Source organism: Rossellomorea oryzaecorticis, from assembly GCF_045897515.1.
GTDB lineage: Bacteria > Bacillota > Bacilli > Bacillales > Bacillaceae_B > Rossellomorea > Rossellomorea enclensis.
This window is the reverse complement of the sequence record NZ_JBJOSA010000026.1, coordinates 1-44,358: the sequence shown is the minus strand read 5'-3', so window position 1 is coordinate 44,358 and position 44,358 is coordinate 1. Positions and strand designations below refer to the sequence as shown.

The following is a 44,358-nucleotide window of genomic DNA, read 5'->3' as shown; positions in this document are numbered from 1 at the left end:
ATCCGGAGCAAAACAAAGCTATTTTAAGTAACCTGCCATTATCGTGAGGGAGGCTCACGGGCTACCCGCGGAAAGCGTAGTCTTGCACGGAAATCATTAGCGTTATTTAGTCCACTCTGAAATGTTCGTCTTTAGACAAGGGAATTTTAGTTTTGTCCCAATCTCTTTCAAGACAATAAGTATACATAATATTATTACAGTATTCCCCTCATCTATTCTTCAATCTCTCATACCGAAACAATTGCCAGCATGATTGGAATCGTTATGATACTCATTAAGGTCGTGATCAATGTACTGGCTGATACCAAATCTGGTTCAGTGTTGAATTGCAGGGAGAACATCGTCGTATTGGCAGCAGTCGGCATGCTTGCCAAAATGATCAGAATCGTACCTAGTTCCGCATTAACGGGAAGGAAAGATACAAGAATAAAAGCAAGTACAGGTGACGCGGCCATTCTCAAAATGATAATAAGTGATAACGCCCCTTTTTCAACTGCTTTTCCTCCAAGGGTAGCAAGCTGCATACCCAATACCACCATGATGACAGGGATTGTCGCTTGTGAAATCAAATCAATTGTTTGACTCATGAACAACGGGACATGGAGATGCAGCAGCTGAAAACTTAATCCTATCCATGCACCATGGAGTATCGGCATTTTGATAATCTTCATCCAGATCTCCCTATTGTCCCTTGTTATATCACTTCCGCTTACGGCATAATACAAACCGATCGTATTCATGAGAAACGACTGAATCACCATCATGATGACAGCATAGCGAAAGCCAAGTTCCCCGAACGCAAACAGGATGACAGGCACCCCGTAATTCCCGCTGTTCATAAATACGCCGGAAAGAATCATCGCGGAGACTTTAGGCTTGGAATAATCATTTGCCCTGGCGACTATTTTAATCGTAACAATCAATAGCAGACAAAGGGACAAACAAAAGATAAATATATATAGGTAGTCCATATTTAGTTCATTCTCGTAAAATGTCTTGAATGCAAGAAATGGATACATTAAATAGATGGCCATTTTAGAAATAGAATTGATTTCAAATCCGAGTTTCTTTTGCCCGATGTATCCTACAGCAAACACCAATAAAGCAGGAAGGACAATCAATATGACATTCATTTTTCTTCACCACAATCATAAGTCATTAAAGATAGGCCTGACTGCAATAGTCAAGCCTTCGTTTAAGTTTAACATGTTTTTACAAGAGAGGTATGATCAGACCGGCCAATAACAATATCAAAGCACCGCCAAGGCGGGAGGAGATTTGAGCAAACGGCATAAGTTCCATTCTCTTTGAAGCGGATAGAACAGCAACATCTCCAGTCCCCCCCATATTCGCCATGCAAAGTCCTGCCGTAATCGCTGATTCTATCGGATAAAAGCCAACCAGTTTTCCCAGGATCGCTGCCCCGATGATCGCTCCGAGCACCACTCCGAAAACAGTTAAAATATACTGAAGAGTCAATGCTTCAAGCACCGTATTCAAGTCAGTATAGGCCACACCGATTCCAAACAACAGGGCAAATGTCCAGTTGCTTGCCACAAACTGATACCACTGACTTGCGCCTTCCACCACATTTTGAGGGATGATATTGGAAATCTTCGCCGCAGCCACAAGAATGATCATGATGGCATATGGATGAAGCGGAAGAACTGTGCCAAGCAATGTCCCGACTGCAAAAAATGTCAAAGCCGCCAATAAACCGACCCCCATCTTTTCCACATTGTACTTTTGCTTTGTTTTCTCATATGTGAAGCCTTTCATCAATTGACCGTTTCCACTTAAGGAGGGAACTTTCTTCCCAATCATATCAAGTACGGACGCCAGTATGATGGCAAATACATTTCCTAACGCCAGAGCAGGTACAAGCATCGAAATATAGTAGCTTGGCTCATTCCCCATCATTTCAGAGTAGATTTGACTCATTGGGACAGCCCCTGCCCCCATTCCTCCGCCCATGATTGGCATCGTAATGACAAGTATGGCTTCTTGCAGAGTGAACCCGACAAGAAATCCAAGCAGCCCGGCGATGATGACAGCTCCTGCAACAGCTCCGAAAATCGGAAGGAAATATCGAAGCCCTACTTTCACAAGCACTTCTGAGTTCATTCCTAAAATGCTTCCTGTAATCAATGCAGCAATATAGAAATTCAGGAATCCTCCTGATTTCATAAAGTCAGTCATCGAAGTAACTGTCTCTTCTGGAAGTAATCCTGCATATACCATAAACGCAGAACCAAAAATCGCAATGATTGCTCCTCCCCCCAGGAATGTCTTGACAACTGGAGTGCGATCACCCGCCCAGCCCAGCAGTTCACCGAGAACCATCATGATAAGAAGGGTCCCGATCATACCTCCCGGGAGATTACCAGTATATAAGCTTACTAGTGTTATAGCTGTGAAAACCAAAAACCATAAGATCGGTATATTGAAAATATGCAAGGACCGATTTTGGTTCGACACGACCTTTTCCTTTCCCCCTTTTTCTTCCTTAAATGCAAGTGTTGAATTTACTTGTCCCATCCTATTCATCCCCCAGTTTGAATTTAAACGTTACTAGTGAATCATTTGTCACTGACTGTTTCCTGACAGAAAATTATTCGGAAAATTAAAAAATAAATATTGTAATTCAATACTATGAAAACGCTTACTGTTTTCAAAGGTTTTGAAACTATTGATTGGCTTTTGTAATTAAAAAAAGAGATTGGGACAAAACTAAAAAGTAGAAGTACAATCTCAGTCCAGGTTTTTTACCGCTAATGATTTCCGTGCAAGACTTCGCTTTCCGCGGGCGGTTGGTGAGCCTCCTCGGATTAGCCTGCGGGTTAGAAAATTGGAAGGGCTTTGGTCAGAGGCGGGTGGCATAAGGCGAATCGACCACGAAGGCGTTCTTTGCCTTCTTGGGCGAGTTGACTTATGACATGTGCCTCTACGCCCTGGAGCTGGACAAATAGAAAAGCGGAAGCGGCTCGCCCAGAGGCGACAAGCATAAGGCGAGAAAGCCGGAAAGGCGTACTTTGCCTTTTTGGCTTTCTTGACTTATGACCTCGAGCCTCTAGCCGCTGGAGCTGGACAAGTCTCACCTAACACGCTTTCTCGCAGGAGTCTACGTTTTGCACTCCAATCAATCGCTGGAAAGGGCTAAACTCTAAATGTACTTTAAACAATAAAAACCCGAACTCATTTGCCCTATCTTTTGCAAATGAGTTCGGGTTTTACTTAGACTAAAACACTTTTGTCCCAGCCTCTATAAATAGTAGTTCCTTAGCCGGACACCATTCTGTTTATTCAATTTATATTGGTATACCGGTCTTCCGATCCCGTAATTCAAGCTCTCGTCCACCACGCCGATTTCATGAAGGAATTTAAGATATTTTCTTATTGAAACCCGTGATATAGTCATTACTTCCGCAAGTTCATCAGTCGAAAACGACTTTTCCCCAAGTTTCTTGATTTCTTCATAAATTATTGACAGCGTTCTGCTTGTCAACCCTTTCGGAAGGCTTGCCTTCCCACTTGGTGACAGAACATCTTTTTTCAGAAGCAGATCAAGCTCGTTCTGTCCAATGGTCGCTTGATTCTCAAAGATTTGTGTAGTCTTTCGATATGAAGTTAAAGCCTTGCTAAACCTCTCAAATTCAAATGGTTTGATCAAATAGTCGACAACCCCCATGCGAAGCGCGGCTTGTATATTCTCTACTTCGGAAGCAGCTGTGATCAGAATGACATCTGTTTCGTATTGCTTCAGCCTGATTTCCTCCAGTAAATCCATTCCCGTCTCATTCCCAGGCATAAAGACATCCAGTAGAATAAGATCGACTTTGCATTTACTCAGCACTTCCTTGGCATGATTTATAGTAGTTGCTACGCCCGCTAGATCAAATCCCGGAATGTCTTGCAGATAAATTTGATTGAACTTGGCCACCATCGGGTCATCCTCTACGATTAAAACCTTTATCATTTATTTCCCCCCAAACGAAGCTTGTACAATCATGGTTGTCCCTGATTTCTCTTTCGATTCCACATGCAGATGTCCAGCCAATTCATTTAAGCTCTCTCTTACCAGAAAGAGGCCATATCCCCTTCCTGTCCCTTTCGAGGAATATCCTTTTTGAAAAATATCATCAATAATATCCTCCGGGATCCCTTGTCCTGAATCCGTAACGATCAATTCAAGGGTCGTATCTTCATAGGTTAATTCCAAAAGAACCTCTCTTTCAATACACTCTGAGGTTGCTTCAATGCTATTGTCCAATAAATTCCCTATGATAGTGATTAAATGATGGGTCACCTCGGGCTCCATCGGTTCGGGAATTACATTTCGGCAGTCGACTGTTAACTCAACACCTTTCTCCCTTGCATGACTGAGCTTACCCATAATGAATCCTGCCAGAGCAGGATCTTTTATATTGGAAGATATGGCGCTCACTTCGTCCATATTGATCGAAACGAGTTCTTTGATATATTGGTTCAATCTCGAGTAATCCTTCATTTTCACCAAACCCAGAATGACGTGCATTTTGTTCATGAATTCATGGGATTGAGCCCGGAGTGCTTCTGCATATGACTTTACCCCTGTCAATTGTTCAGCCAATCGGTTCACATCTGTTTTATCACGGAAGGTAGAAATGGCACCAGCCACTTCGCCATTCACAATTAATGGAACACGATTCTCCAGAATTGAAACCCCATTTATTATCTGCTCTTCATTCAATTCGGGTTTTCCTGTTTTCATCACCGTTTCCAGCCTGGATAGAGGCATGAATTCCTTTATAGGCAAACCTACTGGATTGACGTCAAGGCCAGCTTTGGTAAAGATTCTCAATGCTGATTTATTCACTAAAGAGATCGTCGTGTCCCTATTTACCGCTACAACCCCTTCATGAACCGACTGGAGCATGGTGTTCCTTTCTTCCAGTATCTTTGCAATTGAACCAGGCTCAAGTCCGAATAATATTTTCTTTATGTATCTTGCAATAATCAAAGCCCCGATGATGCCGACGACGATGCCTATGACAGAGCCAGTCAAGATATTATTGTGGCTTTGATTCAGCGCCTCTTCCACCCTGTTCAAAGAAATCCCGACGGCCACCGCCCCGATCTGCTGGTCATCTTCATTATAAATCGGGGAAAACGCCCTCACGGATTGCCCCAATGTTCCTTCTGAAATTGAGAGGCTTTCCTTTCCCCTCAGTACATCTTTTTCATCACCGCCGACAAAGTGTTTGCCAATCTGTTCCTGGTTAGGGTGGGATTTCCTGATCCCGTTCATATCCATTACGACTACAAACAACACTTCAGCCGACTTTTGAATATCCAGGGTATAATCTTGTATTTCCCCTTCATTCTTTCTGTTTTCCAAACCATCTTTAACAATGGTTGAATGTGCAACGGTCCTGGCAACGACTTTCGCTTTTTCTTCGATTGATGATTCAATGTTTTCATTAATCGTTCTCGATATGAGTAAATCTGTCAATAATAGCGATACAAGGACAACGGTGCATACGAAAAGAATGATCATCGTACTCAGTTTAAGCTGCTTCTTTTTCACAGGATTCACTCCAGACTCCATAATACATTACATTTTACACGATAATCAGAAAATTGTGGGATAATGGGTATGATACTTGTATGCTGTTAGAATGAAAGGAAATTCTCAGGAGGGTTGATAATGAAGAAATGGGCATTTGTGTCTGACTTTGACGGGACGATTACAAAGAAAGACTTTTATCAAATCGTCATAGACAAGTATTTTAATGAAGGCAAAGACCTGTATAACCAATGGAAATCCAATGAAATTAAAGATATAGAATTTTTAGCTTCTGTTTTCAGCTCGATCAACCAGGAAGAAGATACTATCATTGAGGATATTAAATCCATCGACATTGATGAATACGTCCCGACTTTTATTAAAAATGTGCAAAGAAGCAACGGGGATTTTTACATTTTAAGTGCAGGGACCGATTATTATATCCATCACCTGCTGAACCATTACGGGGTAGACGGAGTAAAAGTATTTTCTAATGAAGGGTACTATGAAGATAAGAATGTGCACCTGCACCTTGACAGCAGTCACCCTCACCATTCTGAACGTTATGGAATCGATAAATCTAAAGTCATTGCAGATTTAAAAAAAGAATATGAATTCGTATGTTTTGCCGGTGACAGTGAGCCTGATTCACATCCAGCCAAACTGGCACATGTAACCTTTGCCTTTGCACAACTCCAAGATCTTCTGAAAAGCCTTTCACTTCCTTGTATCAATGTGCGAAATTTCAAAGAGATTGAAAGGTATTTGCGTGAAAAGAATTACCTTGACTAGTATATCTGCAGCATGTTTTTGCGCTGGAACCTTATACGTTGTATAATGAATATGCCCTTCCCGAACATTCGCTTGTTGCGGGACACTTAACCACTGTACGGACGGGAAGGGCATCGATTATGAGATAAATAAAAAATAGCTTCAATGATCCGCTACCGGACCCATTGAAGCTATTACTTTTTAAATGATAGAGAATTAATGCTGATGACCATCCTCATCGTGATCATGGTCAAGCGATTCCTCGAGTGCATTCAGCTCTTCTTCCGAGACATCCCCTGCAAGGATATGACGGATAGGCATAACATGCATGTCTCTTGCAGTCACATGGGTTTGGACATAGTAGATGCCGTCCTCACTGAATGAAGTCTTGATTTTGTACGTCCCCTCTTTTACATGCTCACCCTTGAACATTTTGCTTTCGTCTTTATTGTGCCCTTTCCAAACCTCGAATTTCACTTCATCTGCGTTATCTACCGCTTCCTTGCCCTGTGTCACTCTCACTTCCAGAATCGTTGCTTCATTTAGAGCCACTTCTTCAGGTGCTGTAATATCTGCTTTTACTTGTTCAGGCAGCTTACTTTCTTTAACCTCTTTACTATTTTCTGAGCATGCTGATAAAAACAGTATGATTCCAAGCACGGATAGCAGCATGATAGACTTCTTCATATATTTACCCCCTACACTTTTTCATAGTTGTTACTTGGGAAATTGCTTCCCTTTCTTTTAGTTTAATAAAGAATTGTGAAGGAAAAATGAAATCTATTTCATTTTTTTCATCTCTGGGTATGGACTCACTATGTAACTCACAAATTCTTCACAAATCTATTGTATAATAAGGACCGATAGTAGTGAAAAGAAATAACAGGAGGTCATGTAGTTATGAGCATGACAATCATGGTCATAGATGATGAAGAGGAGATGCGAAAATTAGTCAGCACCTTTCTGTTGAACGAAGGATATAAAATTGCAGAAGCATCCAACGGGATTGATGCCCTTCAACAAATACACCGCCGGTCCCCCGATCTTATTTTAATAGACGTGATGATGCCTTATATGGACGGTTTTTCTTTTGCAGAAAAATTGAAGGAAACACATGATATACCTCTCATATTCTTGTCGGCGAAGGGTGAAGAATGGGATAAAATACACGGGCTTCGCTTGGGTGGCGATGATTATATCGTAAAACCTTTTCATCCTGGAGAGTTGATGGCCAGAATCGAATCGGTCTTAAGAAGATCAAAAGCTGCATCCAAACAAGCTTCTTCCTTTAAAGCGGGTCCGCTTAAGATCCTCGTGGAGGCTCATTCTGCTTTTATACATGATAAACCGATATCATTAACCTTGAAGGAATTCGAATTACTGTTGTTATTGATGAAAAATCAAGGAAAGCTCTTCACCCGCGACCAGCTCCTCTATTTAATATGGGGGGACCATTATACAGGAAGTGAGCGTACAGTCGATACACATATCAAAACCTTACGCCTGAAACTGATGGACGAAGGGAAATTGATTCAAACTGTATGGGGGAAAGGATACAAGTTAGAGGTGCCAAGTTGAAAAAAAGAAGCCGCTCATTGAGTCAAAAAGTATTTCTGCTCATTATTGGGAGTATCGGTGCAACCATCCTTTTTTCCTTTTTCTTCCTCCATTTTCTTTATAAAGATCTTTACCTGAAGAGCATAAGGGAATCCGTCATGCATCAGGGGGAAAATACGGCAGCCCACTATCACTACGGTGTCTTGAATAAGGAAATCATTGATAAAATCCACTGGTTCAATATTGTGTCTGAGTATGAGGTCATTGTGGTGAATGACTTTGACGAGCTAAACGAACATTTTCCGTATAAAGTTGGCGGCAAACCGCTCCTTGAAAGCTCTGACCGTTCTGAACTGACTAAAGGGGATTCCATTCTCAAAGAAGGATACGTTAAAAGCTTTGATCGTGATATCGTGAGTGCCGTCTTTCCCATTCAAGGAGAAAACGGCTTGATCGGGCTGGTGTTTATTTATGTCCCGCTTGAAGCAATGCAGGAAGTCTTTCAAGCCAGTATGCCGATTTTGATAGTGTCAGGCGGCATCTATTTTATCCTTCTCTTTCTGGTGGTCAATCGAATACGACAGTCCATGTTCAAGCCCCTGGACGATATGCAGACCATGTCCCGGGAAGTGGCAAAAGGCAATTATTCGCACCGGCTTGCGCTTTCAGAATATGACGAAGTCGGGCAGCTTGCACATGCCTTCAATATTATGAGCTCTTCATTGGAAGAACAAGAAGCAAGGAAAAAAGAATTCATATCCAATGTTGTACATGAGCTGAGAACTCCACTGACTTATATCAATGGTTATACAGAAGCTCTCAAGCAAGCCATGTATTCCTCCAAAGAAGAAGCGGACAATTATTTGACGACCATACAGCGTGAAACAAACCGGCTTAATCAAATTGTCCATGACTTGATCGATTTAAACTACCTGGAAGAAAGCTTGTATGTTATCGATAAAGAGCCGATAGCAGTAGCCCAGATCCTTTATGATACCCTCAATCTATTTCAAATCCGTTTATCACAAAAACACCTGCAAACAGATCTGAACATAGATGAGGATTTGATCATCGCCGGGGATCCGAAAAGGATGCAGCAAGTATTCTATAATGTTATAGATAACGCAGTGAAATACTCGCCTGAAAAAGAAATGATTTCCGTTAAGCTGGTACAAAAGGATGAGTGCATGGTCTTTGTGGTCACCAATCAGGGTTTCACCATCAGCGAAGAGGATATTCCCAGACTTGGTGAACGATTTTTCAGGACAGACAAGGCGCGAAGCAGGTCCACCGGAGGGACCGGGCTGGGTCTTTCCATCGTGAGGCAAATTGTTTCTCTTCATGATGGAACATTTTCAGTAGACAGTACGAATGAAAAAGGTACGGAGGTTTCTGTAGCGATCAATTTGATGGAGGAAACATTCAAAGAATGAACGAAAGCACCTCCCCGTCAGCCTAATTGAAAAGAGGAATAAAATGAGTAAGCTGATCTTCCCCCTTCTGTTTTTATTAACTGGGATACTTACGGGATGTGGTATTGATGAGGAAAAAGAATATCAAATGCAAGAATTCTCGTTCACTGATCAAAATGGTCAATCTTTTGGAAGCGAGGATCTTAAGGGGAAAATATGGGTTGCAGATTTCATTTTCACGAACTGCGATACTGTCTGCCCTCCGATGACTGCCAGTATGGCTGCGCTGCAAGATGAAATGAAAACCAAGGGGATTGAAATACAATTCGTTTCATTCAGCGCAGATCCCGAAATCGATACACCGGAAAAATTGAAAGAGTTTGTGAAAAAATTCAATGGAGATGAAAAGAACTGGCATCTTGTGACGGGCTATACACAGTCAGAAATCGAGATGTTTGCCAGGGAAGAATTCCAGACACTCATCCAGAAGCCGGAATCAGCTGACCAGGTCATCCATTCCACCAGTTTTTATGTCATCGACCAGTATGGCCGAATAACGAACAGCTTTGGCTTTCAGAAAAGTCACTTCGAAGAAATCGTGCAGGAAGCCGGGAAGCTGCAATGATAGTGGTTCGATGAATCGTTGCTCGTCCCAACCAGCGGGAAGTTTTGCCTGCCTCCAGGGTGTACACCTTTTCTACCCGGTTAGGCAGGCATTTCTTCATATTTTCCCGATGTTTTTTGGATCTCTACTGATCCCGGGTTGACCCGGCACCCAATTGGCAGGCACCTCTTTACCGGTCCTTCGGTTGTACTGCAAACCCTCGATTATCCTTAAAATTTCGTAGACATTTCGACCGACTTCCAAAGGATTCACTAATTTAGTAACAATCATCCCTTCTGGATTGATGATGATGGTTGCTCTCAATGTAGCCCCTGTTTTTTCATTAAGAACCCGATACGTCTTACTGATTTGATGTGTCCGATCACTTAAAAGCGGAAACATCACTTGTGAAGCTGATGGAGAAACCTCTGTAAACACTTTATGGGAGTATACACTGTCGGTGCTAATGGCAAGTACATCAGTATTAAGTAATTTCAGTTGTTCATGGATAGCAGCGACCGCTGCCAGTTCTGTCGGTCAGACGAAGGTAAAATCACTTCCATAAAAAAACAGGATCACCCATTTTCCGCGGTAGTTTTCCAGACTAACCTCTTTAATCTTTTTATCGGCATTATCATAGGCTTCGGCCGTAAATAAAGGAGCTTCATCTGTTGTTTGTGCACAAAACGGAAGGGTGCATCCTGATGGATCATCCTCTCTTCTATTAAATTCCATGCTCTCACCTCCAGTCCCTTTACAAGAAGTTCAGATTTTACTGATTAAACAGAAGGCACTTTCATTCGCATCTTCCATTTATTACTTTCGTTGATTAGTGTATGCGTGATTTTTTGTCCAGTTGAGAACATAAAAAAAAGGCAGCCGCCCCCGGCTGTGTTATGGTATCAACACAGTGAGGGACAGGCACCTATCACATTCCATATTCTTTTCTAAAATCATCATGATTAGGTTTAAATACATCTTCATTTGAATGTCTCACGACCGAGAAATGATCAACGTTATAGTGACCATGAAGTGCTTTATTATGATGCTTGATGATCTGTTCACCGCTCAAATCGGATGAATCCTTTGTGGAATGGCCATCCTCCACCAGGGTCACGTCCATTCCGCTGACTGTTGCGTACCTAACGGCTGTATCAATGCAATGCTCGGTTTGACATCCCATCACCACCACATGGTCAACTGCATTTTCTTTTAAATAACTCAGCAGCGGTGTGCCATAAAACGAATTGGTCGCAGACTTGTCAAAGGTGACAGCACCCTCAGGAACCTCGATTCCGCTGTGCACCTGGAAACCGGTTCCCTTACCTTCGGCGACATCCCTGTCCCGGATGAAGACAAGACTTGCACCCGCCTCTGCTGCCTTCCCGATGACGAGATTGATTGCCTCAATCAGTTTCTCTTTTTGAACCACGGGCTGTTCCTTTTCGTTTCCCTCAATTAATTCCTGTTGAGCGTCAATGACGAGCAGTGCCTGCTTCAATATAAATTCCCCCCTCAGTGTAAGTCTTCTACTCAATGATTTTTCTTGAAATTCCCCCTATGAGCACTATGTTATTATTCGACATGTGAGAAGAAGAATCCTTTTGGAATGATTCAACAGACAAATACCCCGGGAACTCCCAAGCCCCGCCAAACTCGCCGCCTCTGTGTTCTATGCCTTCATGAACGCAATCGTTTCCTCAATTCCCTTTTCATAAGAAGTCCCCTTCAATTCCCCCATTAACATTTCTATTTTTTCTCCTGAAAGAATGGTAGGTTCAGAGTTTATATATTGCATCTCGATGGCTTCGCGCATACTTTTTCCAGCGAAGAGGGCGAATATCGCGAACATCGGTTTTGTGATGAAATAGAGCTGCTTCTCTGCTCCGAGTTGTTTTTTCAGAAGCTTCTCCAGATCATATCCGCTTATTGGTGCAACGGCTGGAACATTCCAGCTATGTCCATATGCTTCCGGTCTGCATGCCAGTTCCACCATCACCTTTGCACCGTCCTTTGTATAAATGAATTCTCGTGATACATTCCCCGGGCCTACGAATCCTGCCTTCTTCTTTTTTATGATTTGCTCCAATGTATAGTGAATGTATGTGTTGGTGGCGTTAGGGCCATAGAAGTCCGGAAAATGACAAACGAACGCCGGAACAGATGAGGTCTTGATCATATTTTCCATTTCCAATCGCAGCCTTCCTTTTCGCGTATGAGGATTCTTTACTGTATTCTCCGCCAGTTTATTGCCTGCACTTTTTCCATAAGCATATATATTGTCCACTACTGCAAGTTTGGCGTTATTTCTTTCAGCTGCCATGATCACGTTTTGCGTGATGACCGCCAACTTATCTTTCCAATCCTGATATGGAATGTTCATTGCATGGAAAATGACATCACAGTCCTTCCCTGCCTCGATAATCTGCTCTTTCACTTCCGCATCCCCAGTGTGGATTTCAATAAGGTCTATTGCGCCGAACAATCTGTGTAACTTTTCTTTCCCCCGTGCAAATGCAACCACTTGGATTCCCCGGTCGACCAACTCATTGACGAGCGCGTACCCCATTCCTCCAGATGCACCGACTACCATTGCCTTATTCATCTTAAATCCCCCTTTAATTAACCACTGGTCAAATAATCTCAAAAAATTTCATCCTATGGATTTCAGGATAAAATTCACATGGAAATGTGCCAGGTTCTCCACATCTTCATATGTTTCATCACAATGGCAGTAATGACTGACAAAACCGTGCAGAGACAGGAAAACCGCCCATGTCTGCTGGATGGTGATCTTTCTCCCGCTTAGCTCGATAAGCGACCGTGCGAATTTTTCATAGGATTCATTCGGTCCGTTATTCACGTAGCTTTTGACTTCTTCATCAGCAAGCAGGAACATCATTTCATACTGGCTTTTGTGGCTCAATCCGAAGCGGATGAATGCCAGCAGGACCTCCCTCAATTTACTTTCTGCTTCCAATTCCTGCTTCATCACTTCATCCAGCCACTGATTGAGAAGTTTAAAATCCGTTTCGATCATGGCATAAAATAGTTCTGCTTTATTTTTAAAATGGTAATAAATCGATCCGTGGCTGTATCCCAGGGCCGCTGCAATCTGCCTCATCGATACCTGTTGATATCCTTTTGTCCGGAAAAGCTCTCTCGCCGCTTTCATTACCATTTCTTTTGTGAGTTCATGTTTTACTGCTTTTCTGGGTGCCATTTTGTACCTCTTCCTTTTTATTGACCAGTGTTTAATTAAACTATATTCCTTTACCAACTGTTAAGTCAAGAATATTTTTCCACCACCTTTCAAGATCTTTTAACTCACATAAAAGAAGGCCCGTCCCAGACTGCTTTAAAGCGTTAGCGCAGTCTGGGACGGGCCTTACGATTATTTGTTCAATGTCAATGTAGCGACGCATTCCACATGAACGGTATGCGGGAAAAGATCCACTGGCTGAACTGCATCAAGCGTGTAACCGAATGGTTCCAGTTCCTTGATATCCGTCGCGAATGTATCTGGATTGCATGATACGTAAACGATCCGTTCCGGCTGGGAGCGTCCAATTCTTCTCATGACTTTCCCTCCTGCACCTGAGCGAGGCGGATCAAGCATCAATAATTCCGGATGTCCGAAGCTTTCGAGCACCTGATCGATCCCTTTACGTGCATCCTTCGCAAGGAAGTACGTGTTGGTGATTCCGTTATCCTCGGCATTGCGCTTGGCGGACTCGATCGAGCTTTCGACGATTTCAATGCCGGCAAGCTCTCCCACCCTGTTTGCGAACGGCAGGGAGAAAGTACCGACTCCGCAGAAGAGGTCGATCATTTTTTCCGACTTTTTCGGCTGGCTCATTTCTACTGCCAAGTCAACGAGTTTCTGGGCCTGCACCGGGTTCGTCTGGAAGAACGTATCGAACCACAGGCGGAAACGGTATCCATCCATTTCGTCATTGATGTAATCGCGGCCGGCAAGCAGATGAATCTTCTCAGCCTGTGTGCGGTCAGCCCAGTCGGTGTTTTCCATCCACAGCAGACTTTTCACATGCGGGAACTTCTTCTCGACACGGGCTTTCAGGTCGTCCACTGCAGATTGAAGTTCACCCTCAGGGCCCTTCGTCGAAAATACGGCAAGCATCAACTCACCTGTTGCAAACGACTGACGCACCATTAAATGGCGAAGCAGTCCTTCGTGGGTATCTTTGTTGTACCCTCCCAACTCATGATCCTTCACCCAGTCAGCCACTTCCATTGCGGCTTCCACCATCTGTTCGCTGGCGATCAGACAGGTTTCGAGTGAAATGACTTTGCGGAAATTCCCCTGTTCATGAAGACCCATCGAGCCGTCAGGAGCAAAAGTGAACTCCATCTTGTTACGGTACTGCCATGGTTCATCCATTCCGATCGTGTCACGGACAAGAGCAGGGTCAAAGCCCTCCGCTTCGATTGCATCCCTCACATGTTTCGTCTTTTCCTTCAGCTGACCTTCGTATGTCCAGTGCTGCCATACGCAGCCCCCGCAGCGTTCAAAGTGCGGGCAGGGAGCTTCGGTACGCTCTGGATGTGCCTCCACGATTTCGTCAGGCATCGTTTTTCTTCTTTTCTTCTCTGGATGATCAACAGTGACCCTCACTTTTTCACCCGGGAGCGTCTGCGGAACAATTAATCTTAATTTTTTGGGATTCCCGAGTTCATTCTCACGCCAAACTTCGGCTTGGCCAGAACCTTTTTTATCCAATCCATGTATTGAAACAACCATTTCTTCGTTGGTAGTAGGCAATTCCTGGACCTCCTTGTACATACTGTCTAACTTAATACTTTATAAAAATTGAAGTGTGAATGCAACCTTTTTTTCAGTGAATTAACAAGGTTGGAATGGGAACCCGGTAAGAGTTCAGGACTCACGGAAAATTAATGATTGAATGTGAATACAGCAAGTGGAATAATATGGTTATAATATGATTTATGGAGGAATGTCTTATTCTTTTACAAAAGCCTGAAGTTGAACAGTACTTCCACACGGTCGAGATCGGCACATTGCACATTCAGTGTTAGTAAGGATGAAAAAAAATTGGTGTTCAGTACCAATCTGTCAGGTAAATATAATCTATGGGCAATGGATTTGCCAAATAACTTTCCCTATCAGCTGACAGCAATTAATCAGAGCAGCAGTTTCATTCATATCCATGAAGAGGAGCATCTGATTACTGCTGCATTTAAACATGATGGAGATGAAAATTACCAGCTGCATCATCTACTGCTTTCAGGAGGAAAACCTGTTCCTTTCAACAAGGACGAGAACATGTCAGCCTGCTATAATGCGTGTACCTTTAATCAGGAAATTTACTACTCTTCTAATCATGAAAATCCTTTGTTGAATATTTATAGATTCGATTTGAAAACCAACAGAAAAGAACTCCTTCAATCAGGAAAGGAAGCACCTATTGTCGTGGCAGCCGTTTCTCCAAATGGCTCTGACTATGTTTTCACTGAAACCTATACAAATACCCACGCAGCGGGTTTCTATCAAGCTGATGATAAAAAAATCCCCCTCGTCCCGGACCCATCCTCTCCGCATATAATCATGGACGTACGGTTTGCAGATGAGGACACAATTTATTTCCTGACAAACTATCAGGAAGAATTCTCTTATCTGGCATCTTTCACTCTCTCAACAAATGAATTCCGGCAAGTGTTGAAGTTGAAAAGTGAAGAAATAAAAATGTTGACTTCGAATGGGAACACCTTTTATTTAGCAAGTGAAAAAGGTGTAAAGGACCACCTTTATCAATTCGAGACCACGACCGGTGATCTGACATTGATTGATTTACCTTGTGATATTCTGAAAAAAATCGACGCGTCCTCAAGCGGGACATTGTATGCCCTCGCCATGTCATCACACAGGATTGATAATATTTTTAAACGGGAAGCAGATGGAGAGTGGCTTATGCTTACAAATAACAAAGCATTGGGAATCTATGATCGAAACATGATCAAGCCTGAAGTCATCCGTTACCCTTCCTATGATGGTCTGTCGATTGAAGCGCTCCTTTTCAAGCCTGACCAGGATCATATTGTGAAAGGGACAATACTCTGGCTTCACGGGGGGCCGCAACAAGCTGAAAGGATGAAATACCGCCCTCTTATTCAGTATCTTGTACAAAGCGGATACACTATTTTCGCCCCGAATTTCAGGGGAAGCACAGGATACGGTGCAACATTTCAAAAGATGGTCGAAAAGGATTGGGGCGATGGTCCAAGACTTGACTGTGTTGCCGGGATGGAGTGGCTGATTGAGAACGGCCATGCCAGTAAAGGGAATATCTCAGTTATGGGCGGCAGTTACGGCGGATATTTGAGTCTGCTCCTGGCTGGAAGACATAATGAGTATTTATGCGCTGTCATTGATATTTTCGGTATTTCCAACCTTCTTACTTTCGTTGAGAATGTGCCTTCGAGCTGGCGGACACTCATGAATCAAATGGTAGGAAATCCAGAAGAGGACTACGATAAACTGGTTGCCGCCTCCCCTATTACATATGTGGATCAGATGAGTAAACCAATGTTCATTTTGCATGGAAAAAATGATCCAAGGGTCAAAACGGAAGAATCTGAGCGAATCGTAGGAAAAATGAAAGAGAAAGGAATAAGCGCAGAGTATCTTCTTTTTGAAGATGAAGGTCACGGATTTTCCAAAAAGAAAAATGAAATGGAAGCCAATAAGCGGATCAGGCTTTTCTTGGACCGTATTTATAAATAAGGATGTAGATGCCCTTCACTGCCTGCGGGCGATGAAGGGCTTTCTTTTACACTATAGAACGGCTCTCTTTAAATCAATTGCGGCTTTTTTTACGTCAGCAGCCGCTGCAATGGCTGATATCAATGATACTCCGTTTGCGCCGGCCTGAATGACTGCCCTGGCATTTCTAGCATTGATACCTCCTATTCCCACAATCGGAACGGTGATCCCGTTTTTACGGAAGTTTTCTATGATCGACAGTCCGCTGACAGCCCGTGCATCATCTTTTGAAATCGTCGGGTAAATCGGTCCGAGACCAAGGTAATCGGCACCGTCTTCAATGGCTTTCTCAGCTTCTTCAATGGTATGTGCCGATACACCTATTATCCTATCACCAGCCTTTTCACGTACAAAGTCTGCAGCCAGATCCTCCTGTCCGACATGGATGCCGTCTGCATCCAACTCGAGAGCCAGGTCAACATCGTCATTCACGATAAAGGGGATGTCTGCATCTTTGCAGACTCGGAAAAGTTTTTCGGCCAGTTTGGTCTTATCAAGTCCTTCCAAGGCACCCGGACCTTTTTCCCTATATTGAAAGAGTGTAATGCCTCCTTCGATCGCCTGCTCGAGGACATGGACAGGGTCTGCTTTGCAATTTGTGCTCCCCATGATGAAGTAAAGCTGAAGAAGCTCTTCAATCGCAGATTTATCCCGATGATTAGCCATTACTTCTCCCCCCTTTTATTGTAAGCCCAATGGTTTGTCGGTCCGTGTCCCCCGCCGATTCCCAGCCCATCCTCTATTGCAGCACGGATGAATTCCTTCGCAGTCAAGACCGCATCCCTCATCGTCATGCCATTTGCAAGCTGTGCCGTAATCGCTGCAGAAAAGGTGCATCCGGTCCCGTGTGTATGAAGGGTTTCAATGCGGGGCGACATGAGCTCTTCGCAGGTTGTACCATCAAAAAATAAGTCAATGACTTCTTTATCATCTGCGTGGCCCCCCTTGATGACGACGGCTTTAGCTCCCATACCCATCAACTGTTTTGCAGCTTTTCTCCGGTCATCCAAGGAAGAGATTTTCATCTCCGTCAGTACTTCTGCTTCAGGGATATTCGGTGTAATCACAGATGTCAGCGGAAGCAGTTTTTCCTTGAGGGCACGGATCGCTTCATCCTGCAGAAGCTTTGCCCCGCCTTTTGCAATCATAACGGGATCGACGACAATATTTTCCCAGCCGTAATGATGAATACGCTCACTCACCGCTTCAATTACCTCACCGGAAAAAAGCATGCCTGTTTTGAGTGCGTCCGTTCCCAGGTCCTCCCCGATTGCGTCAATCTGTTGTACGATTCCTTCAATGCTTACAGGGTACACTCCATGGACGCCCAGCGTATTTTGTGCTGTTACAGCGGTAATGGCAGACATGCCGTATGCCCCGAGTTCCTGAAACGTCTTCAGGTCCGCCTGGATGCCGGCCCCGCCTCCGCTGTCCGATCCTGCTATCGTAAGTGCTTTACTTATAGTCAAAGTTCATCCCTGCCTTTACTCTTTGGTAGTCTTGATCTTAGCATATACTTCGTCTTCTTTACTAATCTTTGAAAGCTGATCTAGGAATTCGATTTGAAAGCTGCCCGGACCTTTATATGCCGTCGTTGCTGCCGCTTTCTCAGCCGCAATCCCGTAGGCTGAAACGGCAGTGGCCGCAGCTTTCACACTATCTTGTTCGAGCGCGGTATAGGCTGCGATAACAGACGATAACAGACAGCCGGTTCCGGTTACCTTGGTTAACAATTCATGACCGTTTTCCACAATATGTGTTCTACCTCCATCGGTGATGACATCCTCCTTGCCCGTAATCACCACAGTGCACCCGAATAGGTGTGCAGCTTTATTAGCAAGTTCAACGATGCTTCCATCCCCTGACCCGGCATCGACCCCTTTAATTTCCCATTTTTCACCTGTAATGGCGGCAACCTCGGCAGCATTGCCCCTTATTATTGATATCTTAACTTCATTCAGGATTTTTCTGGACATCTCTGTGCGAAACGGAGTGGCCCCCGCTCCGACAGGGTCGAATACAACGGGGATCCTTTGTTCGTTTGCCGCTTTTCCCGCCAGGATCATCGACTCCACTTCGGTCTCCGACAGCGTGCCGATGTTCAGAACGAGCGCTCCCGAAATCCTTGCCATATCAGCTGCCTCTTCCTTTGCATAGGCCATAACCGGAGAAGCTCCGATTGCCAGCAGCCCGTTCGCTGTGAAATGTGTTACCACCACATTCGTCATATTATGTATAAGCGGATTCTTCTCCCTTACTTCATTCACCAGTTGAAACAAATTCGTTTCCCTCCTTGGTTGCGTTTTAATGCTTTCATTTTAACAGGGGGCGTGCAGAGCTGTCACTTAAGGGCTATTCCTTGACCATCAAGCCGAAAACCGGTGCAAACGCAACCGCTTGCTGGGGTGAAATAATGCAGCCCCTGAGATTTTCTGCTTCGACCCTTATTCGTTCAAAGAAGCTCGAGCTGATATCGATCCCTTTAAGAATGGTCACGGTAAAATCGATATCATTTAAATCACATTGATCAAATGTTACATCTTCTAAACGGCAATCAAAGAAATTGGCACTGTGCAAAGTGCACTTTTCAAACAGCACCTTCTTTACTTTTGCATCAATGAAGCTGCTGATATTCAGGATGCAATTTTCAAACGTGACATTCTTTAGGTTTGCCTGTGATAAATCAAGTCCAAGCAGCTTGCAGTCCTTGAAATGGACCCTGTGTATGATTCCTTCTTCAAAACGGGTATTTGACAAATCACAGTTTTCAATCACAGTATCAGTGACATCGGCCCTTCTGAAAGACGAGTTTAAAAGCCGCACACCTTTTAATGATACCCTCGTAAGGTCGAGCTTTTCCAGTTCTTCCCCTTCTACAAATGCATGCTTGATTTCGCAGTCTTTTAACATCGGATCTTCATCATAATAAACATCCTCGAATTGGGCAGGTTCGAGATTTGATTGTATTTTCGGTTTCTCTATTTTAAAATTTTTCGGCATACAACATCACATTCCTTTCAATATCCTTACGGGAGATTAATTTCAGTTTAGTAGATAATAAAACCAAATGTAAGTCTTTTAATTGCACGAGGCGTCTGCTACCCGACTGCAGGTTTGAAGACCGGCCCATGGTCTCAAAGGGTTAATATCATCCTTAAAAAGCTATGAGGCAGGAGGTGCTGTACGAAAAAACACCGACCGTTATACCGGCCGGTGGGTTAATTTCTCTATTCATATTGTCTGGGATATGGCTTGTCTCTTAACCCTGTTTTACTTTCGGACCGCCAATGTTCTTGGTGATGAGAAGACTGGTACGCTTGTTGTTGGTTGCGATAACGTAGATGGCTGCCATTGCAATGAGTGCAACGATGAAACTGCCGAGATTGAAGATTCCTTTTTGAGAGTACCATACAATTGAATATCCGAGTGAGCCTGCAAACAGTGCATAATATGCAAATGGAAGCAGCGTTTTTCGAATGACTGCCCCTTCTTTTCCTACTAAACCGACAACCGCTGAAGCCGCCACAACGTTATGGACGCAGATCATATTGCCTGCAGCTCCTCCGACTGCCTGCAGGGCTACGATCCAGCTTGCGTCAACACCCATCTGCGACCCGACATTGTATTGGAATAGCGAGAACATCATGTTACTTACAGTGTTGCTGCCGGCGATGAAAGCACCTATTCCTCCGATGAAAGTCGAGAAGAACGGCCAGTAATCACCGGCAATCGCTGCAACGCCGTTCGCAAGTTCGATCGGCATCTTTTCAAAGCCGGCCGCTCCTCCCCCAGTGTTCAGGAACACCTGAACCATCGGGACCGTGAAGACGAGGGCAGTCGAGGCTGCAATCATCGTTTTCCCAGATTGTGCCCAGGCCCGCTTGTACGCTCTTCCGTTCATTCCATGAAGGAAGTAAGTGATCAAAGACACTGCGATGAAAATTGTGCCCGGTAAATACAGCGGCTGGAAGCTGGAGCTGATGTCCGTACCGAATAGATTTGGGAACGTGACCGTCCAGGATTGAAGCCACTCCAATAATGGAAGCGATTTCAATCTTGTCAATACTAAAAACAGGCCGACCAGGATATAGGGTGCCCATGCACGGACCATGCTCATACTTCCGCTTTTATGTGCGATATCCTTGATTTCCAGTCTGCCGCTCCACTCTGAATCCCATTTGGACTTTTCTTCAAAATCCCATGCCTCTTCCTTCGGCGGCATCAGGAACCCTTTTTTAGCAGCATTGATCACAATCGCAAGACCGACAAGCCCGCCGATCATGGATGGGAATTCAGGTCCGAGCACATTGGCGACGATCAAATAGGGAACCGTCATGGAAAAAGCTGCGAACAACGCGAATTTCCACACTTTGATTCCTTCAGAGAATGATTTGTTTTTCCCGAAGAATCTTGTCATCAGTGCGACGACAAATAACGGGACCAGTGTACCCGTCACCATATGGAGAAATGCCACTTTCGTACCGATATCCGTCACAAAAGCAAGGAAATCGGTCGTAATTCCGGAATCGGCCGATAATCCAGACTGGACACCGACAAGAATCGGCGTACCGACTGCCCCGAATGAAACCGGTGTACTCTGAATCACCATGCCGGCCACAACAGCTGCCATCGCCGGGAATCCAAGACCCACCAATAACGGCACTGCCACAGCTGCAGGCGTCCCGAATCCTGCCGAACCTTCAATGAAAGACCCGAACAGCCAAGCGATGATGATAACCTGCACTCTTCTGTCGGCTGATATGTCTGTGAAACCTTGACGGATCGTCTTGATTCCCCCGCTTTCCTGCAGTGTGTTCAATAACAGGATAGCCCCAAAGATGATGAAAAGCAGAGTCCCTGCAACAACTAGGCCGTTCACTGAGGCTGCCGCAACATTAGCTCCCGGAATTTTCCAGACAAATAAAGCAAGCCCTACTGCAATTATGTATGAAATGGGCATTGCTTTACTTGCCGGCCACCTAAGGCCTACCAGAAATATTCCGACTGCCAGGATGGGTAATAAAGATAAGATTGCCAACACACCAGTACTCATGAAACGTTTCCCCTTTCTGTTTTGTAATACCAAACACCGTTTCTAATACACCACATACTAAACAACACTGTTATACAACCATTTCACTTTGTGTTATATAACATTACTAAACCCTAACTAAAATTATACATACATTATATCCTGATACAACAACTTTTTAGAAAATTTATAATTTTTAAATAAAAAAGCTCTATTTTTCGTTTGTTCGAAAAAATAGAGCCTTTGCTTACGTGATTTGATTATGATGGACATGACCGAGACGCGCTGAAATCCGCTTGGCTATCTCAGGGACACGCTCTTTCAATTCTTCCAACCGCTGACCGGACATACGCATCGTCGGACCGGAGATGCTCACGGCCGCTACAACCTTCTCAAGGTGATCGAAGATGGGTGCAGCGATACAAGTGATCCCGTACTCATTCTCTTCAAGATCGAGGGCATAGCCCTTCTGTTTCACCCCGATCAATTCTTTTAAAAATCGATTTTTATCCGTGATCGTCTGATCAGTATGCATCGGCATGCCTTTACGATCAAGGATTTCGATAACATCATTCGTCGGCAAATGGGCAAGGATCGCTTTTCCGACTGATGTACAGTGCATCGGCGCCCTCTTTCCCACTTTTGAATGCATCCTGAGCACTTCATTGCCTTCAAGCTTTTCGATGTACACCACTTCTCCCTGATCATATACGACGAGATGGATGACTTCATTCGTTTCTTCTTCAAGCTCCTGCAGGAAAGGCTTCGCTTCCTCGCGGAGATCGATCGATTCCAGGAGCTTAGAGCTGATCTCCAGGAATTTATACCCGAGCTTATAGCGTCCTGTGATCTCGTCCTGTTCAATGAATCCATATTGGACGAGGGTCGATAATATCCGGTAAACGGAGCTCTTATTGATGTCTATCTGATTTGCGATTTCCGTGACGCCCAAGCCGCCCTTTTTCATGCTGATAAGCTGGATGATGTCCAGTGCCCGGCTTACGGATTTGACCATGTTTTCTCTTTCCACAACCTTCACCCCTGATGACAAAACGTCTTACCTTCCATTATATCACAAGCGTGACGGGAGCTTACGATACCCCGACACCATGACCGACTGCTGAGAACGTATTCTTCAGTGTCCCGATCTCCTTGATTTCACATTCGATCACGTCCCCTGTCCCGACCATTTCAGCACCAATGGGACTTCCCGTTAAAATGACATCTCCCGGCTTCAAGGTCATCACCTTCGTCAGATAGGAAATCATCTCACGGATCGGCACAATCATCAGTGAAGTCGGACTGTTCTGCTTTTCTTCCCCGTTCAGCCTCGCTTCAACATTCACGGAGAATGGGTTCAGCTCGGTTTCAATTACCGGTCCGAGCGGCGTGAATGTGTCAAATGACTTCCCGATCGTCCAGTGCCCAGCCTCATGAAAGAATTGTGGTGCGGTGACATCGTTACCGATCGTATAGCCGAACACATAATCGAGGATCTCCTCCTCAGGAACATTCCTTGCTTCCTTTCCGATGACGACTGCCAGTTCCGATTCGAATTTTACAGAATCAATGTTTCCCGGTATGACGATGTGTTCTTCCGGACCGATGACCGAAGAAACGGGTTTGAAGAAAAACACCGGGATGTCCGGTAATGAATCAGGCAGGTCTTCCTGTTTCGATACGAAGTTAGCGCCTATGCCGATGATCTGATTTGGCTTAAGCGGGGCGAGGTGCTTCACCTCATCCGCTTCATAAACATTGCCTGTATATTCCCAGCCTGAAAAGATATTACCTGTGATTTGTTTAATGGTGCTGCCTTCGAGTACTCCGTGAGATACTGCATTCCCCTTCTGGAATCGAATGAATTTCATAGTGTGTCTCCTTTCGGTGAGTCTTTTTGAAAAATATGGTTTATTATTACAAAAAGAAGAAATTTTTTGTGCTTTTATTCATAATGCATTACTTTTCCAACGTTTTTTACGTCATTGGTCACTCTTCTTACCTAATAACAGCTGTAATAGACTAGCTGGTAAGCATACAGAGAGCTCTTATTATCGATAAATGAAGATTTATTATCGAAAAACTTGAATTTATTATTGAAAATCCGCTTTTTATTATCGAATCCTTACAATCTATTATCAAAACCATCCTTCTTCCATCGGAAGACCAAAGATATAACTTAATTTGCCATTATATCATCGGATTGACTCTCTGAAAAAAGTAGTATCGCAGCTTAGGAAGTACCGGTCCATCTTATAAAATGGGGCATTCAAGAAGAATGCCCCACTACACTCCCTATCCCTGTTTCACGCCATACTTCTCTTTCGCTTCGATCCGTCTCCGGTGGAGGATCGGTTCCGTATAGCCGTTTGGCTGTTCGTACCCTTTGAAGACAAGGTCGCAGGTAGCTTGGAAGGCGACAGATTGATCGTAATCTGCGGCCATCGGGCGGTACTCAGGGTCGCCGGCATTTTGCTCGTCAACGACCTTCGCCATCCGCTTCAACGTTTCCATCACTTGTTCTTCGGTGCAGATGCCGTGGTGCAGCCAGTTGGCCATGTGCTGACTGGAGATACGCAGCGTGGCTCGGTCTTCCATCAGGCCGACATTGTTGATATCGGGCACCTTCGAGCAGCCCACACCATGTTCTACCCAGCGAACGACATATCCAAGGATTCCCTGCGCATTATTATCTAGTTCCTGCTGGATTTCCTCAGCAGACCAATCTTGAGATTCCGCAACAGGTATTGTCAAAATATCATCGCGCAGGTCAGAAGCTCCTTTCGCCAGCACATCCTGGACATCCTGCACGAATACTTCATGATAGTGAAGTGCGTGGAGCGTCGCAGCCGTTGGCGAAGGCACCCATGCCGTATTGGCTCCGGCTTTGAGATGACCGATTTTCTGCACCATCATTTCGGCCATCATATCAGGCATCGCCCACATCCCCTTGCCGATTTGAGCACGACCCTGAAATCCTGCAGCAAGTCCTGTCTGAACGTTCGATTGTTCATAACCCTTGAGCCATTTTGTTGCTTTCATATCATTCTTTCTGATCATCGGGCCCGCTTCCATCGAAGTATGCATTTCATCCCCCGTACGATCGAGGAATCCAGTGTTGATGAACACGATTCTTTCCTTTACCATTTTGATGCAGTTCTTCAGGTTAAGGGTGGTCCTGCGTTCTTCATCCATGACCCCGATCTTCAGTGTGTTACGTTCCAAGTCAAGCAGATCCTCCACACGGTCGAACAGTTCATTAGCGAAAGCGACCTCCTCGGAGCCATGCATTTTTGGTTTTACAATATAGACCGAGCCCTTGGATGTATTTTGGTAGCTCCCCGTCCCGCGCAGCGTATGCTTTGCTATTAAACTCGTAATAACGGTATCAAGGATCCCTTCATGCACTTCCCGACCGTCCTGGTCCAGGACCGCGCTGTTCGTCATAAGGTGTCCGACATTTCGGACAAACATCAGAGAGCGTCCGGAAAGAGTGAGATCTTTACCGCCGGGGGTCTTATACGACCGGTCTGAGTTCAGTGTTCGCGTCATCGTCTTCCCCGCTTTATCAAATACCGCTGCGAGATCCCCTTTCATGAGGCCAAGCCAGTTCCTGTAAACAAGTACCTTGTCCTCTGCGTCGACTGCCGCTACCGAGTCTTCACAGTCCATGATTGTGGTAATCGCTGATTCAAGGACAATATCCTTCACATTCGCATCATCTGACGCCCCGATCGGGTGCTTCTCGTCAAATTGGATTTCGATGTGAAGGCGGTTATTTTTCAGCAGGACGGCTGAAGGGCTGTCAGCTTCTCCCTGATAGCCGGCAAACTTGCTTTCGTCCTCTAATCCTGCTGTTTTTCCATTCATTAACGTTACAGCTAATCTGCCGTCAGCGATTTCATACTTCAACGCATGTTTGTGGGACGCGTCTTTCAAAGGAACGGCCTGATCCAAGAAGTTCCTTCCAAAGTCGATGACTTTCTCGCCCCGGACCGGATTGTACGCGCCTTGACGGCCGGCACCGTCCTCTTCACCGATCGCATCCGTCCCATAAAGGGCGTCATACAGACTTCCCCACCGGGCATTGGCAGCGTTGATGGCGTATCGTGCATTATTCACGGGTACGACCAGCTGAGGCCCGGCCTGGAGCGCGACTTCATCGTCGACGTTTTCAGTCGTCACGGTGAAGTCGTCCACTTCCGGTTCTAGATAGCCGAGTTCTTCAAGGAACGTTTTATAAGTGGCCAAATCGAATTCTTTGTTCTCTTTATGCCAATCGTGGAGTTTATCCTGGATTTCATCACGGCGGGCCAGCAGCGCTTTATTTTTTGGGGTGAGATCCTGCAGCAGCTCACCGAATTCCGGCCAGAAAGCTTCGCTGTCAAGTCCAGTACCGGGTAGGACTTCGGAATTAATAAACTCATACAATTGTTGATCTACCTGCAAGGATCCTGCTTTGACATAATTACTCATTGATCGATTCCTCCTATTTTGGCTCAGGGCGCTGTATTGATGCTGATGAAATAGATGCAATAACCTTTATAAGCCATTGATAAATTTAGTTGGTGTTTCTTATTAAGAAACACCGTTTCATAATTGTTATATCGATGATACCATCTTCAAGTTTACCATTCAATCTGTTTTCTAATAATTCAGGATTTTTATAAGGTGATTAGTTAGTTTCCTGCTTCCTGAAAAAAGAATGAACGATTTTGTGTACATTTTTTCCATACACAAACCAGACCGCTGTCATTATCAATCTATGACCCAATCACTTCCTGCTGTGCCTTCAACTCTGTCTTGATCTCGACGCAGCGGCCTGGGCTTGGGAACAGCTTGCCGGCATTCAGTAGATTGTGAGGGTTGAAGACTTCACGTATGCTGCTCTGGGCGATGATTTCATCGTCATGGAAGACAAAGCGCATTTCTTCTTTCTTCTCAATGCCTACGCCGTGTTCTCCCGTAATGGATCCGCCTGCGTCGGCACATGCCTTCAAACATTCGCTCCCAGCTTTCAATGCTTTTTCAGTTTCGCCGGGGATCCGTGCATCAAAGAGGACGAGCGGATGCAGGTTCCCGTCCCCCGCGTGGAAAATATTCGCTATCCGCAGCCCGTATTCAGCACTGATTTCATTGATTCTGTTTAACACTTCAGGAAGCCGGCTTCTCGGAATCACACCGTCCTGAACCAGATAGTCCGGGGAGATGGCTCCCATCGCACCGAAGCCTGTCTTCCTGTTCGCCCACCATCTGCCTCTTTCAAGCTCATCACGGGCGACTTTAACTTCCCGGACGTTCCTTGCCCTGCACACATCCAATATTTGATTGATTTGCTCTTCGATCCCTGCGGATATCCCGTCCACCTCGATCAGAAGCAAGGCTTCTATATCCTTTGGATGTCCCACTGGGAAAGCAGCTGCCTCGACTCCTTCAATCGCGATTTTGTCCATCATTTCCAGTGCTGCAGGGACGATTCCTTTCGATATGATATCGGAAACGGCCTGGCTTCCGTCTTCCACCCGGTCAAAATAGGCAAGCACCGTTTGTTTCGCTTCGGGATTTTTCAAGATGCGAACGGTGATCTTCGTAACGATCCCGAGCGTCCCTTCAGACCCTGTCAGAAGTCCGAGAAGATCATAGCCCGGGGCATCGGGGATACCATTTGGACCGATTTCGATTATGTCCCCGTTCGGCAGGACGACCTCCAATCCGAGAATATGATTGGTGGTGACACCGTATTTCAGACAGTGTGCCCCTCCGGCATTCTCGGCGACATTACCACCGATTGTACAACAGTATTGGCTTGAAGGATCCGGGGCGTAATAATAGCCTTTATCTGAAATCGAGTTAGTCAGCTTCAGATTCACGAAACCTGGCTCGACGACTGCACGCCGGTTTTCTAAATCGACACTTAAAAGCCGTTTCATGCGGACAAGGCTGATGATCACTTCCCCGTTAATAGGGATGGCGCCTCCGGACAGACCGGTGCCGGCGCCCCTGGCCAGGAACGGAAGTCCGTTCTCGGAGCAATAGGTTACAAGTTTAGCCACTTCCTCCGTACCCTTCGGGAATACGACTGCTTTCGGCAGATGCTTATGGAGGGTGAAGCCGTCGCAATCATAGGCGATCAGGTCCTCCTTGTGATACAGGATACTGTTCGGTCCGCTGACAAGCGCCGCGAGACCTTTGATATGAGGATCTGCAGTCTTCAGCTTTTTCAGTGCCATCATGCCCTCCCCCTTTCTTCATCCTCTTTTTGATACGCCCAATCAAGGAGTTGGACGGTATGGACGACCTGTTGGTTTTTACCGTACTTCTTGACTCCCATCGCCATTTGCAGCATACAGCCGGGATTCCCCATCGATATCATTTCGACATCCTCAGGGACATTCTGCATTTTGCTCTCCAGCACAGCACCTGCCATTTCAGGGTTTGTGATATTGTATATACCGGCACTTCCGCAGCAGCGGTCTGCATTCGGCATATGGACCATTTCGACTCCAGGGATGGTGAGTAGAAGATCGCGGGGCTCCTGGCGTACACCCTGCCCATGCGCCAAGTGACAGGCATCATGATACGTAATCCGAGTTTTCAGTTCGGCATCGGGCGTTTCATAGCCTGTATCATGAAGGTATTTGGAAATGTCTTCAACTTTTGCGGAAAACTCCTCAGCCTTTGACCTCCATTCCGGGTCTTCATGGAAGAGTTCCGGATAATCCTTCATCATGCAGCCGCAGCCCGCTGCGTTCACAATGACCTTGTCACTATCCTTGAACGCTTCGATGTTCTGTTTGGCAAGCTTCCTTCCCATTTCCCTGTCGCCGGAGTGAACATGCAGCGCGCCGCAGCACGTTTGATTTTCCGGAATCACCACATCATTACCGTTTCTGGTCAGGACATTGATCGTCGAGTCATTGATTTCCCCGAACATCACATCCATCACACACCCCGTCAGCATGGAAACCTCGTGCTTCGTTTTGCCTTTCGCTTTGATGACCCGCTGGTTCTTATATTTTTGCCGTACAGATTGTTTGATTTCGGGCATGATCGCTTCCATCTCCACCAGATGTCTGGGCATCACGTTGATGAGGCCTGTCTTCCTTACAAGCGTCTGTGCGCCGCTCTTTTGGTAAAATTTCAGCACGCCACCAAGTGCATTTAAGCGGTTCGGATGCGGGAACAACCCTTCTAGGAATGTTTTGCTGACCATCCCTTTCCATCCCTTAAGCGGCATCGCCTGACGGATTTGTCCACGCGCTTCCTCAATCAGTCCTCCCACATCAACATCGGCGGGACAGGCTGTCGTACAGGCACGGCAGTCGAGGCATGCATAGACGGGGTCCATGAACTGCTCATTCACTTCAAGCTTCCCTTCTGCCACCGACTTTATCAGGTGCACACGCCCACGGGGGGAATGCTGCTCTTGTCCCGTCAGTTCATACGTTGGGCATGATTCCAGGCACATCCCGCAGTGGACGCAGTCTGCCCATTTGTTTTCATCTGGTTTGTCACTCCATAAATAGTTGCTTAAACTCATGTCAGAACAGGGCGGTGTTTTCGCAAGCTCTTTTACACTCACCTAAATCCCTCCTACAAATCGTTTGTAGTTCAATACTGAATTCGGGTCAACTTTTGCTTTGATGCCTTGAAGTAAAAAGAGATAGGACGGATCGTCTCCCCATATTTTGATCTTCTGGCGCTCTATGAACGGAAGGCTCTTAACGATGACATAGCCTCCACGACTTGTTGCTTCCGCCCTCAATTCGCGAATGACTGAAAGGACGTCTTCATGGGCTCCCTTCACATGGACGCCGCATAGTCCATGGCCGAGTCCGCCGTGCGCCAGGATTTCGACCCTGTGACTTTCTTCAAGATGTTCACATTCTTTTATTACATGCAGTACGTCCAGATTGACCACACCTATTTTCAAAATGGCATTCAATTCTGTTCCTTCATTAACGGCTGATCCTAGATTTGAAAAGTGAGCCCAGAAGTTCATGGCTTTATCACGTTCATAAATCGTAAGCTGACTGCCCTCAGGCTTCATCCGCTGCACAGTCTCCTCCTGATAACGGACCGAGCTTTCCACATCCTCAAAGCTCATAGCGGCTGTATACAGTTTCACTCCTGTCAACTGTTCAGAAAGCGCCGGGCTCAGCAGTTCAAGTGAAGTCGGCTCAAGTGTTGAATCGAGCACATCAATGACAAATTGACGGATTTCAGCCTGCCCGTCTGCCGGAAAGGATACAAGGACGAGGCTCTCGCATTTTGAAATGGGCCGCAGTTTGAGGGTCACTTCAGTCAGCACGCCGAGTGTACCCATGGAACCGATGAACAGCTTATTCATGTCATAACCGGCCACATTTTTCACAACTTTCCCGCCAGAGCGGATGATCGTGCCGTCAGGATAGACAACTCGAAGCCCGATGACATTGTCCCTTGCTGAACCGTAGCCGAGCCTCTTGGGACCGCTTTCATTTGCAGCGATGATTCCACCGATGGTTGCTTCGCCTGGCCAAGCCGGATCGAGTGCGATTTTCTGCCCGTGCGCTGCCAGATAAGACTGCAGTTCCTTAAAGGTCGTGCCGGCTTTAACCGTTATGGTCAAGTCACCCGTCGCATGTTCCACAACCCCTTTGCAATCTGCCATGGACAGAATAATGTCTGCAGACTCAACAAGCCCGCCGTAGCCTCTCTTCGTCCCGCAGCCTTCCACAATCACTTTCTTCCCATTTTCATTTGCATATTTTACTATCGCTGCAACCTCTTCTTCCGAAACCGGATTGACGTTGAGATCACCGCCGTTCCCGAAGCGGTCCAGCTTCCCTTCTTTAAACCGCGCTTCCGGCACTTCGTTAGTCAACTCTGTCACAAGCTCAGTCAGCATCTTCCACACTCCTTGTTTCGTAATAAGAAACACTGTTTCCGAATATTTCGTAAAAAAAGAACATCTTATGATTGGGTAAGTACATTTTTGACTAGCAGTTTCTCAACAAAATCCAGATGCCTGATCATGTTTTCCCTGGCTGCAGGTGCATCGCCTGATTGAATCGATTTGAAGATGCGGTTGTGCTGATCCCCGACAAGGTTCGAGATATCCTCCCTGCTCTGGATATGCTGATGGACATCGATCATCGCTTTCCTTGTTGACGCTGAAATGAACGCCATTAATTTCACAAGGATCCTATTCCCTGTAATGCGGGCAATCTTCATATGAAACTCGTAATCGGCCTCCCAATTGGCCATCATTTCCTGAGAGAGAAAGCTCTCCAAGATGCGAATATCCTCAATCGTCCTCTTTTCGGCAGCCATTCCAGCAAGCTCTGGCTCAATCATCTTTCTTGCCTCAAACAATTCGCGAATATCCTTCGTATCAGGCAGCATCAGCTGAGTCGTGAAGAAATTCTCTGTATTGAAAGCACGTACATACGCTCCTTCCCCCTGCTTCACCTGCAAAATGCCTTTTCCCTTCAACGTTGTCATCGCATCACGGACGGCTGACCTGCCGACTTCGAACATCTCACAAAGCTCGCGGACGGATGGAAGCTTCTCTCCTTCCTTAAACCTACCCGATTGGATCATTCCTTTGATTCTTTCCTCCACCTGCTCAGATACCTTCTTCACTGCAATCTTATCTGCTGTCAATTTCCCACCACCCTGCTTTTTCAATCTTCATCTCTAGTTGTCACATATCTGATAAGTTTAGTATGATTCTATTTAAACACCAATAGTTTGAAAATTCAATAATTTTTTCTGTTTTCAACATTTTATTTGCCTCGATAATGAAATCCTTAACATAAAGGCGCCCCGTCTCAGCATATATTTCCACCGGCTGAAGGAGCCATTAAAACACAAAAAAGTGCCGAACCCGATTTCCGTTCAACACTGATTTCATACTTCATCATTTTCAGTTATTTTTTCTAATCCTGCTTTTTTTATTCCTCATTATTTAATAGTATAAAAGGGCAATCATGACAATCGTCTCTAATACCTGTGCAGGTGGCGATTACATGTTCAGAATCATCGCTCCCTATTGCGAGCGAAATTTCTACGTTTACATCCCTTTCCGTCCTGCTACACACACCCGATATTCGAAAAGTTTCGCATAAAATATAGACTCCCCCTTTGCTTCCATTAGGGGTTTACCCTTTACACAAAAACGTAAACGGTATAAATGAAAATAGTTTAATAAACTGACAGGAATCTTGTTCTGCCTTCAAAAAAGCGTTCTTCTTCATCTGATCTTTTTATTCCTGCTGTTACCCAACCCAATATATGTGCTACGATGAAATCAATAGGAGGGAGAGGAATTCATGTCTGTTTTTGATAAAGTGGTTGCGAGTATGGGAATAGGTTCTGCTGCGGTTGATACAAAGCTCAAAAGTCCTTTTATTCAGCAGGGGGAGATACTACATGGAATGGTAGAGGTAAAGGGCGGAAATACAGATCAACGGATAGAAGCCATCAATCTTAAATTAATGACAATGTTCGGCCATGAAGGCAGCGATCGATTATCACCGGCCATAGTAGATTCTTTTCAGCTAAATGAACCTTTTACAATTAGTAAAGGTGAAAGAAAGACCATTCCGTTCTCTATCCAAATCCCGCACGATACGCCCGTAACAATGACAGATCCTCACACCCAAAAGAATATACCTCCCGTTTGGATCGAGACGGGAATTGATATCCGGCATGCAATCGACCCGAAAGACAAAGATTATGTAGCAGTCGAGCCTTCCACCATACACGAAAACATTATTGATGCAATCAAGGTAATTGGCTTTAAATTCAGACAGATGGAAAGTCAGAACACTCCTGCATGGGTGAAAACGAAGCGTCCATTTGTACAACAATTCGAATTCATTCCAACTTACGGTAAGTACAACCGGAAGCTCGACGAACTGGAAGTCTATATTCTTCAAGGCGATCGTGAAACAACTGTATATTTTGAAATTGATAAGCGAAGTAAAGGATCCATGGCGGCTTTCAAGGAAAAGTTTAATCTCGATGATTATAGAGGAAGCGTAACTCTCGACAATCAACAGATCCTTATTAATAGAAGCAGGGTAAGTGATTCATTCGAACAGATTATAGACAATGTCCTATGAAGTGAGATTCAATAAAAAACAGGCCTTGAATGCAAGAAATTGCTGTATTCAAGGCCTGTTTTTTATTAATAAGCAGTATACCTTCCGTAATCTCCTGTTACATAAGCTCTTCTGCCATCGTAGATGACTTCCCAATAACCTGAATTGCTATTCTTTCCCCTGACCGAGCCTGTGACCGGAAGGGTCCGCCCTCTTGCAATGGTACCGATATTCTTGGAATTCAATCTGTCAGGGCGATCTTGTATGATTGCCGCCTGCGTTACGCCCATTACCCTGATTTCACCAATCGCGACAGACACCGTGAAAGGATCCGGATTAGATGGTGGCGCCGTTTCTCTGCCTGCACCCTTTACTTTTACAAATTTAGGGGAAGCGGTCACATAATACACATGGCCGCGGGAATTTTTCACTTCATACATATAGGCACCTTCGACCCTTAATTTGCGGAGAACCGCTGAAAATCCGTATCGGAATTTTAACGTCCCTGCCTTGTATGCATCATTGAAAGTCGGCCTGCTGTAAAAGTCCAGCCCTTCAGATCCTCTGTAAATACTTTCTACACGTTTGCCGGTATAAACAGGTGAAACACCATCTGAACGTGATTCCAGAGGCTTAATCCCGCCTCCTGGTTTTTCGGTCACATATGGAACTCCAAAGAAATCACACACTCCTCTTGCCTGCTCTTTCGCTGTCTCACGCTGAAAAACTTCATTGATCATGAGCAGCGCTTCTTTCTCATTATCCATAAAGCCATTCTCTACTAGTACAGCTGCTTTATTGAATTCCCTTGTCATATGAAGGTTTTGCTCAATGATTCCGCGGAATACTTGCTTCGTTCCCTGCTTCAGATAGTTTGCAATGCTTTCTGCAAGCCTCCTGTCATTCAAATCATTGCAATAAATATGAAGCGAATGTCCTTCAGGGTCTTTGCCCGGACCATTAAATTTCCCGTCGAACGCATTGAAGTGGTTGGAAACCAGTGCATCTGCCCCCCTGGAGTTGGCAAGACCCGTCCTTTCCTTCAGCGGAGTATCCCCATCAGTCGGCGCTGTCAAAAGTGTCCTGAAACCACATCTCTCTAATTCTCCTTTCAAATAGACCGTTACTTTCTCATTGAATTCATTTTCCCGTATCTGCCTCCCGATGGAAGGAATATAAGGCGTACGCTTTCCTGATGTTCCAAGCCCATGACCGTCATCCAGTGCTATTAAATAATCAATAGCTTTAACCATTAAATCTATCACCCCTTCTACTATTGAAATACGCAGAGCTTGTACAAAAGGTCACGCCATGCTCAAAAAAACCAAGGTAACAGGGATACGGGTGATGTAACCGGTACTCCTGTCGCCTTGGTTAATATTTTTATAGTTGCTGTTTGGTACATTGCCAGAGATGTTCATTCTATTTTAATATGATGGTACTTTCATTGGTTAGAGTTGATTCTAAAAAGTCCTGATCGATCTTAAAGAAAGACCCTTTCAGTTTCTCTCTCCCTCCCATTTGAGCAAACCATTCCTGAACTCTCTTAATATGCGGCTCATCACTTCTGACTTTCCTTCAATTATTTCATATTCTTCATAGCTGTCGTACTCCCAAATAGCGAAGATTTCAACTGCTTCTTCATCTGAGGAGGTCTTCCGCCTGCCAATCAATCTAGCTCCATGCTTCAACTGGACTGGCAGAAGGGTGTCGTTGAAGTGCTGATTGAATTCATTCACCATTCCTGATGCCAATTTATATACTTTTCTCCTATATATCATTCCATGTCCCCCTTTTTCATCATGTCAGGCGATGACCCTCTTTCCTGGCTTTAATATATCCATAATAACTGCATGTTCCGTTTTCCGATAAATCCTTTACTTCAAACCCGCAATTTTTATAAAATGGAAAATTATCTGCAGATGTATGGGCAAACCAGTCACCGTGTGGAAGCTTCCCGACACAGAGTTCAACCAGTTTCCTTCCGATTCCCCTTCCCCTGTAATCGGTGGAGACAACAAGATCCATTAGCATCTGCCGGTACTCCCTTTGTTCCCTCACGTATAATCATTCCGTTAAAAAATTGATACATAGGCAATCTCCTTCTATTATTAAGTCATTTGTGCTGTTTCGTTCATCAAAAAATAAGCTCATATTCAATTAGTAAATGGGGCAACAAAAAACCATCACTCTTTAAACAAGTGAACCAGCAGTCTTTCGCGGTCATCGATAAATTGCTTCATCAATTTATAATGTCCCGTATCTTCAAGGCGTGATTCTGTCATCCCTGACTCACTTAATTCAATGATTTTAGCATCCGGGTATGCCATCACTATGGGTGAGTGGGTCGAAATGATGAATTGGGACCCCTGTTGGACCAGTTCATTAATCCGGGCAAGCATCGACAGCTGGCGCAGAGGTGATAATGCCGCTTCCGGTTCATCCAGTATGTATAGTCCGTTACCGCGGAAACGTTCAGTGAAAGCTGCAAAAAATGATTCACCATGCGACTGCTCATGAAGCGATTTACCACCGAAAGAGTCGATCACTTTGGGGACAGGTAATGGTTCCCTGTCCATTTCTTCTATATTTGAAGCGACATTATAGAAGGTTTCTGCTCTGAAAAAGAAACTGTCCTTTGCCCGTTCAACACCTTTAACGACCCGCAAATACTCATGCAGATCAGAGTGTGAATCATAGCTGGAGAAATTAAAATTCATCGTTCCCCCCTCTGGGTTAAAGCCCAATGCAATGGCAATCCCTTCAAGAAGAGTAGACTTCCCCATGCCATTTTCACCTATGATATAGGTGACATTCGGATGAAACATCAACTCATTGAAATGTTTCATGACGGGCAGACAAAATGGAAATGCGTTATAAGAGGGAATACGGTCTTCCTTCAGAGATAAACCTCGAATATACTGGGTATCCCTCGTCAATTTCATCATGATTCTCCTTTCGATTTTATGCGCATATATAATTGTAATTCTATTTCCAGGCCGCCATTCCCTCCCATTTTCAGCATTTCACATGATCTAGAGGGCTGCCCAACTCCTTATTTCCTCAAAATAAAGATAATGAAAAAAGCCCTCCATATTGGAAGAGCTTTCTTCTCTCTATCGATACACTTTTCTTCTCATCCATTGCGTCGCTGCCCATTTGTCGCCTGTTATTACCGGGCCGCCGCCATGAAGGGTGAGTTCATTCAGCTCCTGGCTGTCATAGAAATACTCAAAATAAACGGCCATCCCTTTTTGAGGAGATACAGAAAAATTCAATTTAGGAAAATAGGTTTCCCCGCCTTCTTCCACGTCATTAAGGTACATGACCAGCGTGCTGATTCGCGGGTTGGTGACAGGTTTAGTTGATGCCGACCTGAAGAAGTCAAAGTGCGCTTTGTACTCCTGCCCGATTTTATAATTCAATATTTGGAGCCCCTCACCGTGTTCTACCGGGATGTTCATGATTTGAGAAACCCTTTTCTCAATTTTCACTACCAACTCATTCTCGGCTTCTTCAAAAAACATGCTGCTGCTGGTGCGTAGTTCATCCACACTGCGTGTATTTCCGATTTTGGACCGGTTCATACGCTCTTTAGAAAGCTGGATGAGCGCATCGCATTCTTCATGGCTCAATACATCTGCCAAAACCACGATACAAGGTTCTTCCATTCTTGCAATGACTTTTATCTCACGGTCATCCGTGATGATTTTATTCCCTTGATGATGAAAGATACTTTGTTCCTTAATCTGCATTTCCTTTGATTCAATAATCAATTTTCCTCAACCTCTTCATTTTTTTAATATTCCGAATATTCAATGAAAACGAGTCGTCCGGCAGGCTGTAATAACAAGTGCAACTACACATTCGAAAATATCCAGATGTAAATATCACACATAATTTGTATTAATTTTACACCCTGCCTCCTAAAAAAAGAAGTGCTTTTTTACTCTGTTTATGACATATTTTCTACATAATCTTTTTAGTTGTGATGTCTGGAGAACGTCCTCCAAGTATCTGCCGCCTTCCGCCTTCGTTCCTGAGATTAACTCCTGAATGTTTCAACTCACCTTGGTTAAAAGATGCAATAAGCCTGTCCGTTGATCACTTTTCCAAAGGGTAACAAAGGACAGACTTCATTGAATGGCGCTTCGCTTGCTAAATTTTCTATTGGTTTTGCTCCAATAATTGATGTTATGAAGTTGTTTCGGGGTTTCAACTTAGCCTACTACCCTTTTCAGCTCATTCATTAACCCAAATCAATGATTTTCATTCCACTTTTGAAAAATACATTCCTCTTTAACGTTTTTCAATCCAGGTTAGAGAAATACGTTCCAGATATCAGATTTTCATTCCACTTTTCCTAAAATACGTTCCACTTGTCGAATAATCTTTATTCGTCCACCGATACCGGGAAGGACGCAAACTTAATAAAAGATACTATTGATTAATAAATACAAACCTGTGAAGGCTAACAGAAAATAAGTAAAAATCGTGAAAATCCGCTGGTTGACCCAGTTAAATAGATATTGGCCGGCCAGCAGACCGAGGAACACAACAGGGATGGCATACAAACTTGATTTCCATATAACTGAATCGGTACCTGTAAATATGAGCTGGGTTATCAGACTGATCAGATAGATGAAGAGATAAAATGCCAGTGTGGTGGAACGCAACACTTCCTTTTTCGTATCTGTCCCCGTAAAATACAGCAGCAGCGGAGGGCCTGGCATTCCGATGCTTGTCGTCAGAATGCCTGAAGTCCCCCCTATCAGGTAATCCCGAAGTGGTGTCCGTTTGATCCTGAACCTCATGATAAGTAAAACAGTCAGAACCAGCAGGATGACACTGACAACAATATTGAACATGGTAAGGTCTCCAATCGTCATAAAAATAAGTAACCCGACCGGAACCCCCGCCAGACTCCCTCCAATAAGTTTCCTCATTAACTCATAATTTATGGACTCCCTGATTTTCCATATAAGAGCGATGGAAATGAGCAGCGATAGAATGAGATTGATCTGGATCGCTTCAGCAGGTTGGAAAAGCAGGAGTAAAAAAGGCGTGGCCATGATGGAGAACCCAAAACCTGTGCTTGTCTGAAGAGTGGAAGCGATGAAAATGATAAGTATAAAAATAAATAGGTCTGTCAAAATGGAACCCCCTTAAGTCTTCATCCCCCATTTTATCATTGTTTGAATAATGTAAAGACCCTGATTTGATTGTCGTTCTCCTCATCATCAGTATTAGCAAAAATTTAAGTGGTTTCCCAATAAAAAAGCCTGCCCTATTGGACAGACCTCTAAGTTATAACTCAATCTTCACCATATCATCCACGTATTTCGTTGTCGTATATCCTTGAATATCAAGTGTTTTAGGAATGACTTCTTCCCCGGATGTGTCATTGAAAAGTTCGAAACTTTGAACTGTTTGAAAATAGCGGGGCTGCTCGATTTCTTCGAAAGGATAGCCCAGTTCCATGGGATCGTATTCCTTTCCATATTTATCGACAAGGACTCCCTCAGAATCCATCCCCATTGAGATATTTTCATAGTCTTCTTGTCCGGTCACGTGGAATTGAAGTGATTCATATTCACGGTCGTTGAGATCATGATTACTGATTACTACTTTTGTCGGGGATCCCACTTCCACTTTATCAATTGAAATGGTACTTCCCAGATAATCAAATGTCTGTGGGTACGGTTGAGTAGAATCCAATTCTATTATTTTATCATCCTGGACTGCCAGATGAATGGAACCGAACTTCACATTGACTTCTTCTGGCAGCTGCCCGAATAGAGGGGCAAAATGTGCTTGAAAAGAAATCCATTCCATATTTCCTGGATTGTCCACAAATGAACTGCCGTATAAGTCTGCTTTCAATTTTTCCCGTCCTGCTTGAAGGAGTTCTAAATTGAGCATTTCAATCCGCTTCTCAGCGTCTTGATTCTTGAAGCTATATTGAAGGATCGTTGCAGTAGGGGCAATTGTAAGCTTCTCAAAGCGGACAGGCAAGCCCTCGATTTCTGTTTCCTTTTCCAACGAAAATTCACTTGAAGGATTTTTCTCCACAGGAATCTCAAATTCCCATTTTCCGTCTGCGAATTCCATTTCCTCATAAGCCCAAGGTTTAAATTCCCCTGGATTTTCAGGATCGACCATCAGCTTCTGCAACCTGTTAATGTTTAATTTAATTGTCCCGCTTTCATCTTTCAGCGGCAGCAGGCTCAGCTTCCCTTCGAAAATATTCTTTTCATTCTTATCAGAGTCTGCTGGCGGGAACGGAGGAGAGAATCTCTGCTGGGCGGTTCGATCCATGATTTCATATTCATTCTCAACGTTGACGCCGTCATGCAGATTCAGCCTGTATCGATTGTCTTTTGCAGTATCTTCTATTTCATAAAAAACCAATGTCTGTACATCGTCCGCAACCACACTTTTGATTTTAACTTTTACCCCGTCACTCTCCGCTTCCATGTCAAGTCGTTCACCTAAATCATTCTGCAGATATGTGCGGAGCTCTTTGTTATCTTCCGTCCAGGAGTAATAGAGGCTGGTGAACGTGCCGGTGACAAAGCCGGTGCACAACAGCAATGTAAACACGGCAGCAAATGACATCCCGATTTTTTTACGTTTCTTTTTCTTTTTTTGCCTGATGCTTTCCTCTTTTTCAATCCTTGCTTTTACATTCATCAATATGACGCCGGGAACCTTCACCCCATCTGCAGTCTCCTTTAAAGTCAGCATGATATCCTGGAATGAAGCGAGTTCCTCCTGGCAGCCGGGACAATTGTAGGTATGTATTTCAAAATCAACCTTTTGCGGGCGTTCAAGGTTTTTTTCCAAGTAATCTATGTAGTGCAGTTTATATTCCGGGCAGCCGTTTTGGCTTCCGTGATAGCCTAATTCCGTTTTCAAAAGCTGGATTCCTGAAAATAGGCGCTTTCTTATTTCGCTAATGTCAGCATTGAGCATCTGCGCAGCTTCCTCAAAGGAATATCCCATTAGGTATACGACCCCAATGGCTTCTTTATCTTTTTCTGAAAGTTTTTGCAGTGCGTCAAATACATCCTGCACTGGTTCGGTCGGTTGAAAAGCTTCTGAAAGCTCACGGCAAACCTGTATAAAAATCGAAGAAGCCCATATATCAAAGGGACTCTTTCTTTTATAATTCGGCAGTTCTTGATGTATTTTTTTAATAGCTCTGTAAAATAGCTCCTCCATTTGCTTTTGGTCCGTAAGATGCATCCATCCAATCGTATAAAATGAATTTTGACGCTGTTCAAACCAATTAAAGATGGAGCCCATATCTTTTTCCCTGATCTTGCTGATCAGGAATGGATCTGTTTTTCTGTTCGCCGGGATCATTTTCATATCCCCCTTCAATACTTGTGCCACTTCAAAATGACAAAATTGTAAGAAAATAAATTCCGTGAGTCTATGTTACCATATTCAACCCTTGTGTTCATCCACTTTTTCTGAATTTTGAGTTTTAAACAGGAGTTTGTTCCTTGTTCAGAAGGGAATTCGATTGTTTATGTAAAGAGTGTTGATATGCAAGGATTCCTTTGCCAATCCACCCGACAGCCCCATTTTTCTTAATTAAGTCGTACCCGCTGCAGTTATCGTCGATAAGTGATACGATGTCTCCTTTTTTTACGGTGATATGAGCACAGGAAACATCGTTTTTGGCATATGCACTGCCATTTTCTCCTTGACAAATATATTCATTTTTCACATATAACTTATTTATTGTTTCAACCTGTTCACATAAAGTGAAGTGTTGTCCTGCTGTGATGGGAACGAGTTCATAGGATGGGTAGGAGATTGCACCCGTCATTTCAGAATCAGCATGAAAATCTTCTAAAACTTCGAATTTTGGGAATGAATCGGTATATGTATAGGTGATCGAATCCTTTTTATTTATACGATCAATGATCAGGGCATTGAGCTGACCGGTTATTTTAATGATGTTTCCACCATCAATCGCGATCATTTTTTTCCCTTCATCGATAATTGGTTTGTGTGACGATATATCGGATGAGTAGTTGACGACCGGCCAGTGGCCGACGATCACATATTTGCCTGCATTGTGCGTGTGATGAAGAAATTCACGGAATGTTATAGCTTTCAATCGATCTGTTTCCTCCCAATCGACCCGTTCCTCAAGACCGGCGTGAACGAAGATATAGTCATCCGCTTCAATTGCAGTCGGCAACTGAAGCAGCCAGTTAATTTCTTTTGAAAAATGGCAGGTCAACCCTTCTTTGATTTCTCCGACTGTCGTATCCTCACCAATGACAAAACCTATTTTATCGAGCCATTCATTCAGGATCGAATGTTGTCTCGTTTTTAAATATCCCAGGAGTGCAGGGTTTTCTTCGACCAAGTCTTCAACCAATGTGTCGCAGTTGCCTTCAGTGACATGTACATTTGGGTATTGAGCCTCCAGTTCCATGATAAACCTCACCACACCGTCACTATTGCTGCCTTTTTCACAAAGATCACCGTTTATGATCAAATAATCTCCTGTGTTGAAATCCACTTTATTCAATAGTTGTTTGAAAAGCTCCAGTTCACCATGTATGTCAGATATGACGATTACTCTTGCATTATCGGGTATGAATATTTTTTTTATTTTTTCCAATAGGGAACACCTCTTTGTACATAGTTTTATCTATAAGTCTATGAGAGCCCGGTTATTTCTCTTTGACCGGAAGCACGATGGAAGAATATACGGTTCCATCAATTTCGATATCCACTCTCCATTTTCCACTTTCGGGGAACCATAGTGTGACAGGCTGCTTCTTATCATGGGGCTGAGAAAGTGTTATCGGTTCTCTTTTTGCTGAACCGTCATGCGTAAATAAAAGACGAACGTTATCTGTCTCCACCGCCGCAATGGGTAAAATCACATTTGTTTCATAGTTCCTTTCTTCCACCACCAAAGATTCGTATTCAATACTTCCGCTCTCATCCCCTAAATACAATACACCATCGGATACATAGTCCGGGCTTATGTGCCATTTGGCTCTTTCCTCGCCTGAAAAGTGAAGGAACACAAAAAGCAGTACAAGAGTCAAGCAGGCGGCTTGGGCTTTCCAGAATCCATTGACAGTTTTGAATGAGTTCATTATTTCAGAATAAGGAGCCACTTTTTTCAACACTAAAAAGACGACATTCAAAAGGAGCAGAAAAAAAGCAAGATATAAAAACAAAGAATTCCTCCTTTTCCCATCATTCTATTTGACTATCATTACATTACTATTCAAACTTTTTTACTAATACTACACCCCTGTTTCCAATTATTTCATTTTACTAAATGTAACTCAAACTTAATTTAAGTAAAAACAGCGGGGATCCCCCCCGCTGCACCATTTAACTCTTATTCGATTCTACTGCTGTATTCAATGCCTCGAATGGGTCTTCACTATTTGAAGTGATGGTATATATCATTTTTCCATCCTGCCATTTGACGACGGTCTCCGGATGATTTTTAAATCCATTGATCTCAATCATCCCAATCTTGTTAGGTGCAGGCAGATAATGGTCCTCCAGATAATCTACTACATCCCTCCCCAAATCAGGGCCGTCTTCATACCCGTCAATTGTATATTGGGGATCAGTGGGGAAATTAATTCTTATGAGCCATCGGCCTTCGTTCCAGGATAGGTATTCATGTCCGGCAGCTCCTTCTTGAAAGCCGCTGATGCCATGACCCAGATCAATGTTGGTCTGTTTGATTTTCGTATAACCTTCAAGGGTGCCGGCAGCTTCCTCTGCAGAAGTATAGGCTTTTTCATCTATCACGGCTTTATCATCAGGAGTTTGAGCTTCACTTGATTCTTCATCGGCAGGCTGATTATCTTTTTCATTCTGTGGATCTCCAGTATCTTCTAATCCGATGTTGCTTTCTTCACCCGAATCCGAAGTATCGTCCACTTGATTTTGTTCAGTTTCGGATTCTTTTTCATCCTTTTCAGGTACTGTCCCATTCCCGCTGCATGCCGTTAGGAGGAACATACTGCAAGCAAGGAAAACAGACGCATACGATTTTATGGACATTCCTGCACCACCTTTATTTATAATACTTACAATACCTTTAACATCATGCATATGTTGATAATAGAAAATTGGCAAATCTGTTTGTCAGGAAAAAATTATTTAAGATATGTCCATTGCCATCCGGACCATATCCCTGCACTGAATTCCATTTTCAAAAATCTCTTCATCATAGTGCTTTATGAAAAAGTCTAAATCCACACCCGTTATTCTAAATCCGCATTTTTGATAGAGTGCAAGCTGCCCGACTCCTGAGTTGCCGGTGCCCACTTCAATCGTTTTAAATCCTTTATTCTTCGCCTTCGTTATTGCGTCCATTACAAGCTGTTTTCCGATTCCCCTGCCATGCAATTCCTCTGGAACAGCCACATTCACAAGTTCGATCGTACCTGGCCTGGTCGGCAGTAATACATAAACACCCACAACTTCCTCATAGAGTTCGGCTATAAAGCATTCTCCGCGGCTGGCATATTCCCTTACAATCTCTTCTGAGGGATCAGCCAGCAATAATAGTTTAATAGGAAGCGGTTCATCGTTATTGCGTTTTCTGATGATCATTGTTCACCCTCGTTTTCTGTTAAATTTTAAAGTTAAGGCTTTATAAGCGCGCAGGTACCAGATGAATCAGACAAGCTGCATATTCAGTCTATGATTCAAACTTAACTTGATCTTTCTGACTGTATCATTCACAAAATCATCCATTTCCTCAGTTGAAAGATAAATAAAATCGTGGTCACCCGGGATCGAGCTGTTCTTATAGAAATTCGTGATATTCTCGATCTGCTCGAGTGTCTGCCCGTCCCTGAAGAAACTCAAGTATTCAGGAAAATCTTCAATATGCTGAAAATCCGTCCAGAAAATGCTTTCTTGATGCTGTTTGAGATATAAAAAATCCTGCCCGTACCAATCCCTTTTAACAATTCTTGCGTAATCAGGAGAGTTCAATATATCCTGATAGACCTTCTCCTTTTTCTTCTCCGCTAAGATCTTCAGCCACTCCTCATCGGTTACCAGATGAATGAAATAGCCAAGATAGTAAGAAAGTTCTTCTGTAACGAACTCACTTTCACCCCGAAGATACTCATCGTAAAATGATTCTGCATTGATTAAGCCTTCACCCTTGAAATGTGTAATGGTCTTCGGGGGATGAGGAATCCCGTCCTCCCCGATAAGGCCGCAGTCCGGACCGATATTCCCTACCAAAAATCCGATCCGTGAAACAGCAAGTTCCGTTCTCAACAATTCTTCTGCGATTCTGAAATGTGTCACCCAAGTAGCCAACGTCATCTCTCCTTTATTTATGGGATGATGCGATTTGAAAATATAGCCGCATCTCGCTTTTGGAAACCGGGACCAATTAAATCCGCTTTCACAATTATCCAATAATTCCTAACTCTTAACAACAGTTTAATCGAGTAGGAGGGGGTGACTAACCCCCGACCTCTCACACCACCGTACGTACGGTTCCGTATACGGCGGTTTC

Annotated in this window: 39 protein-coding genes and 1 pseudogene; 6 read left to right on the top strand and 34 right to left on the bottom strand. The window is 44.2% G+C overall.

Annotated elements, in window-relative coordinates:
- Window positions 1-227: 227 nt before the first annotated feature.
- From ACKA06_RS19545 to dcuS, 4 genes are all read right to left on the bottom strand, one after another.
- On the bottom strand, window positions 228-1,133 hold the full coding sequence (locus tag ACKA06_RS19545; RefSeq protein ID WP_411160421.1) for an AEC family transporter: 906 nt from the start codon (window positions 1,131-1,133) through the stop codon (window positions 228-230).
- A gap of 79 nt (window positions 1,134-1,212) precedes the next feature.
- Window positions 1,213-2,538 (bottom strand): 2-hydroxycarboxylate transporter family protein, encoded by a 1,326-nt coding sequence (locus ACKA06_RS19540; RefSeq protein ID WP_411160420.1) that lies wholly within the window; start codon window positions 2,536-2,538, stop codon window positions 1,213-1,215.
- 724 nt (window positions 2,539-3,262) lie between these two features.
- Window positions 3,263-3,976 carry a response regulator gene (locus ACKA06_RS19535; RefSeq protein WP_411160419.1) on the bottom strand — a complete coding sequence of 238 codons (714 nt, stop codon included), beginning with the start codon at window positions 3,974-3,976 and terminating at the stop codon, window positions 3,263-3,265.
- Window positions 3,977-5,566, bottom strand: a complete 1,590-nt coding sequence (dcuS, locus tag ACKA06_RS19530; protein WP_064565509.1) for a DcuS/MalK family sensor histidine kinase — start codon at window positions 5,564-5,566, stop codon at window positions 3,977-3,979.
- 120 nt (window positions 5,567-5,686) lie between these two features.
- On the opposite strand from dcuS, the gene ACKA06_RS19525 reads away from it, so the two are divergent.
- Window positions 5,687-6,337, top strand: a complete 651-nt coding sequence (locus ACKA06_RS19525) for an MtnX-like HAD-IB family phosphatase (protein WP_198257564.1) — start codon at window positions 5,687-5,689, stop codon at window positions 6,335-6,337.
- A 195-nt stretch (window positions 6,338-6,532) separates the two neighbouring features.
- On the opposite strand, the gene ACKA06_RS19520 is transcribed toward ACKA06_RS19525, so the two are convergent.
- Window positions 6,533-7,003, bottom strand: a complete 471-nt coding sequence (locus tag ACKA06_RS19520) for a FixH family protein (RefSeq protein WP_032088374.1) — start codon at window positions 7,001-7,003, stop codon at window positions 6,533-6,535.
- A 213-nt stretch (window positions 7,004-7,216) separates the two neighbouring features.
- Here ACKA06_RS19520 and ACKA06_RS19515 point away from each other — a divergent pair, with 213 nt between their 5' ends.
- Genes ACKA06_RS19515 through ACKA06_RS19505 form a run of 3 tightly spaced genes read left to right on the top strand, consistent with a single transcriptional unit; the run spans window position 7,217 to window position 9,910 of the window.
- Window positions 7,217-7,894, top strand: coding sequence for a response regulator transcription factor (locus ACKA06_RS19515; RefSeq protein WP_318293521.1), 678 nt, complete (start codon window positions 7,217-7,219; stop codon window positions 7,892-7,894).
- Entirely contained in the window at window positions 7,891-9,306 is a 1,416-nt protein-coding gene (locus ACKA06_RS19510) for a sensor histidine kinase (protein WP_411160418.1), read from the top strand. Before ACKA06_RS19515 ends, ACKA06_RS19510 begins: the two co-directional genes overlap by 4 nt.
- A 43-nt stretch (window positions 9,307-9,349) precedes the next feature.
- Window positions 9,350-9,910, top strand: a complete 561-nt coding sequence (locus ACKA06_RS19505) for an SCO family protein (protein WP_032088371.1) — start codon at window positions 9,350-9,352, stop codon at window positions 9,908-9,910.
- Between the two features lie 96 nt (window positions 9,911-10,006).
- On the opposite strand, the gene ACKA06_RS19500 is transcribed toward ACKA06_RS19505, so the two are convergent.
- The 5 genes from ACKA06_RS19500 to rlmD form a co-directional block, all read right to left on the bottom strand.
- Window positions 10,007-10,624 carry a peroxiredoxin gene (locus ACKA06_RS19500; protein WP_411160417.1) on the bottom strand — a complete coding sequence of 206 codons (618 nt, stop codon included), beginning with the start codon at window positions 10,622-10,624 and terminating at the stop codon, window positions 10,007-10,009.
- Window positions 10,625-10,817: 193 nt separating this feature from the next.
- Window positions 10,818-11,390: a cysteine hydrolase family protein gene (locus ACKA06_RS19495; RefSeq protein ID WP_032088368.1), complete on the bottom strand. Its 573-nt coding sequence runs from the start codon at window positions 11,388-11,390 to the stop codon at window positions 10,818-10,820.
- A 171-nt stretch (window positions 11,391-11,561) separates the two neighbouring features.
- Window positions 11,562-12,494, bottom strand: a complete 933-nt coding sequence (locus ACKA06_RS19490) for an NAD-dependent epimerase/dehydratase family protein (protein ID WP_214871515.1) — start codon at window positions 12,492-12,494, stop codon at window positions 11,562-11,564.
- A 48-nt stretch (window positions 12,495-12,542) separates the two neighbouring features.
- Window positions 12,543-13,112 carry a TetR/AcrR family transcriptional regulator gene (locus ACKA06_RS19485; protein WP_214871516.1) on the bottom strand — a complete coding sequence of 190 codons (570 nt, stop codon included), beginning with the start codon at window positions 13,110-13,112 and terminating at the stop codon, window positions 12,543-12,545.
- Window positions 13,113-13,283: 171 nt separating this feature from the next.
- Complete coding sequence (gene rlmD / locus ACKA06_RS19480) at window positions 13,284-14,651, bottom strand: 23S rRNA (uracil(1939)-C(5))-methyltransferase RlmD (RefSeq protein WP_032088454.1); 1,368 nt, start codon at window positions 14,649-14,651, stop codon at window positions 13,284-13,286.
- 315 nt (window positions 14,652-14,966) lie between these two features.
- Between rlmD and ACKA06_RS19475 the strand changes: the two genes are divergently transcribed.
- A complete protein-coding gene (locus tag ACKA06_RS19475; RefSeq protein ID WP_411160416.1) occupies window positions 14,967-16,652 on the top strand; it encodes a S9 family peptidase in 1,686 nt (561 codons plus the stop codon).
- Window positions 16,653-16,703: 51 nt separating this feature from the next.
- Here the strand turns inward: ACKA06_RS19475 and thiE are convergent, their stop codons facing one another.
- From thiE to ACKA06_RS19415, 12 genes are all read right to left on the bottom strand, one after another.
- Complete coding sequence (gene thiE / locus ACKA06_RS19470) at window positions 16,704-17,357, bottom strand: thiamine phosphate synthase (protein ID WP_411160415.1); 654 nt, start codon at window positions 17,355-17,357, stop codon at window positions 16,704-16,706.
- Window positions 17,357-18,160 carry a bifunctional hydroxymethylpyrimidine kinase/phosphomethylpyrimidine kinase gene (gene thiD, locus ACKA06_RS19465; protein ID WP_032088363.1) on the bottom strand — a complete coding sequence of 268 codons (804 nt, stop codon included), beginning with the start codon at window positions 18,158-18,160 and terminating at the stop codon, window positions 17,357-17,359. The genes thiE and thiD overlap by 1 nt, the downstream gene beginning before the upstream one ends.
- A gap of 15 nt (window positions 18,161-18,175) precedes the next feature.
- Window positions 18,176-18,970: a hydroxyethylthiazole kinase gene (gene thiM / locus ACKA06_RS19460; RefSeq protein WP_214871518.1), complete on the bottom strand. Its 795-nt coding sequence runs from the start codon at window positions 18,968-18,970 to the stop codon at window positions 18,176-18,178.
- 73 nt (window positions 18,971-19,043) lie between these two features.
- The gene (locus ACKA06_RS19455) at window positions 19,044-19,691 is read right to left on the bottom strand and encodes a pentapeptide repeat-containing protein (RefSeq protein WP_214871519.1); all 648 of its coding nucleotides are present in this window, start codon (window positions 19,689-19,691) and stop codon (window positions 19,044-19,046) included.
- A 259-nt stretch (window positions 19,692-19,950) separates the two neighbouring features.
- Window positions 19,951-21,744: an L-lactate permease gene (locus tag ACKA06_RS19450; protein WP_411160414.1), complete on the bottom strand. Its 1,794-nt coding sequence runs from the start codon at window positions 21,742-21,744 to the stop codon at window positions 19,951-19,953.
- Between the two features lie 226 nt (window positions 21,745-21,970).
- The gene (locus tag ACKA06_RS19445; protein ID WP_058298660.1) at window positions 21,971-22,753 is read right to left on the bottom strand and encodes an IclR family transcriptional regulator; all 783 of its coding nucleotides are present in this window, start codon (window positions 22,751-22,753) and stop codon (window positions 21,971-21,973) included.
- A gap of 61 nt (window positions 22,754-22,814) precedes the next feature.
- Complete coding sequence (locus ACKA06_RS19440; protein ID WP_198257558.1) at window positions 22,815-23,594, bottom strand: fumarylacetoacetate hydrolase family protein; 780 nt, start codon at window positions 23,592-23,594, stop codon at window positions 22,815-22,817.
- Window positions 23,595-24,018: 424 nt separating this feature from the next.
- On the bottom strand, window positions 24,019-26,199 hold the full coding sequence (locus ACKA06_RS19435) for a malate synthase G (RefSeq protein ID WP_197670974.1): 2,181 nt from the start codon (window positions 26,197-26,199) through the stop codon (window positions 24,019-24,021).
- 287 nt (window positions 26,200-26,486) lie between these two features.
- Entirely contained in the window at window positions 26,487-27,953 is a 1,467-nt protein-coding gene (locus ACKA06_RS19430) for an FAD-linked oxidase C-terminal domain-containing protein (protein WP_198257557.1), read from the bottom strand.
- The gene (locus tag ACKA06_RS19425; RefSeq protein WP_214874217.1) at window positions 27,953-29,263 is read right to left on the bottom strand and encodes a (Fe-S)-binding protein; all 1,311 of its coding nucleotides are present in this window, start codon (window positions 29,261-29,263) and stop codon (window positions 27,953-27,955) included. Before ACKA06_RS19425 ends, ACKA06_RS19430 begins: the two co-directional genes overlap by 1 nt.
- 42 nt (window positions 29,264-29,305) lie before the next feature.
- On the bottom strand, window positions 29,306-30,613 hold the full coding sequence (locus tag ACKA06_RS19420; protein WP_032088353.1) for an FAD-binding oxidoreductase: 1,308 nt from the start codon (window positions 30,611-30,613) through the stop codon (window positions 29,306-29,308).
- 65 nt (window positions 30,614-30,678) lie between these two features.
- The gene (locus ACKA06_RS19415) at window positions 30,679-31,371 is read right to left on the bottom strand and encodes a FadR/GntR family transcriptional regulator (RefSeq protein WP_198257555.1); all 693 of its coding nucleotides are present in this window, start codon (window positions 31,369-31,371) and stop codon (window positions 30,679-30,681) included.
- Between the two features lie 668 nt (window positions 31,372-32,039).
- Between ACKA06_RS19415 and ACKA06_RS19410 the strand changes: the two genes are divergently transcribed.
- Window positions 32,040-32,834 carry a sporulation protein gene (locus ACKA06_RS19410; RefSeq protein ID WP_198257554.1) on the top strand — a complete coding sequence of 265 codons (795 nt, stop codon included), beginning with the start codon at window positions 32,040-32,042 and terminating at the stop codon, window positions 32,832-32,834.
- Window positions 32,835-32,899: 65 nt separating this feature from the next.
- Here ACKA06_RS19410 and ACKA06_RS19405 read toward each other — a convergent pair whose 3' ends face one another.
- From ACKA06_RS19405 to ACKA06_RS19350, 12 genes and pseudogenes are all read right to left on the bottom strand, one after another.
- Window positions 32,900-34,066, bottom strand: a complete 1,167-nt coding sequence (locus tag ACKA06_RS19405; protein ID WP_411160413.1) for an N-acetylmuramoyl-L-alanine amidase — start codon at window positions 34,064-34,066, stop codon at window positions 32,900-32,902.
- 246 nt (window positions 34,067-34,312) lie between these two features.
- On the bottom strand, window positions 34,313-34,594 hold the full coding sequence (locus ACKA06_RS19400; RefSeq protein WP_232353641.1) for an NIPSNAP family protein: 282 nt from the start codon (window positions 34,592-34,594) through the stop codon (window positions 34,313-34,315).
- 19 nt (window positions 34,595-34,613) lie between these two features.
- A pseudogene (locus ACKA06_RS19395) lies at window positions 34,614-34,844 on the bottom strand (GNAT family N-acetyltransferase); the annotation flags it as partial.
- Between the two features lie 155 nt (window positions 34,845-34,999).
- Window positions 35,000-35,758 carry an AAA family ATPase gene (locus tag ACKA06_RS19390; RefSeq protein WP_198257552.1) on the bottom strand — a complete coding sequence of 253 codons (759 nt, stop codon included), beginning with the start codon at window positions 35,756-35,758 and terminating at the stop codon, window positions 35,000-35,002.
- 171 nt (window positions 35,759-35,929) lie between these two features.
- Window positions 35,930-36,568 carry a 2OG-Fe(II) oxygenase gene (locus tag ACKA06_RS19385; protein WP_411160422.1) on the bottom strand — a complete coding sequence of 213 codons (639 nt, stop codon included), beginning with the start codon at window positions 36,566-36,568 and terminating at the stop codon, window positions 35,930-35,932.
- A gap of 672 nt (window positions 36,569-37,240) precedes the next feature.
- Complete coding sequence (locus ACKA06_RS19380; protein WP_197670981.1) at window positions 37,241-37,966, bottom strand: sulfite exporter TauE/SafE family protein; 726 nt, start codon at window positions 37,964-37,966, stop codon at window positions 37,241-37,243.
- Between the two features lie 154 nt (window positions 37,967-38,120).
- A complete protein-coding gene (locus ACKA06_RS19375) occupies window positions 38,121-40,181 on the bottom strand; it encodes a DUF4179 domain-containing protein (RefSeq protein ID WP_411160412.1) in 2,061 nt (686 codons plus the stop codon).
- 124 nt (window positions 40,182-40,305) lie between these two features.
- Window positions 40,306-41,460, bottom strand: a complete 1,155-nt coding sequence (locus ACKA06_RS19370; RefSeq protein ID WP_411160411.1) for a metallophosphoesterase — start codon at window positions 41,458-41,460, stop codon at window positions 40,306-40,308.
- Window positions 41,461-41,512: 52 nt separating this feature from the next.
- On the bottom strand, window positions 41,513-42,031 hold the full coding sequence (locus ACKA06_RS19365) for a hypothetical protein (protein ID WP_197670984.1): 519 nt from the start codon (window positions 42,029-42,031) through the stop codon (window positions 41,513-41,515).
- A gap of 160 nt (window positions 42,032-42,191) precedes the next feature.
- The gene (locus ACKA06_RS19360; RefSeq protein ID WP_411160410.1) at window positions 42,192-42,878 is read right to left on the bottom strand and encodes a hypothetical protein; all 687 of its coding nucleotides are present in this window, start codon (window positions 42,876-42,878) and stop codon (window positions 42,192-42,194) included.
- A gap of 99 nt (window positions 42,879-42,977) precedes the next feature.
- Window positions 42,978-43,433 (bottom strand): GNAT family N-acetyltransferase, encoded by a 456-nt coding sequence (locus tag ACKA06_RS19355; RefSeq protein ID WP_198257547.1) that lies wholly within the window; start codon window positions 43,431-43,433, stop codon window positions 42,978-42,980.
- Window positions 43,434-43,499: 66 nt separating this feature from the next.
- The gene (locus tag ACKA06_RS19350; RefSeq protein WP_198257546.1) at window positions 43,500-44,156 is read right to left on the bottom strand and encodes a zinc dependent phospholipase C family protein; all 657 of its coding nucleotides are present in this window, start codon (window positions 44,154-44,156) and stop codon (window positions 43,500-43,502) included.
- Window positions 44,157-44,358: the final 202 nt, after the last annotated feature.

Excerpts from the sequence above, each read along its gene's own strand:
- ACKA06_RS19505 (WP_032088371.1), top strand. The coding sequence starts at position 9,350 with ATGAGTAAGCTGATCTTCCCCCTTCTGTTTTTATTAACTGGGATACTT.
- rlmD (WP_032088454.1), bottom strand. The coding sequence starts at position 14,651 with ATGGTTGTTTCAATACATGGATTGGATAAAAAAGGTTCTGGCCAAGCC.
- ACKA06_RS19355 (WP_198257547.1), bottom strand. The coding sequence starts at position 43,433 with ATGATCATCAGAAAACGCAATAACGATGAACCGCTTCCTATTAAACTA.
- ACKA06_RS19360 (WP_411160410.1), bottom strand. The coding sequence starts at position 42,878 with ATGTCCATAAAATCGTATGCGTCTGTTTTCCTTGCTTGCAGTATGTTC.
- ACKA06_RS19490 (WP_214871515.1), bottom strand. The coding sequence starts at position 12,494 with ATGAATAAGGCAATGGTAGTCGGTGCATCTGGAGGAATGGGGTACGCG.
- ACKA06_RS19425 (WP_214874217.1), bottom strand. The coding sequence starts at position 29,263 with ATGAGTTTAAGCAACTATTTATGGAGTGACAAACCAGATGAAAACAAA.
- ACKA06_RS19385 (WP_411160422.1), bottom strand. The coding sequence starts at position 36,568 with ATGCAGATTAAGGAACAAAGTATCTTTCATCATCAAGGGAATAAAATC.
- ACKA06_RS19525 (WP_198257564.1), top strand. The coding sequence starts at position 5,687 with ATGAAGAAATGGGCATTTGTGTCTGACTTTGACGGGACGATTACAAAG.
- ACKA06_RS19420 (WP_032088353.1), bottom strand. The coding sequence starts at position 30,613 with ATGCTGACTGAGCTTGTGACAGAGTTGACTAACGAAGTGCCGGAAGCG.
- ACKA06_RS19405 (WP_411160413.1), bottom strand. The coding sequence starts at position 34,066 with ATGGTTAAAGCTATTGATTATTTAATAGCACTGGATGACGGTCATGGG.
- ACKA06_RS19400 (WP_232353641.1), bottom strand. The coding sequence starts at position 34,594 with ATGATATATAGGAGAAAAGTATATAAATTGGCATCAGGAATGGTGAAT.
- ACKA06_RS19375 (WP_411160412.1), bottom strand. The coding sequence starts at position 40,181 with ATGATCCCGGCGAACAGAAAAACAGATCCATTCCTGATCAGCAAGATC.
- ACKA06_RS19545 (WP_411160421.1), bottom strand. The coding sequence starts at position 1,133 with ATGAATGTCATATTGATTGTCCTTCCTGCTTTATTGGTGTTTGCTGTA.
- ACKA06_RS19450 (WP_411160414.1), bottom strand. The coding sequence starts at position 21,744 with ATGAGTACTGGTGTGTTGGCAATCTTATCTTTATTACCCATCCTGGCA.
- thiE (WP_411160415.1), bottom strand. The coding sequence starts at position 17,357 with ATGGCTAATCATCGGGATAAATCTGCGATTGAAGAGCTTCTTCAGCTT.
- ACKA06_RS19440 (WP_198257558.1), bottom strand. The coding sequence starts at position 23,594 with ATGAAATTCATTCGATTCCAGAAGGGGAATGCAGTATCTCACGGAGTA.
- ACKA06_RS19435 (WP_197670974.1), bottom strand. The coding sequence starts at position 26,199 with ATGAGTAATTATGTCAAAGCAGGATCCTTGCAGGTAGATCAACAATTG.
- ACKA06_RS19540 (WP_411160420.1), bottom strand. The coding sequence starts at position 2,538 with ATGGGACAAGTAAATTCAACACTTGCATTTAAGGAAGAAAAAGGGGGA.
- ACKA06_RS19520 (WP_032088374.1), bottom strand. The coding sequence starts at position 7,003 with ATGAAGAAGTCTATCATGCTGCTATCCGTGCTTGGAATCATACTGTTT.
- ACKA06_RS19410 (WP_198257554.1), top strand. The coding sequence starts at position 32,040 with ATGTCTGTTTTTGATAAAGTGGTTGCGAGTATGGGAATAGGTTCTGCT.
- ACKA06_RS19390 (WP_198257552.1), bottom strand. The coding sequence starts at position 35,758 with ATGAAATTGACGAGGGATACCCAGTATATTCGAGGTTTATCTCTGAAG.
- ACKA06_RS19535 (WP_411160419.1), bottom strand. The coding sequence starts at position 3,976 with ATGATAAAGGTTTTAATCGTAGAGGATGACCCGATGGTGGCCAAGTTC.
- ACKA06_RS19515 (WP_318293521.1), top strand. The coding sequence starts at position 7,217 with ATGAGCATGACAATCATGGTCATAGATGATGAAGAGGAGATGCGAAAA.
- ACKA06_RS19430 (WP_198257557.1), bottom strand. The coding sequence starts at position 27,953 with ATGGCACTGAAAAAGCTGAAGACTGCAGATCCTCATATCAAAGGTCTC.
- ACKA06_RS19455 (WP_214871519.1), bottom strand. The coding sequence starts at position 19,691 with ATGCCGAAAAATTTTAAAATAGAGAAACCGAAAATACAATCAAATCTC.
- ACKA06_RS19485 (WP_214871516.1), bottom strand. The coding sequence starts at position 13,112 with ATGGCACCCAGAAAAGCAGTAAAACATGAACTCACAAAAGAAATGGTA.